The 57,671-nt window shown below is 47.6% G+C and carries 46 protein-coding genes and 3 pseudogenes (1 of these 49 running past the window's edge); 8 read left to right on the top strand and 41 right to left on the bottom strand.

Annotated elements, in window-relative coordinates:
• Positions 1-137: 137 nt before the first annotated feature.
• Entirely contained in the window at positions 138-533 is a 396-nt protein-coding gene (locus tag DW965_RS02610) for a pyridoxamine 5'-phosphate oxidase family protein (protein WP_119197984.1), read from the bottom strand.
• A 190-nt stretch (positions 534-723) separates the two neighbouring features.
• On the opposite strand from DW965_RS02610, the gene DW965_RS02615 reads away from it, so the two are divergent.
• Positions 724-1,101 (top strand): winged helix-turn-helix transcriptional regulator, encoded by a 378-nt coding sequence (locus DW965_RS02615; protein WP_117761860.1) that lies wholly within the window; start codon positions 724-726, stop codon positions 1,099-1,101.
• Positions 1,102-1,163: 62 nt separating this feature from the next.
• Here DW965_RS02615 and DW965_RS02620 read toward each other — a convergent pair whose 3' ends face one another.
• The 21 genes and pseudogenes from DW965_RS02620 to DW965_RS02715 all read right to left on the bottom strand — a co-directional run bounded on the left by DW965_RS02620 (position 1,164) and on the right by DW965_RS02715 (position 23,109).
• Positions 1,164-3,191 carry a beta-galactosidase gene (locus tag DW965_RS02620; protein ID WP_117510080.1) on the bottom strand — a complete coding sequence of 676 codons (2,028 nt, stop codon included), beginning with the start codon at positions 3,189-3,191 and terminating at the stop codon, positions 1,164-1,166.
• 66 nt (positions 3,192-3,257) lie between these two features.
• The gene (locus tag DW965_RS02625; RefSeq protein WP_117761862.1) at positions 3,258-6,296 is read right to left on the bottom strand and encodes a glycoside hydrolase family 2 TIM barrel-domain containing protein; all 3,039 of its coding nucleotides are present in this window, start codon (positions 6,294-6,296) and stop codon (positions 3,258-3,260) included.
• A 98-nt stretch (positions 6,297-6,394) separates the two neighbouring features.
• Positions 6,395-7,201 carry a carbohydrate ABC transporter permease gene (locus DW965_RS02630; RefSeq protein WP_022461292.1) on the bottom strand — a complete coding sequence of 269 codons (807 nt, stop codon included), beginning with the start codon at positions 7,199-7,201 and terminating at the stop codon, positions 6,395-6,397.
• On the bottom strand, positions 7,201-8,088 hold the full coding sequence (locus DW965_RS02635; protein WP_022461293.1) for a carbohydrate ABC transporter permease: 888 nt from the start codon (positions 8,086-8,088) through the stop codon (positions 7,201-7,203). The genes DW965_RS02630 and DW965_RS02635 overlap by 1 nt, the downstream gene beginning before the upstream one ends.
• Before the next feature lie 187 nt (positions 8,089-8,275).
• Positions 8,276-9,652: an ABC transporter substrate-binding protein gene (locus DW965_RS02640; RefSeq protein WP_022461294.1), complete on the bottom strand. Its 1,377-nt coding sequence runs from the start codon at positions 9,650-9,652 to the stop codon at positions 8,276-8,278.
• Between the two features lie 203 nt (positions 9,653-9,855).
• Entirely contained in the window at positions 9,856-10,797 is a 942-nt protein-coding gene (locus DW965_RS02645; RefSeq protein WP_022461295.1) for an AraC family transcriptional regulator, read from the bottom strand.
• A gap of 12 nt (positions 10,798-10,809) precedes the next feature.
• The gene (locus DW965_RS02650) at positions 10,810-11,109 is read right to left on the bottom strand and encodes a cupin domain-containing protein (protein ID WP_022461296.1); all 300 of its coding nucleotides are present in this window, start codon (positions 11,107-11,109) and stop codon (positions 10,810-10,812) included.
• 153 nt (positions 11,110-11,262) lie between these two features.
• A pseudogene (locus DW965_RS02655) lies at positions 11,263-11,897 on the bottom strand (ABC transporter ATP-binding protein).
• Between the two features lie 4 nt (positions 11,898-11,901).
• On the bottom strand, positions 11,902-12,576 hold the full coding sequence (locus DW965_RS02660) for a hypothetical protein (protein ID WP_147398767.1): 675 nt from the start codon (positions 12,574-12,576) through the stop codon (positions 11,902-11,904).
• Between the two features lie 171 nt (positions 12,577-12,747).
• Positions 12,748-13,128: a hypothetical protein gene (locus DW965_RS02665; RefSeq protein WP_119197986.1), complete on the bottom strand. Its 381-nt coding sequence runs from the start codon at positions 13,126-13,128 to the stop codon at positions 12,748-12,750.
• On the bottom strand, positions 13,098-13,517 hold the full coding sequence (locus DW965_RS02670; RefSeq protein ID WP_119197987.1) for a hypothetical protein: 420 nt from the start codon (positions 13,515-13,517) through the stop codon (positions 13,098-13,100). Before DW965_RS02670 ends, DW965_RS02665 begins: the two co-directional genes overlap by 31 nt.
• 136 nt (positions 13,518-13,653) lie before the next feature.
• Positions 13,654-14,238: an accessory gene regulator B family protein gene (locus tag DW965_RS02675; protein WP_119197988.1), complete on the bottom strand. Its 585-nt coding sequence runs from the start codon at positions 14,236-14,238 to the stop codon at positions 13,654-13,656.
• A 115-nt stretch (positions 14,239-14,353) separates the two neighbouring features.
• A complete protein-coding gene (locus DW965_RS02680) occupies positions 14,354-14,788 on the bottom strand; it encodes a hypothetical protein (RefSeq protein ID WP_119197989.1) in 435 nt (144 codons plus the stop codon).
• 42 nt (positions 14,789-14,830) lie between these two features.
• The gene (locus tag DW965_RS02685; protein WP_147398768.1) at positions 14,831-16,033 is read right to left on the bottom strand and encodes a hypothetical protein; all 1,203 of its coding nucleotides are present in this window, start codon (positions 16,031-16,033) and stop codon (positions 14,831-14,833) included.
• A gap of 213 nt (positions 16,034-16,246) precedes the next feature.
• Entirely contained in the window at positions 16,247-17,281 is a 1,035-nt protein-coding gene (locus DW965_RS02690; RefSeq protein WP_158582787.1) for a sensor histidine kinase, read from the bottom strand.
• Positions 17,282-17,304: 23 nt separating this feature from the next.
• Entirely contained in the window at positions 17,305-17,586 is a 282-nt protein-coding gene (locus DW965_RS19035; RefSeq protein WP_119197992.1) for a hypothetical protein, read from the bottom strand.
• Positions 17,583-18,299 carry a LytR/AlgR family response regulator transcription factor gene (locus tag DW965_RS02700; protein WP_119197993.1) on the bottom strand — a complete coding sequence of 239 codons (717 nt, stop codon included), beginning with the start codon at positions 18,297-18,299 and terminating at the stop codon, positions 17,583-17,585. The genes DW965_RS19035 and DW965_RS02700 overlap by 4 nt, the downstream gene beginning before the upstream one ends.
• Before the next feature lie 180 nt (positions 18,300-18,479).
• Entirely contained in the window at positions 18,480-20,333 is a 1,854-nt protein-coding gene (locus DW965_RS02705; protein ID WP_119197994.1) for an ABC transporter ATP-binding protein, read from the bottom strand.
• Positions 20,326-22,416, bottom strand: coding sequence for an ABC transporter ATP-binding protein (locus DW965_RS02710; protein ID WP_243036281.1), 2,091 nt, complete (start codon positions 22,414-22,416; stop codon positions 20,326-20,328). Before DW965_RS02710 ends, DW965_RS02705 begins: the two co-directional genes overlap by 8 nt.
• Entirely contained in the window at positions 22,350-22,643 is a 294-nt protein-coding gene (locus DW965_RS19560) for a hypothetical protein (RefSeq protein ID WP_243036283.1), read from the bottom strand. Before DW965_RS19560 ends, DW965_RS02710 begins: the two co-directional genes overlap by 67 nt.
• Entirely contained in the window at positions 22,636-23,109 is a 474-nt protein-coding gene (locus tag DW965_RS02715) for a MarR family winged helix-turn-helix transcriptional regulator (protein ID WP_118719888.1), read from the bottom strand. Before DW965_RS02715 ends, DW965_RS19560 begins: the two co-directional genes overlap by 8 nt.
• Before the next feature lie 200 nt (positions 23,110-23,309).
• Here DW965_RS02715 and DW965_RS02720 point away from each other — a divergent pair, with 200 nt between their 5' ends.
• Positions 23,310-24,005: a hypothetical protein gene (locus DW965_RS02720; RefSeq protein WP_117801872.1), complete on the top strand. Its 696-nt coding sequence runs from the start codon at positions 23,310-23,312 to the stop codon at positions 24,003-24,005.
• Positions 24,006-24,079: 74 nt separating this feature from the next.
• On the opposite strand, the gene DW965_RS02725 is transcribed toward DW965_RS02720, so the two are convergent.
• Positions 24,080-25,018 (bottom strand): AraC family transcriptional regulator, encoded by a 939-nt coding sequence (locus tag DW965_RS02725; RefSeq protein WP_119197995.1) that lies wholly within the window; start codon positions 25,016-25,018, stop codon positions 24,080-24,082.
• A 207-nt stretch (positions 25,019-25,225) separates the two neighbouring features.
• Between DW965_RS02725 and DW965_RS02730 the strand changes: the two genes are divergently transcribed.
• Positions 25,226-26,410 carry an MFS transporter gene (locus DW965_RS02730; RefSeq protein ID WP_117510084.1) on the top strand — a complete coding sequence of 395 codons (1,185 nt, stop codon included), beginning with the start codon at positions 25,226-25,228 and terminating at the stop codon, positions 26,408-26,410.
• 61 nt (positions 26,411-26,471) lie between these two features.
• Here DW965_RS02730 and DW965_RS02735 read toward each other — a convergent pair whose 3' ends face one another.
• The 10 genes from DW965_RS02735 to DW965_RS02780 all read right to left on the bottom strand — a co-directional run bounded on the left by DW965_RS02735 (position 26,472) and on the right by DW965_RS02780 (position 36,514).
• Entirely contained in the window at positions 26,472-27,833 is a 1,362-nt protein-coding gene (locus DW965_RS02735) for a serpin family protein (protein WP_119197996.1), read from the bottom strand.
• Positions 27,797-27,925, bottom strand: a complete 129-nt coding sequence (locus tag DW965_RS20340) for a hypothetical protein (RefSeq protein ID WP_256372842.1) — start codon at positions 27,923-27,925, stop codon at positions 27,797-27,799. Before DW965_RS20340 ends, DW965_RS02735 begins: the two co-directional genes overlap by 37 nt.
• Positions 27,922-28,482, bottom strand: a complete 561-nt coding sequence (locus DW965_RS02740; RefSeq protein WP_118595764.1) for an RNA polymerase sigma factor — start codon at positions 28,480-28,482, stop codon at positions 27,922-27,924. The genes DW965_RS20340 and DW965_RS02740 overlap by 4 nt, the downstream gene beginning before the upstream one ends.
• 123 nt (positions 28,483-28,605) lie before the next feature.
• On the bottom strand, positions 28,606-30,288 hold the full coding sequence (locus tag DW965_RS02745; RefSeq protein WP_055218946.1) for a phospho-sugar mutase: 1,683 nt from the start codon (positions 30,286-30,288) through the stop codon (positions 28,606-28,608).
• 219 nt (positions 30,289-30,507) lie between these two features.
• A complete protein-coding gene (locus DW965_RS02750; RefSeq protein ID WP_118595766.1) occupies positions 30,508-31,176 on the bottom strand; it encodes an SGNH/GDSL hydrolase family protein in 669 nt (222 codons plus the stop codon).
• Between the two features lie 177 nt (positions 31,177-31,353).
• Positions 31,354-32,385, bottom strand: coding sequence for a TRAP transporter substrate-binding protein (locus DW965_RS02760; RefSeq protein WP_243036285.1), 1,032 nt, complete (start codon positions 32,383-32,385; stop codon positions 31,354-31,356).
• Between the two features lie 16 nt (positions 32,386-32,401).
• Positions 32,402-33,691, bottom strand: a complete 1,290-nt coding sequence (locus DW965_RS02765; protein ID WP_118601316.1) for a TRAP transporter large permease — start codon at positions 33,689-33,691, stop codon at positions 32,402-32,404.
• Positions 33,691-34,323, bottom strand: coding sequence for a TRAP transporter small permease (locus tag DW965_RS02770; protein WP_117761874.1), 633 nt, complete (start codon positions 34,321-34,323; stop codon positions 33,691-33,693). The genes DW965_RS02765 and DW965_RS02770 overlap by 1 nt, the downstream gene beginning before the upstream one ends.
• Positions 34,324-34,427: 104 nt before the next feature.
• Positions 34,428-35,189 carry a type I 3-dehydroquinate dehydratase gene (gene aroD / locus DW965_RS02775; RefSeq protein ID WP_119197997.1) on the bottom strand — a complete coding sequence of 254 codons (762 nt, stop codon included), beginning with the start codon at positions 35,187-35,189 and terminating at the stop codon, positions 34,428-34,430.
• A 110-nt stretch (positions 35,190-35,299) separates the two neighbouring features.
• Positions 35,300-36,514 carry an MFS transporter gene (locus tag DW965_RS02780; RefSeq protein ID WP_118750127.1) on the bottom strand — a complete coding sequence of 405 codons (1,215 nt, stop codon included), beginning with the start codon at positions 36,512-36,514 and terminating at the stop codon, positions 35,300-35,302.
• Positions 36,515-36,793: 279 nt separating this feature from the next.
• Here DW965_RS02780 and DW965_RS02785 point away from each other — a divergent pair, with 279 nt between their 5' ends.
• The 4 genes and pseudogenes from DW965_RS02785 (at position 36,794) to aroE (ending at position 42,016) form a co-directional block, all read left to right on the top strand.
• Complete coding sequence (locus DW965_RS02785; RefSeq protein ID WP_117813074.1) at positions 36,794-37,741, top strand: LysR family transcriptional regulator; 948 nt, start codon at positions 36,794-36,796, stop codon at positions 37,739-37,741.
• Positions 37,742-37,812: 71 nt separating this feature from the next.
• Positions 37,813-39,833, top strand: a pseudogene (locus DW965_RS21960) (oxidoreductase).
• Between the two features lie 220 nt (positions 39,834-40,053).
• Positions 40,054-40,944, top strand: coding sequence for a quinate/shikimate dehydrogenase (locus DW965_RS02795; protein WP_334295213.1), 891 nt, complete (start codon positions 40,054-40,056; stop codon positions 40,942-40,944).
• Positions 40,945-41,145: 201 nt separating this feature from the next.
• Positions 41,146-42,016: pseudogene (aroE, locus tag DW965_RS02800) on the top strand (shikimate dehydrogenase).
• A 159-nt stretch (positions 42,017-42,175) separates the two neighbouring features.
• Here the strand turns inward: aroE and DW965_RS02805 are convergent.
• A complete protein-coding gene (locus DW965_RS02805) occupies positions 42,176-43,963 on the bottom strand; it encodes an ABC transporter ATP-binding protein (RefSeq protein ID WP_055267792.1) in 1,788 nt (595 codons plus the stop codon).
• Positions 43,964-43,974: 11 nt separating this feature from the next.
• The gene (locus DW965_RS02810) at positions 43,975-45,762 is read right to left on the bottom strand and encodes an ABC transporter ATP-binding protein (RefSeq protein ID WP_055267790.1); all 1,788 of its coding nucleotides are present in this window, start codon (positions 45,760-45,762) and stop codon (positions 43,975-43,977) included.
• A 201-nt stretch (positions 45,763-45,963) separates the two neighbouring features.
• Between DW965_RS02810 and DW965_RS02820 the strand changes: the two genes are divergently transcribed.
• Positions 45,964-46,869 carry an AraC family transcriptional regulator gene (locus DW965_RS02820; RefSeq protein WP_055267788.1) on the top strand — a complete coding sequence of 302 codons (906 nt, stop codon included), beginning with the start codon at positions 45,964-45,966 and terminating at the stop codon, positions 46,867-46,869.
• A gap of 116 nt (positions 46,870-46,985) precedes the next feature.
• Here the strand turns inward: DW965_RS02820 and DW965_RS02825 are convergent, their stop codons facing one another.
• The 6 genes from DW965_RS02825 to DW965_RS02850 all read right to left on the bottom strand — a co-directional run.
• The gene (locus tag DW965_RS02825; RefSeq protein ID WP_022462042.1) at positions 46,986-48,566 is read right to left on the bottom strand and encodes a glucose-6-phosphate isomerase; all 1,581 of its coding nucleotides are present in this window, start codon (positions 48,564-48,566) and stop codon (positions 46,986-46,988) included.
• Between the two features lie 123 nt (positions 48,567-48,689).
• Positions 48,690-49,682 (bottom strand): 6-phosphofructokinase, encoded by a 993-nt coding sequence (pfkA, locus tag DW965_RS02830; protein WP_055226266.1) that lies wholly within the window; start codon positions 49,680-49,682, stop codon positions 48,690-48,692.
• Positions 49,683-49,763: 81 nt separating this feature from the next.
• Entirely contained in the window at positions 49,764-53,237 is a 3,474-nt protein-coding gene (locus DW965_RS02835; RefSeq protein WP_117761880.1) for a DNA polymerase III subunit alpha, read from the bottom strand.
• 11 nt (positions 53,238-53,248) lie between these two features.
• Positions 53,249-56,425, bottom strand: a complete 3,177-nt coding sequence (locus tag DW965_RS02840) for an ATP-binding protein (RefSeq protein WP_117761881.1) — start codon at positions 56,423-56,425, stop codon at positions 53,249-53,251.
• 177 nt (positions 56,426-56,602) lie between these two features.
• Complete coding sequence (locus tag DW965_RS02845; protein WP_117761882.1) at positions 56,603-57,454, bottom strand: CvfB family protein; 852 nt, start codon at positions 57,452-57,454, stop codon at positions 56,603-56,605.
• Between the two features lie 13 nt (positions 57,455-57,467).
• A protein-coding gene (locus DW965_RS02850; protein WP_117761883.1) for a nicotinate phosphoribosyltransferase crosses the window boundary here: on the bottom strand, positions 57,468-57,671 show its final stretch. Its footprint extends 1,266 nt past the window's final position; the window shows 204 of its 1,470 coding nt (coding positions 1,267-1,470); its start codon lies off the right edge, out of view; the stop codon is at positions 57,468-57,470.

Consider the following 57,671-nt stretch of genomic DNA (forward strand, 5'->3'; position numbering starts at 1 on the left):
TTGTGGTGGCCTTATTTTAATGCCTAATTTTTAACCTGTAAAGTTTTTTAACTTTCTTCAATTTTAGTATTGACTTTTTATTTGCAGGCTAAAGTAACGAGAATGCGACACGCAGTTTTCAAATTCATAGTGACAGATTAAAACTCGTACGGTGGGTTTCCGGAAAAGTCTGCGATTACACCGTGTGCATTGTCCAGATAGAATACCTCGAAAATCGGGTTGTCAGCGGTCTGGTACTGGCCTTTTACGATCGGGTTCTGCATGCACACTTCTTTTACAGTCATGTTATTTTCAAACACTGCGGTTCCGTGCAGACGGATCCATGCGTAGGACGGGTTGGAAACAGAGATTTCGATTTCCGGATTCTCCTGCATATCTTTGTAAACATCTTTTGTGTTGTTGGTGCAGAACCACAGTTTTCCGTCAACCTCTCCTGCAAACATGAACGGGCGGCATTTTGCCTTTCCGTCACGACCTACCGTTGCCAGATACTGTACCGGATTCTCATTTAAAAATTCTACTGCTTTGCTCATTTTACTTTCCTCCATTTTGTTTTTTTGAATTGTTTTTTTCTTTCGATGGCTTTATAATAAGTCCATAGAGTTCTTTCGTAAAGTAAGCACAATATTGTGGTGTAGTTACCCAAAAGATACTATTGTGTAAAATCAGACGTTTCCGCCATCTTTCAAATCATTATTTTCTTCAAAAAGGAGGTTTTCTCTTATGTCATCCGCAGAAAAAACACCCGTTTCTCTTGCTGATCTTCCGCCCTGCCCGGTGGAAACTACGCTGACTCTGATCAGTGATAAATGGAAAATTCTGATCTTGCGCGATCTGCTGCTCCACGGCACCATGCGGTTCGGCGAGCTGAAAAAGTCCATCGGTCACGTCTCTCAAAAAGTTTTAACTTCCCAGCTCCGCCAGATGGAACAGAGCGGTCTGGTCAACCGTAAAGTTTACGCCGAGGTACCGCCGCGTGTCGAATATTCCCTGACGGAACTCGGCTTCAGCCTCCGCCCGATCATGGATGCGATGTGGGACTGGGGCGAAGCGTATAAGAAAAAGCTGGCGCAGGAAGAAGACGCTGCCGCAAATGCATGAACGAAAAAAGTCTGTTGAGAAACAGCCCATTCCGGTTTTTCTCAACAGACTTTTCTTCTCTTCTATCTTCCTTTCAGCACAATCGTCTTCCAGCTTCCGATCGTTCCGTCATACGTTCCCTGCCATACCGGATAGCGCTCGATCGGCAGTTTGACCGCAACGGCCTCCCGGTTAAAGTTCTGGACAAACACGTACCTGGTTCCGTCCTTCTGCTTACGCATCGTGACTTCCACACCTTCCGGAACTTCTTCCACGATCCGCTCCACACCGGCCTCTTCTGCCAGTTTCCGGCAGACTTCATCGTACAGTCCCTGTTCAAAGTCCGCACAAACGGCATACGCTTTTCCCTTTCCGTACACATTCCGGGTCATCGCAGGCATGCCGTCATAGAAATCCTTTCCGTATGTCATCACTACTTCCGCCGTCGATGGCTGTACCAGCTCGCAGAGATGACTGCAGCGGTATGCCAGTTCCAGATGCAGCGGATTTTCCGGTTCCGGAATGCCCTCGTTCCATTCGCCATCGTACAGTCCGTCAATCTCCATACTCCGGAATCCCATCACATCCATCAGGTCATGCGGTGTTCCGCCTAAGTAACAGAGATCCGTCTCATCCACAATGCCGGACCAGTAAGTCAGCAGAAAAATTCCGCCGTTTTTCACAAAGTTCCGAACCTTCTCTGTCCATCCTTCCCGCAGCAGATAAACCATCGGCGCTGCCACAACACGGTATCCGTCGAGGCTGCACGTCTCATCAATCACATCCACATTGATGCCCAGTTTCCGGAATGCCTGATATGGCTTTTCCACGGTTTCTTTATAAAAAACACCTGCATTCCGCGGACCCGCCGCATCTTCCACCGCCCAGCGGTTTTCGACATCATAAATCACGGCTGCTTCCGCCGGGTTCTGCGAACCGTTCACTTCCTGCAGTTTCTCCAAAGCTGCGCCGACTTTCGTCACTTCACGGAATACCCTAGTATCCGATCCGCCATAATGGTCGATCACGGCCCCATGGAATTTTTCGGATGCACCGCGGCTCTGCCTCATCTGGAAATACAGCACACTATCCGACCCATGCGCAACTGCCTGCAGTGACGCGGCCTGCAGCATGCCCGGTTTTTTCAGCTTGCTGACGGACTGCCAGTTCGTTGCGGAAGGACAGCTCTCCATCAGATAAAACGGCTTTTTCTGAATGCTCCGCATAATGTCATGCTGCATACCTGTATCCATCGCTGTTACCGTCTCCGCCTCTTTATGCCAGGTCGGATAATTGTCCCAGGATACAAAGTCAATCACATCGGCAAACTTGTAGTAGTTCAGTCCGGTAAAGTTATACATCATATTGATAGTAGACGGCTGTTCTGCCCCAGCGTCCCGCAGCGCTTTGATTTCCCATTTTACAAAATCCGCGGTCTGATCCGTCACAAACCGTTTCCAGTCCAGATTCAGTCCATGCAGCGAAAAATCTCCTTTCGGAGACGGGCTCTCCACCTGGTCAAAACTCTGGTAAGTATGACTCCAGAACCCGGTATTCCAGACACGGTTCAGCCGTTCCAGTGTGCCGTATTTTTTCTTCACCCAGCCGCGGAATGCCTCCTGGCACAGCGGGCAGTGGCACTCTCCGCCGTATTCATTCGAAATATGCCATGCAATCACGCCAGGGTGATCTTTGAACATTTCCGCCAGCTTCGTATTGATGATTCTCGTTTTTTCCCGGTAAACCGGTGAGGTATAGCAGTGATTATGGCGCTCCCCGTACAGATTCCGTTCTCTCGCTGCATTGACACGGAGCACCTCCGGGTATTTTTCCGCCATCCAGCGCGGTCTTGCCGCCGTCGGCGTGGAAAGCATAACCACAATTTCGTTTTCGTACAGGCGGTCAATCACCTCTTTTAACCATTCCAGACGGAAAACTCCTTCCTCCGGCTCTAAAAATGCCCAGGAAAACATGCCAAGCGAAACCTCGTTGATTCTGGCTTTCTTGAAATACGCCAGATCCTGTTCCAGAATCTCCGGGTAATCCAGCCACTGTTCCGGGTTATAATCGCCCCCGTGCAGGAGCTTTCCAAAATTTACTTCTTTCCCCATCTGCTTTTGTCTCCTTTTCTTTCGCAGACAGCCCATCCTGTCCACGGACAGAATGGGCTGAACGCATCAGATTCCCTTAAACGTAAAGGTAAACTCCAGTTTTTTATCAATCGGAATCAGGTACTCCGGATGGGTCTGTGCACCCCAGCTGTCGTCTCCGCCAACACCCATCTGCTGTTTTGCCACGCGCACAACGGTGTAATGTACCTGCGGCAGTTCATACGGATGCATCGCATTTTCCAGCTCGTGCGGTGTGTACGGCAGTGCGGAAAATTCCATCTTGTCGCCGCTGAACATCATACCGCGGCCCTTGCGGTTCGTCACGGTTGCCCAGCGTACACCAACCTTGTTGCCGCACTCCTGCGGAACGAGATATTTCGCCATATTATCTTCGACTTTATTCTTATAAACACCGAGCTTTGCTCCGGCACAGCGGTCCACATACGTCTCCTCCGGTCCCATGCCGTACCAGGTAACGTTGTCATAATCGGCATCCAGTTTGAACATCATGCCGAATTCCGGCATATCGCCGAGCTCTTTCACCGGATCATACGTCAGCGTCGTCTGAATGCTTCCATCGCCGAAGACACGGTAGGTCAGACGGCACTCGCTCGCCGGTGTGGTCGGCATTACATAGCGGTAGCTGACTTCTGCGCAGTCCTCGTGTACTTCGATTTCCGGCGCATACAGTCCCGGATAATGGCTGCCGTTCGGATATTTGTGGGACAGATACATTGAAGCAATCTTCCACTGGCTGTAACGCATCGGCATCAGGCTTCCGCAGTCATTGTCGATCGGCGCACGCCAGAAGTTCGGTTTCGGAATCATTTTGATCATCTCAACGCCGCCGTAACGGTACGATACGAGTCCGCCGTTCAGATCGGAGAACATCACATCAAAATTTTCGCCGCGCACACCAAAATCATGGTTGGAACGGATCACTTCAAATTTCGCCGGTTTTTCTGCTTTCGCCGGTGCTTCCACTTCATAAACACCCTGTCCGAATGCAACTTCATGGCCGCGCTTGCCCCATATGGTATCTTCTTTCAGGCGGAAGGAAACGGTCACCGCATACTCGCCCGGAAGGGTCTGTACGGCAATCGGAAGCTCCACTGTTTTTTCGGAAAGCGGCTCCACGGAAATTTCCATCGGCACTTCTTTCAGTTTCTTTCCTTCTTTTTCGAGAATTACCACGCAGTCAAACGCATCGGTATTCACAAACAGGTTCTTATTTTTTACAACTGCTTTGTCTTTCTGTACATCCACAGCAATGTTCTGATAGCAGAATTTTACTTCCTGCATCTTCGGGGAAGCATCGCGCTCGCCGCCGTATACAATACCATTTCCGCTGAAATTGTAATCGCATGGATGATCATCAAAGTCTCCGCCGTACGCCTGGAACTCTTTTCCGTAGCGGTCTTTTTTGTAGATTGACTGGTCGATATAATCCCAGATAAAGCCGCCCTGGAACAGCGGTTCTTCCTCGGCAAGATCCATATATTTCTTCATGGCGCCGCAGGAATTTCCCATCGCATGTGCATACTCACAGCAGACATACGGTTTTCTTCTGTCTTTCGACAAGAATTCACGGATTTCATTGACGGTGGTGTACATCCGGCTTTCCATATCGCTGGTGTCGTTGTATCTGCGGTCGTCATTAACTCCTTCATAATGAACGAGACGGGTCGGGTCCATTTTCCGGTATAACTGGGACATTTCAAAAATAACTTTTCCGCCAAACGATTCATTTCCGCAGGACCAGATCAGAATCGCCGGATGGTTTTTGTCTCTCTGATACATCGAATTGACACGGTCGAGCATACAGTCCATCCACTCCGGGCGGTCGCATGGTACAACACCGGAGAAATCTCCGCTTCGTACCGCATCCGTATCTCTCGTTCCATGGGACTCCATGTTGCACTCCGCGATCATGTAAAGACCGTATTCATCGCACAGATCATAAATGCCGACCGCATCCGGGTAATGGCAGGTACGGATTGCATTGATGTTGTTCTGTTTCATCGTCGTCAGGTCTTTGATCAGCTCTTCTCTCGAAACGACACGGCCGGATACGGAGCTGAACTCGTGGCGGTTGACGCCTTTAAAGACAACCCGCTTTCCATTCAGCATCATGATGTGGTCTTTCATCTCAAAGCGGCGGAATCCGACTCTCTGCGGAATCAGTTCCTGCACCGTTCCATCCTCTGCGGTGACTTCCAGCAGAAGATCATACAGCACCGGTGTCTCTGCGGACCACAGTTCCGGGTGATCGACTTTCAGAACAAACTGTGTTTCCCCATCCAGCACACCTTCGGTGCTCTGCAGTGCCGTTCCGTCTTTTAACAGGGTAATTTTTACCTTTCCTGTTCCGATCATTTTCGTATCAATGACCAGATCTGCCTTCGTAAACGTATCATCCAGCAGCGTCTGTACTTTCAGATCCGAAACGTGAACCTCCGGAATCGTGTACAGATACACATCACGGTAAATACCGGAGAAACGGAAGAAATCCTGATCCTCGCACCAGCTTCCGCTCGTCCATTTGAAAACCTGCGCAGCCAGTTTATTTTCGCCCTCTTTCAGATACGGGGTCAGTTCAAACTCGGACGGAGTAAACGTATCCTCGCTGTAGCCAAGGAACGTTCCGTTCAGCCATACGGCAATACCGCTCTCTGCTCCCTGGAAGGAAACAAAAAGCCGTTTTCCTTTCATCTGCTCCGGCACTTCAAAATATTTCACATAGGAAGCCGTCGGATTGAACCGCTCCGGAATCTCGCCCGGCTGGATCTCTTCTCTTCCTTCCCATGGGTACTGCACATTGGCATACTGCGGTGCGTCATATCCCTCCATCTGGATATGTGCCGGCACGCGGATATCGTCCCATTTTGTGCAGTCATACTCCGGTGTCTCGAATCCCGGAATCGTGCTCTCGTAGTTCTTTGCGTAATGGAATTTCCACAGTCCGTTCAGACTGTGACGGAAGTTTTCCACATGCTGCTCCATTTCTTCCACCGATCCATAATATCTGTGATCGGAATGCGCCGCCACCCGGTTTTCTCCATAGTACGTCGGGTCCTTCACTTTTTCATACTGAAATACACCCATTTTTATTTTCCTCCTTCTGGAATTTTGTTCTTTTTGATCTTTTGAAAAAAAGGTGGATATTCATCCAAATATCCACCTTTTCTGTTCGATTCTTTTTCTTATTTTACGGCACCTGTGATACCTTCTGTGAAGCTCTTCTGGAAGCAGAAGAAAATAATTGCTGTCGGGATCGTACAGATAAATACGCCGAGCATCAGCACACCATAATCTACAGTGTAGCCGCCGAGCAGGTTCGCTACCAGCATCGGCATGGTGATGGATTCATTGTTCTGTAAGATAACCTTCGGCCACAGGTAGTTGTTCCATGCGTTCATAAAGGTGATGATTGTTGCTGCCGCATACGTCGATTTCATGGTCGGCATATACATACGAAAGAAAATTCCTGTCTCGCTTAAGCCATCGAGTCTTGCCGCTTCGATGATATCGTGCGGGAAGGAACGGGAAGCCTGGCGGAACATCATGATCATGAACGGTGTTGAAATCGAAGGAAGCATGAAAGCTGCCATCGTGTTGACCATCTTTAGCTGGGAAAACATACGGAACATTGGGATCATGATGGCTGCGAACGGAATCATCATCGCAGTCAGAAGTACGGTAAATACCGCATCTTTTGCTTTATCATGATAGATCTCAAATCCATAACCGGCGATCGAGCAGACCAGAAGACAGAGAATGGTCAGCACCGTCGCATTCCGGAAGGAGTTGCACAGTGCAAGGCGCAGGTTCTGCTGCGCAATCAGCGCTTTAAAGTTGTCAATCAGATACGTACCCGGAATCAGTTTTCCGGCAATGACATCAATACTTCTGTTTGTAGACGCGCAGAACATATAGTACAGCGGAAAAACAGAAAGGATCGACGCTACCGTTAAAATCAGATACATGAAAAATTTCTTTGCTTTTCCCATTATCGCTCGTCACCTACTTTCATCTGAAGCAGTGCCAGAATGGCTACCATGATCAGGATCAGGATGGACATTGCTGCCGCATAGCCAAAGTTCGGGCTCTGTACAAAGGACATATTGTAAATATAATGAGACATGGTCATGGTTGATTTTCCAGGACCTCCGTTTGTCAGGTTCAGGGACTCATCGAACAGCTGCAGAGTACCGTTGGTAGAAGTAATTGTGGTCAGCAGAATCATCGGTTTTAACAGTGGAACGGTGATCTTGAAGAAAGTCTGCAGCGGGCTTGCGCCGTCGATTTTGGCTGCTTCGTAGATCGAATATTCAATGTTCTGCATACCGGAGAGATAGAAGACCATGTTGTATCCGGTCCATCTCCAGATCAGGGCGATGATGATAACCGCACGGGCTGTCCACGCATTGGAGAACCACATGATCGGGTTCATGCCGAGGCCGCGGAGAACGGTGTTGATAAAACCGTCATTTGCAAACAGGGAACGGAAGATCATCGCGTAAGATACGAGAGATGTTGCGCACGGCAGGAAAATGCAGGTACGGAACAGTCCCTTAAAACGCAGATCTTTGTTGTTCAGCATGGAAGCAAACATCAGGCCGAGGATCAGCATGATCGGCACCTGAATAATCAGATAAAAGAAGGTGTTGCTTAAGGTCTGTTTAAAGGTCGGGTCTTTTAAAATACGGGCATAGTTTGCAAATCCGTTGAATTTTAGGTTGATGCCCATACCTGTCTGTAAAGACAGGATGAATGCCTGAATCATCGGATAAAAGCTCATCCATGCGATCAGGATCGTTGCCGGCATCAGGAAAGCCCAGCCGGTAAGATTCTGTTTTCTTTCCAAGTTCATTCCTTTTTTCTTCTGACTGCTCATGGAATCTTCCTTTCTTTTTTTACCTGGCGTGTGTTTGAAAAAATCTTTTTGCAGACAACATTTCATGTTCTCCTGCAGAAATCATTTTTCAAACACACACCGCATAGATACAGAACGGGCCTGCTTCTGTCTGTCCAGGAAGCAGACCCGTTTCTTATCGTCCTACTTTTTTATGTATTGCAGGATATCAGCCACCCATGTTGAACTCTACAGTTTCCTGTGCGGTCTGAAGTTCGCTGTCCATATCTGCTCCTGTCTGGATGATATTGGAAAGTGCGGTTCCGACAGCATCACGTGCATCGTAGTAGAATGCTCCAGTGATGTTGGATGGAGTCTTGGTTGCGAAATCAACGATCTTTGCGTAAACCGGGTCATCGCTGAAGAATGCAACTGGCTGTGCATATGCTTCGGAATCTCCTGCCGGTGCCCAGGTTGCCAGAGCGCCTTTTGCGATGATATCATCGTAAAGAGCTGTGCTGCCTGCGAAGGTAGATTTCATAAAGTCAATGGCAAGATCCTGTTTTTTGCAGTTGGAAGAAATTGCCCAGGAAGAACCACCGTTGTTGGAGTAGTTGGTTGCTCCGTCAACGCCGTCCAGTTTCGGCATATTGGTGATTGCCCATTTGCCGGACTGATCTTCATTTGCTGTGATGGAAGCCATGATCCAGCATCCGTTGATAACGCCTGCTGTAGTTCCGTTGTTGATGGATGCGATGTACTGATCCCAGTCAGTAACCTCTACAAGAGTGCCATCTTTTACCATCTGGCTGTAAATCTCAAGGATTGGTTTCAGTGCTTTGTTGTCTACGATGTTGACAGATCCATCTTCGTTGAAAAGGGACTCACCGCAGGACTGCAGCATTTCCATAACAAGGTCCGGAGATCCGGCCTGAGATGTCAGGATCGGCTGGCCTGTTTTCTCTTTGACAACTTTTGCTTTCTCCATAAAGTCATTCCAGGTGATATCTGTGAAATCATCTACGGTGAAGCCTGCCTGCTCCAGCATATCAGTACGCAGGCACTCGATAACGGCACCATTGTCGAACGGAATTCCGTAGTTCTTCCCATCCAGAGTAGAGTAAGCAACTTTTGCGGATGAGAATTCGCTGAAATCAATTCCGGAATCGGTCAGATCGGTGAAGATGTCCGGATAGTTGGTTGCATATTTCTGGAAGGAGTTATCCTGCATCAGGAAGATATCCGGCAGAGTGCTTAAGTCTCCTGCGGAAACTGCTGTGGTCAGACGGGTTTCAATGTCGTCGGACTGTACTTCGCTGACTTCTACTTTGAATCCTTCGTGATCCTGTGCATAAATTTCAGCTGCTTTCTTGATCGCGTAAACGTTGAAGTTCGGGTCCCAGGTCCATACGGTTAAGGTGTTGTCATCATCAGAGCTGCCCTCTACTACGTCGCTGCTCTCTGATTTTGCAGTGGTTTCACTTGCTGCTGATGCATCGTTTCCGCCGTTGCTGGAACTTGTTGTAGTTCCTCCGCTGGAACCACATGCAGCCAGTCCAAATACCATTGCTGATGCCATTACGATTGATACAATTTTTCTTTTCATATTGCACATCCTCCTTAAGATGTTATTTTACAACCGGAACCTCCGCACTTTTTACAGCGCAGAAATTTTTTGGTTGTTTTGTACATTTTTTATGTTTTTATTCCCTCAACATGTACAAAGTATAACATATTTTCCCGTCGTTTGTGCGCATTTTTAACTCTATACTATGCATTTTCAACCATTTATATGCATTTTGACGGACATCACCATCCTTCCTGTGTTTTTATATCAAAATTCAACAATTTTCGTTCATAATGTTCCGGTGCACTTCGCCACTGCTGTGGAGATACACCAAGAATCCGGCGGAAATTACGGTTAAATGTAGAAATTGTTGTGAATCCGCTTCGCATTGCAATCTCATTTACAGAAATATTTGTTTTCCGCAGTTCCTTACATGCCGCCCGGATCCGGACCCAGTTAATGTACTCAACCGGCGTCATCCGCATGGATTCCTGAAAAATACGGCGCAGATGTGTTTCGCTGATATGACATACCTCTGCCAGCTCCTCAATTCGAAGAATCTCTTTATAATTTTCTCCAATATAATCCAGCGCAGGCAGAATCAGAGCGATACTGGCATCATCTACAATAGAATTCTTTTCCTGCTCCTCGTCCCTTTCATTCCATCTGGCAATCTGCATCAGAAGCGCTCTGGTCAGTCCTTTCACTTCCTCGAGATAAAATTCCCGTTTTTCACCCATGCATTTAATGATCAGTTTGATCATCTCCGCGACCTCCGGCCTTTCCTCATTTTTCACAAAATGGGCCTTCTGGTTAATACGCGCAATCAGCTTTTGTGCCATGCGCATATTGCCCTTATACAGCTCTGTAATAAATCCTTCCACATCCACAAACACCCATGCCCAGGAACATACACTGTTTTCTTTTGAGTTTGTTGTATGCGGAAAGTTTTTCGGCACCACCGTAAACATACCGCCATGATACGGCAGTTCCTCATCTTCCAAAACAATCGTTCCCTCACCGTAATAGCAGAAACCGATCTCCATCAGGTTATGAAAATGCAGATAATCAATCTGGTACCCATAATTCTGCAACCATTTTTCTCCCTGCAGCACCAGCACCGGGCATTTTTCCGGCACTTCGTAATAGCGGTATTCCATTCTGGGCTTTTTCTTTCTGCTCATATCCGTACCTGCTTATTCTACTTTTTTCTGAATCATCGCCAGAAACACGAGCGGTTCTTCCCCTGCGCAGGAAACCGCATGGCCGCTGCCGTCCTCGCAGAACGTCGTCATGCCCGCCTGCACCGGGTAGGTTTTGTCGTTATCCTGATACATACCCGCACCGGACAGGATGTGATACGCTTCTGTCTCCCCATGATGCTCATGATACGGAAGCTCATCACCCGGTAAAATCGTTACTTTTGCAAAGAGTGTCACCTTTCCGGAAAGGCGTTCGCCCTCCAGCAATTTTTCTGTTGTGTGTCTGTCTGCCATTGTTCATGTCCTCGTTTTCGTAATCTTTTTTTGTTTTCCCTGTCTCCATCCTACACCAAATAGCGTAAGATTCGATCTTCTCTGTGTTTTTATTATATTCTCTGCTTCACCGGAAGACAATGAGATTCACCAAAAACGAGCAACTTTTTTCCGTCAGCCTACAATCTTTCCTCTGTCAATCTCCACCGTCGTATCGCACAGTGCTGCAATGTCTTCCCGGTTGTGGCTGGCAAGAAGAATGGTTTTTCCTTCGTCTTTCAGTTTCAAAAACAGCTGCCGCATCTCCTGCACGCCCTGGTTGTCGAGACCGTTCATCGGTTCATCCAGAATCAGAAGGGAAGGTTCCTCCATAATCGCCTGTGCAATACCGAGACGCTGGCGCATGCCGAGCGAATACTTGCCGACATGCTTTTTCGCTTCCGGATCCAGTCCGACTTTTCGGATGGCCGCATCGATCTCCTTTTTCCGATCTTCCTGCGGATGCCGGCGAGAAACTGCAGATTCTGTCTGGCACTGTAGCCCGGAAGAAAGCCCGGTGTCTCGATGATGGCGCCAATACTCTCCGGCGCTTCGATCTCTTTCCCGATCTGCTTTCCATCCACAAAAACCGCGCCATCATCCACCCGGAGAAATCCGCAGATGCACTTAAACAGTACCGTCTTCCCACTTCCGTTTCTTCCGATCATTCCGTGAATTTTTCCTTTTTCAAAGCTCAGGCTGATCCCGTCCAACGCCGCGTAGCTGCCAAACTTTTTTGTCACGTTTTCTATTCTTATCTTTTCTTCCATTCTTTCAGATTTCCTCCACAAAGTTCAGATCCTTTTTCCGAATCCCGAGATACGAGAGGATCGTACATGCGCCGATGACAGCCGCAAAGACACTGTAAACATATGCTATCGACGGCCCGTTTCCATACCCCTGCCACTTGTAGCTTGCAATGTTCATCCAAAGCGGCGGCGCGCAGTAATAGCCGATTGTGATGCTGGAAAATTTGCTGAGCAGAAGCGCGGTGAGTGCGATGCCGCAGTTGATGACGATTCCAAATCCCCTGTGTACCAGAAAATTTCCGGCATAACTCACAACGCCTGTCATAACCGACAGGCACCAGATTGCAAGCATTGTGAGCCCCATTGCCTCCTGCGGCGAAAATCGCGAAAGGATCAGATAATCCAAAGGTTCCTGGTCAAAGGTATATGCCGCATTCGTCTGAGCCAGCGTACTGATCACCTTCCCCCATCCGGTTTCCCACCCTACATTCGGAAACACAAGCAGTACCGGAATCATACTTAAGCATATGGTGTAAAAAAAGGAAACAACCACAATGTATAGCATGTTTCCCCAAAACCAGCTTTTCCGCCCGACCCGCAGAATCTGCCACCCGCTGTTCGGTTCCAGAAACGGAGCATCACAGAAAAGCAGCAGAGCCCCAAGAACGATGATAATCTGGTCTCCATTATATCTGGTCATAAACGGCAGCATCCAAAAAGTCACATCAACTCCGGTCTGCTCGCAGAAGCCTCGAATACCCGCCGTCATTACATGAAAAAGGATCGCAATCCACAACAGCGCAACATAAAATCGTGGTGTTGTGAATGTTTTCCGCAAACGTATCTGACATACCCGAGGCTCATCCGTATTCTATCCATTCTGCGCCCTCCTCTTTACCACTCGCACGAAAATTACACCTTCCATTCCTGTCAGAATAAGGAAATAACCAGCTATCACAAAAAAATCCTTAAAATTCCGGATACTTCCCCCATGGAGCTGGTACCATCTCATCTGGCCCGGCAGCTGCAGCGCTTCTGCTACAAGCTGGCTTGCATAATAAAAAAGAGCCGGTGTGCTGACCAGCACGAACAGATTTTTTATTTTTCCCGATATCATAAGCGCAAAAACTGCCATAAATGCATACTTGACAGCCTCAACTCCAAATCTTGCGGCAAGGTAAAACGGCAGGACGAGTCCATTTCCATAGCTTAAACCGCCTGTTAATGTTTCAGCTCTTCTTTTTTTATCCACGGTATTTTTAATGCCAAAACGCCATAAACAACTGCCATTCCCAGAAAAATGCTGATCACAGAGCCGAAAAAGGCCACTACCAGATGCGACCAGCAATACGCTGTTCTCCCTATGCGTGTCTCAATGCATCTAAGATAGCCATTTCTGCTGTCTTCCCAATAGCTCAGCGCAAACGGCAGCACAGCCAGCACAGAAAACACTTCAAAAAATGCCCCCACACCATGGCTGCTGACAACCAGGTAATATACCGATGCATTCCACCGGCTCTGCATTGCTTCCTGACTGATGTTCAACACGGTAACCAGCATCGCACCTGCAATGGCAAAATAAAATTTTCCTGATAAAAACATTCTTTTAAAATCCATTTTTATCATTCGAAAAAAATTCATGAAAGATCACCTTCTTTCTGTTTTGATTTTCGAGATGGTTTTACTGGTTGGTACATTCCCTCCCTCGAAACTTCTCTGTGTCCTTTTGTACTCATTTTAAATGCGAGTTCTGCTATTTTTTTCAGAAATATATGTTTTATTTTCTTATCCATTTTCCAATATACATATATATCAAAACCCAAAATAAACAAATGCTATTCCAATGATAAACTTCAATTCTTTTGATCATACATACAATGTTAATTATTATCACAGTCACTGTTCTAACCAACGCATAATAATAATATTTTTCTTTATTCTCTTTTTCAATTGGATTATTTACATTTTCAATTGGAGCAAAAAAAACTACCGTAATCATCAAACTTATCATGACTACAATTTCAAAACTTTGCATTTGTTTCAGGTTTAAAATATATAGCAAGTTCCTTTCCATAAAGACACTAAAGCAAAATGTTAACAGGTATAAGCTTGTACATCCAATGTATGTTTTCGCATGATATCCACCCGCATATTTTCTTATCCATGCAAACAGAATATAATATAAAACAGCTTTATCTATCGCCTTCAAAAAATAAGCTACACCAAACAGCATTCCAGCTAAACAGATCGATGAAATTAGCATTTCCAATCCATATGCGCATTCTTCTTTCTGCTCTTTTTCAATAACAGCTTCTCTTTCTAAATACTCTGCCATCTTGCAGGCTATTTTTTGATATAGCATCTTACCCTCTTCGCCTTCTATAAAAGATGTGACCCTGCTTAGCCCAGAGACACATCTTCCGCAAAAACAATTTATTCTTTGAACAAATCATGGATTTCAAACAACTCTTATTTAATTACGGGCACCATCTGACACTCTGTCTTACGCTTCCCGAGATTTTTGTACCATCAATTTCTGCTCGTAATTTGTAATATTGTCCATATCTTGCATTTCCACTCGGATATGCTTGTATCTGTTTCTGATTCGATTTGAAGGTAAACAAATTTGAAACTACACTGTCATTTGCTGCCAGTCGTGTTCTGCAGTAAAATGTTCCTCCATTTGAAAATACCGTACTTGGCAGTCCTCCATTTGGAGCCGCCGCTAATGTTGTAACATATGCGTTATTGTCTCCATCATCAGGTTTTAACGCTGCAGCTGATGTTGTCACTTTTTGCCCATTCGCAGTAAAATAGAATGTACTATTTACATTTACGTCTGCTTTTGTTTTTCCTGCGGTAAAAAGAAGAAGTGCAGCTGTTAACGCCACTGTTTTAAACATTTTTCTCATAGTTCCTCCTGTTCCTGTTTTTATCCATGATTTGTATCAAACTCACCCTACAATCTCCCGTCCATCCAGTGCATTGATGTAAACATACTGTTCGATCTCATCTTCTATAAATCGAAACTGCCACGCAGGAATCATATCGCACATCCAATGCCCCGTTTCATTTCTTCCCGTTGTCATCGGGTAATAAATCAGTTTCATCTGATCCAGCGTAATCGGCTCAGCAATTGCCAAATCATACTTATTTCTCAGCGTTTCCAAGATAATATCTTTTTCCGCAAGAGATACCGGTTCCTTTTCCCGGATAGCATAGTGATTAACTGCTTGAAGATATTGAATCCCGCCCTCCGTTATAACAGCCTGTATTTTAGATGACGGAATATAAAGATCATCCTGCCGGTTAATTTCATTGCATAATACAGGAACCCCATTTAGATAGCTCTGAAAAAACAGCAGTAAACAGTCATCTGCTTTTGACCACTCATATTTCTGAATCTTCTGAGGCTTTAGCAATTCTCCATTCTCGATTGCCTGTTCCATTAATTCCTGCTGTTTTTCCATCTGTTTATACGAAAAACTGTATTTACTGGTCAATTCAACTTTTTCCCAGTCTCCAATCCATCTAACAAACTCTTTTCCTTCCTCTATCAGCTTTTCTTCGTCTTCCAATGAAATTTCCTGCTCATTGTCTCTGACCAAAATCCCTTCACCATAGGCTGATGTAATATATTCAACAGGTAAATTATAATAAACTTTTTTTCCTTCTTCCGTTTCCACTCCTAATATATTGCTGACAGACACCGTTCCATTTTGATTTTTTAATTGTTCGCCAAGTATTCCCTCATACGAATAACAAACATCTGGCTCTCCCATGTCTCCTTTTCTTGTTTCCAATCCACTTTCCGGAAGTTTCCCAAGTATTTTATTGAACACACTTTCTCCTTGAAATCCATCCACTTCTATCATACATTTTTCAAACTCGTTCCATTTTTTGTCCGGCATGTCAACAACCGCATCAATTTTTGCCTGGCTGCCAAGCTGAAAACGGATGTGTTCACCATTGCTTAATTCCTGATCATTTTCATGTGTCACATTTGTTTCCGTTTCATCATTGCTGATAGAAATATTCCGTTCTTCTCCATTTTCCTGTTTTTCTACTTGCTGCAAATTTTTTGACTCATTCCCCATATTCTGACAACCCGAAAGAAGCAGCAATATCGTCAGAACTCCCAACACTTTCTTTCCCATATATCCCCTCTTTTCAAAATTTCGTTCTTTCTCTTCTGTTACTCGAAGCATAACGAAAATTTTCTCCATCGTCAACGGATCTGGGATATCATGCTCTATCTGGGATAATCGGTACAGATAGCAAGAAATAAGACTTTGTTCTTTGAAATCCGCATTCTTTTTGCTTCCTTCATACAAACAAAGTCTTTTTTATTGCGTTCTATGAGGTAGTTATCAAAAGGTCTTTTGACACTGATATCCTTTTATCGGAAATACTGCCTCTGCGCAAAACAAATCTCCTGTCTCATAATACTTTAACGCACCACCTACCTTTTCCATCGTCCGTTTTACACTTTTATGCCCAATCCCGTGGCTGCTTGTATCTTTCTTCGTCGTATTTAAACTTGAATTTTCATTTAAAACAGATTTCTCTATTTTGTTTTGAATCTCCAACCGAAGATATCCCATTTTTTCCTCTACAAAAATTATAATTTCTTTCTTCTCTGTAACTTTCCGCTCTGCTTCAATCGCATTATCCATGAGATTTCCAAACACAGTGCAAAACTCCAAATCATCAATTCCTTCTATTTTGCTCAGAATCGTACATTTCACATCTACTTTTTCACTTCTCGCAAAAGTAATTTTTGTATTAATCATAGAATCCACATAACTGTTTCCTGTCTGAATTAGTGTCTGCACATCTTCAATTTTCTGATTAATTTTTTTCCATACCTTTACCATTTCCGACTGCGGCATGGTCTCCATTGCCTCTTGCAGAGGTAAAAGATAATTTTTCAAATCATGTTTAAATTCTCGTAATTCCTCATTACTTCTCTTAATAATTTCCATACTTTCCTTTGAATATTTCTCTTTTTCTTTCATCAGTTCATATTCTAGCTTTGTCTGATTATCTTTGCTCATTTGCTGTACTACAAAGTACATAATCAAGCACATCAGCCAGATACAGGACACGCACAGCAGCATTAATTTTTGTTCCTGCATCTGGATTCCCGGAAAATCTCTGGACAAGGTAATCAATGTTTTTCCCGCAACGGTTGAAAATACAAGACTGCATCCTATAACAATCCACTGCCAGTTCACCAGATTTTTCCTTTCAAAAAGAAGGCCGTTTAAAATTTTGCCTACAAAAAAATATAAGATTTTCGTCAAAAGAACAGTAGCAATTCTCGCGATATCCTGTTGTTGAATAAAAGATGCTACACTCTCTTGTAGAAGTAAACTGCATCCAAAAAGAACTGCTGTATTCACAAACGTCGTTAATTCCCTCGCAACTACTGCAGCAATGATTTTTCGAAGATACTGCCCCGCGTACTCACTGCCAGATATCCAAACAGCCAGAGCAATGTAAGCCATAATTCCCATCGATCATAAATCGCCGGATACTTTTCCAGCGCCGGAAAAATCATTCCGACCAGCACCGCGAACAACCATAAAAATTTCCCCCGTTTTCCTTTCGGCCGCTGCTGCATGAAATCCATACAAAATCCCAGCAGAAGCATATTTTCCAAAACGGAAATCGTAAGTTCAAAAACCTTCCAAAATGTTGCACTCATTCCATCACCACTCCCATAATTTTCATTCGAACCTGATTCAGATAATTTCTGCTGACAGGAATGCTTTTCCCGTTCAATAGCAGAAGTTCTTTTTCGCGCAACCGATATACATAGTTCATGTTAACCAAATATCCTTTATGTGTCCTTACAAATTTATGCGCTTCTAGTTTTTTCTCCACTTCTGACATTTTCATTCTTACACGAATCGCCTCATCCCTCGTATCTTTTTCCCGATAAAAAAGCAGATAGTTCTTCTCGCTCTCCACAAACCAGATATCACGCAATGCAAGTTTTACACTCTGACGCCCTGTCTGCAGTTCTATTTGGGGAACTTTCTTTCCTGCCTTTTTCTGCAGTTCCAGCAACTGCGGCTCCAGTTCCTCATCCAGATGTGCCTTGCGGATAAAAAAGAATGGATGATACACCAATGACTGAAACACCAGATCATCCTTATTCGATACAAACACAATACAACATTCCCTGTTCCACTTTTTCAGATACGATGCAACCTCAAATCCATTCACTTCCGGCATATCAATATCAATAAAAAAAACAGAAATCTCATCAAGATTTTTGATTCCTTCCAGCATCTCCTTCGCGGACGTATAGCTCTCCATTTCCACCGCGATCCCATGCTCCTGGCACAGACCGCAGATTCTGATTTCCAGTTTATCTAAAAATGCTTTATCATCATCACATAAAATTAAATTCATTATTTTCCCCCATACTCTTCTTATCGAAGATTCTACTTCTCATCAGCATACCAAATTTTTTCTTTTCTCTCAAGCAATCTGGGACAACCCGCAGTATCTGGGATAAACCACAAACTGAAAACAGCACCTGCATCGTTTGGCTGATGCAGGTGCTGAAATGTATGGATTCTTTTTTCTGTGTTACGCAACGACATCCTCAAACTGCGAATTGTAAAGATTTGCATAGAACCCGTTTGCCGCGAGCAGTTCTTCGTGATTTCCCTGCTCGATGATATCTCCGTCCTTCATGACAAGAATCAGATCCGCATCGCGAATCGTAGACAGCCGATGGGCAATGACAAAGCTTGTTCTGCCCTTCATGAGGTTATCCATTGCTTTCTGGATCTCGATCTCTGTTCTGGTATCAACGGATGAGGTCGCCTCGTCGAGAATCAGGATCTTATTGTCTGCAAGAATTGCTCTTGCAATCGTCAGAAGCTGTTTCTGTCCCTGGGATACATTGCTTGCATCCTCATTCAGCTCCATCTGGTAGCCGCCCGGCAGGGTCTGAATGAAATGGTGTGCTCTTGCAGCCTTCGCCGCTGCAATAACTTCCTCATCCGTGGCATCGAGCCGGCCGTAGCGGATATTTTCCATGATACTGCCTTTGAACAGCCACGTATCCTGCAGCACCATACCAAAGGCATCGCGAAGCTCTCTGCGGTTGAAATCCCTGATATTGTGGTCATCCAGAAGAATGGCTCCGCTGTTTACATCATAATAGCGCATCAGCAGCTTAACCATTGTCGTTTTTCCTGCTCCGGTCGGGCCGACAATGGCAATTTTCTGACCCGGTTTTACCTTCGCACAGAAATCATGAATGATGATCTGATCCGGATTGTATCCGAACTGTACATGATCAAAGGTTACCGCTCCTGTTACCATCCCAATATCAGCCGGATTTTCCGTAGTCTGATCCTCTTCCTCTTCGTTCAGGAATTCAAAGACACGCTCGGATGCCGCCGACATCGACTGTACCATGTTGATCACCTGCGCAATCTGCTGAATTGGCTGGGTAAAGTTTTTTACATACTGGATGAATGCCTGGATGTCACCGATTGTAACCACATTTCGGATCGCCAGCAGACCTCCGGTCAGTGCCACACAGGCGTAGCCCAAATTCCCGACAAACATCATAATCGGCTGCATCATACCGGATAAAAACTGCGATTTCCATGCGGAATCATAGAGAATGCTGTTGGTTTTCTCGAACTCCTCAATGGTATCCTTTTCACGGTTAAATGCCTTAATTACAAGATGACCGCCGTAAACCTCCTCCACCTGTCCATTGATGTGACCCAGATATTCCTGCTGGTCACGGAAGAATTTCTGGGATTTCTTCGTCACCAGTCCGATCAGCCCCATAGAAATTGGCAGGATCACAAGTGCGATCAGCGTCATCAGCGGGGAGATACTCAGCATCATGATCAGAACACCGACCAGCGTTGCCACGGATGTGATGATTGTGGTAATGCTCTGGTTCAGTCCCTGACCCAGTGTGTCGACATCGTTGGTAATGCGTGAGAGCACTTCGCCATAGGTGCGGCTTTCAAAATATTTCATCGGCATGCGGTTGATTTTCTCCGAAATTTCCTTCCGGAGCCGATAGCATACCTTCTGGGTAACGCCGGTCATGATCCAGCCCTGGATGAAGCTGAACAGGGCGCTCATCAGATACAGACCAAGGGTAAACAGCAGAATTTTTCCGATTTTTGTAAAGTCAATGCTGCCTGTCCCTCTGATTTTCTCCATCAGCCCCTCGGACAATGCCGTTGTTGCTTTTCCGAGAATCTTCGGTCCCGCAACGTTGAAAACGGTCGAGCATGCGGCACAGAGCATAACGACAAAAATCGCAATTTTATACTTTCCAATGTACTGTGCAAGCTGTTTGATCGATTTTTTCAGGTTCTTCGGCTTCTCGCCCGGCTGCATGCCGCGGCCCATGCCTCCCATCGGTCCTCTTTTGCGCGGCTGCTGATTTCTCTTGTCACTCATGGTCAGCCACCTCACTTTCTATTCCAAGCTCCTTTGCCGAAAGCTGGGATTTTGCAATCTCCTGATAAACCTTACAGTTCTTCAGCAGTTCTTCATGTGTACCTTTTCCGACTACCTTTCCATCATCAAGCACCAGAATCTGCTCCGCATGGAGAATTGTACTGATTCGCTGTGCCACGATGATCACGGTGCTGTCTTTAACATTCTCCGCCAGTGCTTTTCGAAGCGCCGCATCCGTTTTCAGATCAAGTGCAGAAAAGCTGTCATCGAAAATAAAGATTTTCGGATCCTTGGCAATCGCACGTGCAATCGCCAGACGCTGTTTCTGTCCGCCGGACACATTCGTTCCGCCCTGGGAAATCGCGGTCTCATATTTATCGTCTTTTGCTTCAATAAACTCTGTTGCCTGCGCAATCGCAGCTGCTTTTTCGATCTCGGCATCGGTTGCATTTTCTTTTCCGAAGCGCAGGTTCGATGCGATCGTTCCCGAGAACAGCACACCTTTCTGCGGTACAAAGCCAATCTCGTCTCGCAGCTCCTTCATGGTAATGTTTCGGATATCTTTCCCATCCAGGGTAATCTCTCCGCCCGTCACATCGTAAAGACGCGGAATCAGGTTTACCAGCGTTGATTTTCCACAGCCGGTACTTCCGATAATTGCCGTTGTCTTTCCCGGCTCTGCCACGAAATCAATATCATGCAATACATCCTCTTCCGCTCCCGGATACCGGAAATTGACATGGCAAAAGCGGACAACACCATTGTGTACGTCTAATTTTTCCGGCGTTTTAGCATCCTGAATCGAAAGCTCTGTCCGGATAACCTCATCGATACGACCTGCAGCAACCGCAGCACGCGGCAGCATGATAGACATCATCGTCAGCATCAGGAAGGACATAACAATCATCATGGCATACGTAATGAACGCTGTCATTGCGCCGACCTGCATCGTACCCTCATCGATTCTGTGTGCACCAAACCAGACAATTCCTACGGTCAGTACATTCATAATCATCATCATGCCGGGCATCATAAAGGTCATGACACGGTTGGTAAACAGTGTCGTACCGGTCAGCTCCCGGTTTGCCGTATCAAAACGCTCCTCTTCTTTATCCTCTCTTCCGAATGCACGGATAACGGAAAGTCCGGTCAGGATCTCACGGGAAACCAGGTTGATGTTATCGACCAGCTTCTGCATCTTTTTGAATTTCGGCATTGTAATAGATACAAGCAGCATGACATAGCTGATAATCACAATAATTGCCAGTACAATAATCCAGCCCATGCCGGCCCCTGTTTTTACCACCTTGACCACACCGCCAATACCAAGAATCGGCGCATACGCAATCATGCGCAGCAGCAGCACCGATACCATCTGGATCTGCTGGATATCATTTGTACTTCTCGTAATCAGGGATGCTGTGGAAAATTGATCCATTTCCGCATTGGAAAATCCGACAACCTTTTTGAATACCTGATCTCTCAGATCGCGACCGATTCCGGCAGCAACACGGGAGGCAAACAGTCCGACAAAAACCGTTACCACACCCATCAGAAGTGCCATGCCGACCATCTTAAGACCCGCCGTCAGAAGATACGACTTCTGAATCCGGTCGATATCAAGTCCCGCCGCTTTATCTGCGGAAACCGCATAGGCAATTCCCATCGATTTTACCAGCGAGCTTCCCATCGTGTCGAGCGTTTTTTCCATGCCATCGCGCATCGAAAGCACGTCATCTTTCTCCATTTGTCCACTCTCGAGCATGGATGCAAAAATCGGACGGACATCTACACAGGTCACTTCTGCCTTGTTTCCATCCTCATCTTCCTTTTCCTGCCGGAAGCTCTTCAGCTCCACATGCATCATCTCGCCGATCTGCTCTATCGTCATGTTTTCAAACACGGAAGCATCCTGACTGGTCTGCTGCGCCATGAGCTGTTTGAAGGCAGTTTCCTCCATCGCACCCATCTGGTAATTCATAAGGAGTGCAACGGTCAGCGTTTCATCCGCTGTATCTAGTTCTTTTTCGGAAGCTTTGTTCCGTTCGTAATAGCCGTCCTTTTTCGTATAAAGGCTTTCCACAAGTCTGCCTCATCATCCGTCATGATGAACTTTGCTGTCTGAAATTCTTCCTCTGTGATCCTTTTTGGCGTAACGTGCTCAACACCGCTGTTCTGAATGCCCACATCGATGATATCAGATGTGTACGACGGGAGCGACAGGTCGCACCACGCCTGGACAAACAAAAGCATAAGAATCACAAGAATCGATTTCCAGTACGGGAGCATATTCTTGAAAATCTTACTCATTTTTTCCCCTTTCTGTCTTTCTCGTACATCGTTTTCGGGTTTCAATTTCTTTTTCTGCAATCTCATAGATACGATCCAGATAAGCAACCAGCTGATCTACATCCTCTTCCTTTAACTGTGACATCACAGAGCAGCCAAAATCCTGCATTCTGTCCCGTACCTCTTCCCCCTTTTTCCAGCCCTTCTCTGTCAGACTGATATACGTATTTCTGCGGTCTTTTTTGTCAACGCTCCGCTCTACATATCCTTTTTCTTCCAGTCCGCGCAGTGTGCGCGACACAGCCGGCGGAAGCGTTTTGGTCTTTGCTGCCAGCTCTGAGCTTGTAATTTTTCCGTTTTCTCCCATTTGCAAAATCGCACCCATAACGGAAAATTCGGAACTGCTGAGTCCCGGAATCAGGTCTGATACGTTCAGTTTTTTAAACTGGTGCACCGCACGAAACAGTTTTTCAAATGCATCTTTCATATTATCCCCCTCCTTTTTGCGCAAATACTTAACAGTGTTATTTATTTACGCATGTTAAATAATAACACCGGCAAATTTCCATGTCAAGAAATTTGCGGTGTTTATGTTTTTTTTAGAATTTACGCTACTCAAATAGAATTTGACAAACGCTGCCATTTTGTTTAGATTAGAAGCAAATACGAAAGGACATCTTCATTCCCATGCCAGGTTTTATTTTACATCTCACCGCAGCCCAAATGCTGTTAAAGCACCTCCCGTCCCACCCGGATTTTCCATATCCGATTTCATCGGTAAATGATTTTCTAATCGGAAATCTTCTGCCGGATGCGACGCAGCAGAAAGAATCCTCCCATTTCCGCGATCCGCTTTACCGCGAAAAAATGATGGTATTCCCGGATCTTACACGGTTTACAGCGAAATACCGTTCACTTCTGCCAGATTCGAGCGCACTGGGATATTATTTTCATCTTTATATTGACCGGAAATTTTTTAAAGATTTCATTCCTCAGATTGTGGAATTTTATAATGCGGATGGGGAAATTACAGATATGAGAGATGAGATTGCAACGGTTTATATCAAAAAATCGCGGACATCCATTCCTTTTTCCAGATATCTCACGGAGGAGTATTATTACGGGGACTATACACGAATGAATACATATCTTGTCAACCGCTATTGCATCCCGCTCGATCTCAATCCTAACGTCACGAACCCTGGAATCACAGAAATTCCGTATGAGAACGTCCAACAGGTACTTGACCTCCTCCATCACTTCCTCTCCGTCCCGCCGGAAGCCGCGCAGGATCTGAAGGTCTTTCCGCTTGAAGAGCTGCTTGCGGCACTGGAGCAATATGTAGAAGAGTTTTTGGCTGTGCCGAATAAGTATATTCCATAATTTTCCATTTAAAAAGGAGCAGAACCCACACCGGATTCCGCTCCTTTTTCAGAATGTAATTTTTCCGTTTTCTCTTACACTACCTCTTGAACGATCCCTTCTCTGTCATCCGTATCCATTTGTTTTTTTCTTCGATATTCCGTCGGTGTCCTCCCATAATATTTCTTAAATGTTTTGCAAAAATAATCCATATTTTCAAATCCCGTCTCGCCGGAAATTACAGTTATCTTTTTCTCCGTCGTGGCCAGAAGCTTTGCAGCCTCCTGCAGACGATACTTCACCAGATAATGCACCGGCGTATCGTGAAGATATCTTCGGAACAGATTCAATGCCGTACTTTTGCTCACCATAGCCTGCCCGGCGATATCCTCCAATGTAAGATTATGTCGGAAATTTTGATGAATATATTGCATCATCAGCTGTGTTCTTCCCTGTGAGGATGCCGTATTTTCTCTTTTTTTCTGCAGCACTTCCGAATCCATGTGCAAATAAAGCAAGTGCCACAATTCCTGCGTCAGAAATAAAGTAACCAGTTCCCGGTCTTTGTCTGATTCCTGCGCTTTGAGAATTTTCTGCATGAGCTCCAGTGCTTCTGCCTGCCATTTTATTTCCCTGCAAAAGACAATGCAGTCCACCTTACACGCCTGTATCGGTGCAATGTATTTTTTGTAAATCAGGCTGTCTGCCGGAGCGAGAAATGTCGGTTTCAAAACGAAATTTGGCACAATCGCATGGCCTTCAGAAAAATAGCGATGCAAAATCTTTGAGTTAATAAAAATGCCCGTTCCCTGTCCCAGTGAAAACTGCTTTTCGCCAACCCAGAAGGTTGCTGTTCCCTCCTGTACAAAAACAAACTCAAACTCCACATGCCAGTGCCATTCTACACAATGAAAATCAAACAACGCAAGATCGTCGTAATACAATTGAAACGGATACTCACTGTTTCCATGCTGTATCGTTTCCATCATGCTTTCATCCGTTTGGATCTTGTTATAAAATGTATTAAATTCCATCTTTCCCCGCCTCCGTTTTTCAGGCATGCCCCTCTCTATTTTACGATATTATACAATAAACAGACGATATATTCCAGTGAAAGCGACGCCATTTTACGTTATTATACAAAAAGAATCGTTGTCGCTCCATGGAACACGGTGAACGGCAACGAAACGAACACTACGGCCGCAGCAGTTCTGCCATTTTTAAAAACGGAGTATATCACTATGAAAAAGAACTACCACAAAACCTTAATTGCCTGTTATCTTGGATTTATCACGCAGGCAATTTCTGCAAATTTTGCACCTTTACTATTTCTTACCTTTCACAGAACTTACCATATTTCTCTTGGAAAAATTGCGTTTATCTCGACAGTATTCTTTTTCACACAACTTCTTGTCGATTTGTTCTGTGCCAGATATGTCGATAAAATCGGTTATCGCAGGTGTGTCGTTGCTTCTGAAATTCTTTCCGCCTGCGGCCTGATTGGACTTGCCTTTCTGCCCAATATTCTGCCAAATGCCTATGCAGGAATTTTGCTCAGTGCCATGATCTATGCCGCCGGAAGCGGACTGATTGAGGTTCTTGTCAGCCCAATCGTAGAAGCTTGTCCGTTTGACAATAAGGACAGCGTTATGAGTCTGCTTCACTCCTTTTACTGCTGGGGGTCTGTAGGCGTCATCTTACTCTCCACTGCTTTTCTGGCAGTTTTTGGTATGGAACGCTGGCCGATCCTCGCATGTATCTGGGCTGTACTTCCACTGTACAATACGTTTAATTTCCTTTCCTGCCCGATTGAATCACTCACCGGAAGCGAAGAAGGACTTACCATTCGTCAGCTGTGCCGTCTTCCCATTTTCTGGATTTCCCTTGTTCTTATGGTCTGCGCCGGAGCAAGCGAGATTTCGATGGCGCAATGGGCTTCCGCTTATGCCGAGTCTGCATTAGGTCTCTCAAAAAGCATTGGAGACATTGCAGGACCGTGCCTGTTTGCTGTGATGATGGGCATCAGCAGGACCTTCTATGGTAAATACGGGGAAAAAATTGACTTAACAAAATTTATGATCGCATCCGGTACACTTTGCCTGATCTGTTATCTGGCTGCAGCTCTCGCACCATATCCTCTTTTAAATCTTATAGGCTGCGTTGTGTGTGGTTTCTCCGTAGGAATTATGTGGCCGGGAACCATCAGTATTTCATCCTCTAAAATTCCACTCGGCGGAACTGCACTGTTTGCACTTCTCGCCATGGCCGGAGATATGGGCGGTTCCATTGGCCCATTTGTTATTGGATTTGTCACACAAAACACCGGCGACGATCTGAAGGCAGGTATGCTGGCCGGCTGCATTTTCCCTGCTGTACTGATTTTGTCTGTTTTTCTGCTCCGACAAAGGAACGCAGAGCAAAAATAAGCACCGAAGAGATACTGTAACGTGTCTCAGACACAGGAGCCGGACAGTCCGACTCCTTTTTTCATGTCTCTGCAATATTTCTCACAACTCCCGAAAACAGAATCGATCCGTCCTGCCCCGTGACAAGAAACAGGAATGGACGATCCAGTACGAAGTCGATTTCGTCGTCCGGTATTTCTGCTGCGGTTTCTGAAACGCCGAGTTCTGTATACGCTGCTCCGGTTACTCCGTTTTCGTCGATTTCAAGCATGGCGGCGTGGTCTGCTTTGCTCAGGTATAAATTCTCTTTGTCCCCTGTTAATGGGCTGAAATCTGCCAGATCCGCATCCAGTGCATCCGTTACACCCAGTGCGCGCACCGTTTCGATCAGGTCTGTTTTCTCCGATACTTTAAATTTAGGAACAGACAGGTTCACCATAGGGGAATACCAGTTATCACTGCTTTCATCCCGCCGTATAACCTTCATCAGATCCGGATCCGATACCAGTTCATTGACATCGGTATTTTCATCCGGAAGCAGGAAATACATGGAGCCGCTGTCCTGAAGGCTAAGGCTGACTGCACGGAAATGTTCGCCCTGGTAGACATCCATCCATTCCGTTTTCTTCATCATGTCCACAGTGGTATCTCCCGCAGCTCCGTGGAAGGTTTCCTTCTCTGTATTTACTTCCCAGAAATTCTCCCGCCACATCGCCTTATAATAGATGGTTGATACCAGTTCAAATACCGTTTCCGGGGCGATCGCCATATTTTCGGTGTATTCTTTTAAAAGCCCTCCGGTATTATCATCCGTCCAGGTCCGCAGGGCCTGATTCATCTCTTCCGATCCGGGAGTCCCACGGAAGGTTGATGCATAATACTGTTCCGCCAGCCGCTGCAGCGTTGTGTCATTGTATGTTTCCTCACCATCCAGCCACAGCGAATTTGCCAGCACACTTTTCAGCGCGGGCGTGTCTGCATAATTGCTTTCCCAGAGTGAAGAAACATTTTCCCGTAAGGTCTCCATGTCCTGCGCACCAAGCATGTCTAGAATCTGCTGCCGCGTATTCCCGTCTGAAGTTTCTGCCAGCATCGCAAACGCAATATACAGATTGATCGGCGAGCAGACGGTATTTTCATCCTCTGAAACCAGCATTTGTTTCATCAGATTCTGATAATATGCATCCATTTCCGACTGCAGTTCTGCTGATTTTGCTGTCAACTCCCGGTACGAATCCCACCAGTCCCAGTGTGCATCGCTTTCCATGAATTTCTGTGCATCCATTGTCCGCTCCACAGATGCCGGATAAGCCGCCAGAACCGTCGTTACCCCCGACGGATAACGGACTGCAGAACCCTCCCGACCGTTTCTCCATGTCGCAACCCCCAGCACAGCTCCGCCGATGATCACCGCGCAGGCTGCGACGGCCGTCCATTTTTCCATACGCCTCTCCGCGGGTGGCGATCACTCCGTGCTTTTTCCACCATACCAGGCTCCAGATTTCCCAGCACTTCAAATAATTCTTCTTTCTTCATACTTCGAACCCCCTTTCCGTCAAGTGTGTATGCAGTTTCCCGCGGATCCGGTTCAGCGTAACTGAAACATAGTTTTCGCTTCTGCCCAGACGCCCCGCGATTTCGCCGATACTGTCCACATACCAGTACCGCAGGACAAACATGCATCGTTTCTCCTCCGGCAGCTTCTGCAGAAACTGATTGATCTCCGCGATCAGTTCTTTCATCTCCCACTGCCGCTCAATATCATCTTTCCCCGAAACACATTCTTCCAGCTCGTCCAATACTGCATCCATCTGACTTCCTCCGCGTTTTTTGCGATGCATTTTTCGATACAGATCAAACGAAAGATTTCTCGTTATTTTTCCAAGAAATGTGGATAACAGAGACGGCCGGTGCGGCGGCATAGCGTTCCACGCGTGAAGCCAGGTGTCGTTGACACATTCTTCTGCATCCGCCGGATTCTGCAGAATATTCTGTGCAATGGACGTACAGTATGTACCATATTTCATCGCAGACTCGCTGATCGCTGTTTCGTTCCTGTCCCAGTACATTTGGACAATATGAGTATCCTCCATATGGAAATCCCCCCTTTCATCTATCATCACGCCATTTTGCAGAAAATCTTACACTTTTCAAAAGAAATTTCGGTTCAAAAAAGGGCGTGACCAAAGCCACGCCCTTCCATTCTTTTATTTTCTTTATGCCAGAATCGGTTTCAAAGCCTCTGCGAGTTTTTCTTTCTCTGCTTCTGCCTCTGCCAGATCCTTACCAAGTGTTGTGTAGTATACTTTGATTTTCGGCTCTGTTCCGGACGGGCGGACGATGACGGTTTCACCGTTTGCCAGTTTGTAGATCAGAACGTTTGCGGATGGGAGTCCTGTTTCTTCCGGTTTCTCGTAATCGGTTACTTTGACAACAGCGGAACCTGCGATCTCGGTCAGCGGCTCTTTTCGAAGGCCATCCATAATACCGGCCATCTTGTCCATTCCGCTAAGTCCCGGGAACTCGAAGCTGTCTACTTTGTTCAGGTAACGGCCATACTCGGCATAGATCTCTTCCAGTCTCTGTTTCAGGGAGCTTCCGATGCTTCTGTAATAAGCTGCCATCTCGCAGATCAGCATAGAACCAATGACTGCGTCTTTATCTCTTACGTACGGACCAGCCAGGTATCCATAGCTCTCCTCGAATCCGAAGATGAAGCGGTCTACTTCGCCGTCTGCTTCCAGGTTTGCAATCTGATCGCCGATCCATTTGAATCCGGTCAGAACGCTGCGAAGCTCAACACCATAATGCTCAGCAACAGCATCTGCCAGCGGTGTGGATACGATGGATTTTACAGCAACCGGTTTCTCCGGCATGGTGCCTTTCTCGATGCGGCCTGCGCAGATGTAGTCGAGAAGCAGAACGCCGACTTCGTTTCCGGTTACCAGCTCATAGCTTCCATCCGGGCATTTCATCGCGATACCAACACGGTCTGCATCCGGGTCGGTAGCCAGCATCAGGTCTGCGCCGGTCTCTTTTGCAAGATCCAGGCCTTTTTCCAGTGCTGCAAAGATTTCCGGATTCGGATAGCTGCAGGTGGTGAAGTATCCGTTCGGATACTCCTGCTCCGGAACGATGGTGATATCGGTAATTCCGATGTCTTTTAATACACGGGTAACCGGTACAAGACCAGATCCATTCAGCGGGCTGTAAACGAGTTTCAGTCCAGCGGTCTTGCAAAGACCTGGACGAACCTGACGGGATTCGATGGCTTCGTACAGTGCATTCTTGCAGTCATCGCCGACGAAACGGATCAGTCCCTCTTCTACTCCCTGTGCAAACGGCATATATTTTACGCCGGTCAGGATATCGGTTTTCTGAATCTCTGCGTATACGATTGCAGCAGCATCGTCAGTCATCTGGCATCCGTCCGGGCCGTAGGCTTTGTAGCCGTTATATTTTGCCGGGTTGTGGGATGCAGTTACCATGATACCTGCATTGCAGTTATAGTAACGGGTTGCAAAGGAAAGTGCCGGTACCGGCATCAGTGCATCGTAAATTCTGACTTTGATTCCGTTTGCAGCCAGAACGCCTGCTGCTGTTTTTGCGAAAACATCGCTCTTGATACGGCTGTCATAGCTGATGGCTACGGTCTGGTTTCCGCCCTGTGTTTTTACCCAGTTTGCAAGGCCCTGTGTTGCCTGACGCACTACATAGATATTCATACGGTTTGTTCCTGCGCCAAGTACACCACGAAGTCCTGCGGTTCCGAATTTCAGAGATACAGCAAAACGGTCCTTGATCTCCTCATCGTTTCCTTCAATCCGTGCCAGCTCCGGGTTCAGATCTGCGTCTTCCAGATCAGCTGCCAGCCATCTCTTATACTCTTCCAGATACATGTGTTTATCTCTCCTGTTCTCTTTTATTTTATGTCCTGCTATGTAATGTCCATCCTAATGCAAGCATAAGTACACTATAGTCATAATATACCATAGCCAGCCCAAAACAGCAATTAAATTTGGTCATTTAAGCAGAATTTTACCGTTCTTTTTCTCTTTTTTTCGACTGTGTCGGCTGTTTTCAGACAGAACAGGAGCAAAACGGATTCTCCGGCCTTCTTATTCCTCTCCCGGTCTGTGATGATAATCAAATCCACATTTTTCCAGAAATGCCCGAGCGATTACCGTCGCACCGATCTGGTTCGGATGAATTCTGTCCCAGGCGATGTAGGAAGAATGGCGGTACTGGAAATAATCATTGAATACAGCCTGCAGGTCGATGAAGCGGCAGCCGTATTTTTCAGCCAGCTCACTGCAGATGGCCCCGTAGGTGTCCATGCGTTTTCTCATCCAGTCCTCTCCATTTGGCTCCATGTAGTATGGGGTCATAAGGAAAATACCTTTTACGTTGTCTTTTACGGAAAGAATCATCTTCTCGACGTTGGAACGGTACTCCTCCGGGGATACCTGCTCGTCCGGGATAGCCGGGCTGTCGAACTGTCTCCAGACGTCGTTGATGCCGATGCAGATAGATACCCAGTCCGGTTTTAAGGATACAACATCGCGGTCGAAGCGCTGCAGCAGGTCGCGGCTTGTGTTTCCGCTGATACCGGAGTTTGTCACGCGGATATATATCTCCGGGTAGAATGCTGCGAGCATGTTCTCGACAATTCGAACGTAGCTCTTTCCGACATTTTCAAATAAACCTTCCCCCACCGGCTGTGCGCTCTCCATATCCGTTACGGAATCTCCTGCAAATACAATCCGGTCCATGTGTTCAAAAATCATTTCTGTACCTCCTCTGGTCCTAATTTTTTAAATCTTCTGAGCCCCATTATAGTCTTGCCGTTTCGACTGTGCAAGGCAATCTTTGCGAATCCCCCCCCACTTGGCGGACGCAAAAATTCCCGGCGGCAAAGCGTCGTTTTTTGTGCCTTGCTGTCGGGAATTTCATCTTTCTTTTTCTTACTCAATGCCATCCATATAAGCATTGTAAATCGCCGGATCAATATTCTCCTCAATCGACTTATACACACTCTTCGATGCCTCTCGGATCTCCGCTCTTGTCTGGTCATCGAGTGTCAGAATCTTCGTTCCGCTCTCCTCGATCGTCGCGATCTTGTCGGCGATACGGGCATCGGACTGCTCTCTTGCGTACTCGGTCGCAATCTTTGCGGCCTCTGTCATGATCTCCTGCTCGTCCTCCGGCAGAGCTTTGAAGAAATCGTCGTTGACAATCAGGGAAATCAGATGCGGCAGATGGTTCGTTTCCACTACGTAATCCTGCTGCTCATACAGGTTATTCGAAACGATGACCTCATACGGGTTCTCCTGCGCATCAATCGTGTGCTGCTGCAGGCCGATGTAAACCTCACTGAAGCTCATCGGCGTCGGGTTGGCACCGATGGCTTTCCAGAATGCCAGATGGTAGCTGTTCTCCATGGTACGGATCTTCTGGCCCTTGAAATCCGAAAAGCTGTAAACCGGCTTATTCGTACTCATGACACGAAATCCCTGATCCGCCATACCGAGCAGGTGATAGCCGCCCTCTGTATAAACATTGCTGATCAGCTCGTAAAACTCCGGATTATCAATCTTCTCACGGCATTCATCGAGAGAATCAAACACACACGGCAGATCAAACACGGCAAGATCCCCCATAAAGGAAACCTGCGGTGCCGTATTCTGTACGACAAACGGAATATCACCATCGGCACACGTTTCAAGCAGATCGCGGTCGCCGCCGAGCGTTGAGTTTGCGTAAACCTGAATTTTCATCCTTCCATCGCTCAGCTCTGAAATCTCTTCCGCAAACTTCTCGGCGAAAATCTGTGTTACCGTATCCTCCGGGCTCGCCGTTGCCAGCGGCCAGGAATAGCGCTGTGTCGTCTCTTCCCCGGAAGAGCCGCAGCCGGCAAGCGATGCGCCAAGTGCAACGACAGTAGCAAGTACCGTCGCTGTTCGGAAAAGTTTTTTCTTTTTTGTCATCTTTTTCATTGTCCTTCGCTCCTCCCTATAAAATTCCAATCGAAATTGCCGGAATAAACGTAATCAGCAGCAGTGCCACGAGAAAGAAACCGATCATCGGCATAGCCTTCTTTGCGATCTGCATGACCGGAACCTCGGTCAGGGAGCTTGCCACGAACAGGTTGACGCCGATCGGCGGTGTTACGAAACCAATCGCAAGGTTGACAACCATGATGACACCAAACTGAATCGGATTCATGCCGATTGCCTGTACGATCGGCAGAAGGATCGGAGTCAGAATCAGGATTGCCGGTGTGGTATCCATCACCATTCCGACAATCAGCAGGAATACATTGATGATCAGAAGGATCGCAACCGGGCTGTGGAAGTTGTTCAGGATAAACTCGCTGACCGTCTGCGGTACCTGCATCAGCGTCAGCACACGGGAAAATGCCGTCGATGCCGCCAGAATAAACAGGATCGGGGTGAAGGTACGAATCGCCTCAACCAGAATGGACCAGATGTCGCGGATGCGGATACTCCTGTACACAAAAAGGCTGATGATCAGTGCATAGAATACGGAGATAACAGCCGCCTCAGTCGGGGAAGCGACACCGCTGTAGATACAGCCAAGGATGATCACCGGACTGAGCAGTGCAAAAAAGCTCTCTTTTAAAACGCGAAGCAGGCCTTTGTCATGCAGCACTTTGACTTCTGCATGGATCTTCTCTTTGTCCTCCCCATACCGTTTGCAGTGATAAACGGCATAAACCATCAGCAGCAGACCGATCATCAGACCCGGTACAATTCCGGCAAGGAACAGGTCACTGACCGAAGCGCCGGAAGCCATACCGTACATGATGAACGGAATACTCGGGGGAATGATAACGCCAAGGCCGCCGGCAACTGCCACAATCGCTGTGGAGAATGTCAGATCATAACCAAGGGTAGTCAGAATCGGGATTGTCATGCTTCCGACAGCGGCAACGGTCGCCGGAGCGGAACCGGAAATCGCACCGTAAAAAAGGCAGGTGACGATAACCGCGCACGGCATACCTGCGGTGAATTTTCCGAGAAAATAGGCAAAGACATCAAACAGTTTTTTGGAGATGCCTCCCTTAGCCATGATGATACCGGAGAGGACGAACATCGGAACTGCCAGTAGAGGGAAGGAATCGAGTCCTCCGAACATGGCACGGATCAGATATTTGGCTCCTACCGTAAAAGACGGGTCAAACACCGACGGAAGCACAGATGTGATTCCAAGGGTAATCGATACCGGAACAGCGATGACCAGCAATGCAACAAAAATCAGAAATAATACTACGACTGGCATTAGCGTTCCTCCTCATTCGAATTTTTAATCGTATGGATGCGGTTGTCGATACCCGCGTTCAGGGCATTTTCTGTGGTGTTATCTGCTCCGGCATTTGCCTCGATGAAGGATTCCGGCGTATTTCGCTCCGGATGGGCCGGGTCGAAAACGTTCTCACCGCGTGCCACACGGAACTCGATCATCCACCGTTGCAGAACGCGGAATGCAACCAGCACAAAGGAGACAAGCGGTGCTGCCTGGATAAAATACATCGGGATTTTGCAGGCCGGGGAAAGCTGGCCGCTTTTAACTGACGACATCATATAAGAAAAAGCAAACGGAATCATATAGATGAAAAAAATCAGTTCAAATGTATGATTCACAATTTTGAAAACAGCTTTTCCTCTCCGCGGGAAAATCGCAACAAACTGCTCGATCTTGATGGAAAGGCATTTCTTGCTGCAGTAGCTGACGCTTAAAAAACCGCACCAGATAAAAATATATCTGGTCAGCTCTTCCGACCACGACAGCGACATGCCAAGGACGTAGCGGCAGAAAACCTGAATTCCCATGATCAGCGTCATGGCGATCAAACCGATCACAAGAAGAAATTCTTCCAAGTTTTCATCCAGCCAGTGAAATACTCTCTTCATAAAAGGCATACCTCCGTTAAATTTATAACAGAACAATAATACAAAAGGGACATCGGCATCAACAGCAAAGCTAAAAATACCGGTGTCCCCCAAAGAAAAAACGGTTACATGGCTTTGTGAAGCAGATCCAGAACGGTGCTCAGATCATTCACACCCATCTGACCCGGTGCGGATGCTTTCTTCGCCGCGCCGAAGGTCATGGAAGAACCAAACACCTCACCGCAGAGACGGCTGATTACACCGGTGCCTGCCATAGACATGGTGATGATCGGTCTGTCCGCATAATTGGTGGTCATTTCCTCTGTTGCTGCAAGCAGGGTCAGAACGTCTTTCTTATTCTGCGGCATAACAGCGATCTTCGGAATATCTGCGTTCATATCCTGCATCTTGCGCAGTCTGTAGATGATATCTGCTTTTGCAGGAGTCTTGAAGAAATCATGATTGGAAGCGATAACCTTTACGCCTGCTGCGTGTGCACCGTCGATGATCTTCTTTACAATGTCATCTCCGGTAAAGATCTCAACATCCACCAGATCCACATATCCGGTCTGTGCTGCTTTGATGTTCAGCTCCGCATAGGCTGTCGGCTCAATCGCTTTTTCACCGCCCTCTTTGGAGGTACGGAATGTCATCAGAAGCGGAATATTGCCGAGTGCTTCGCGGAGGTCTTTTAACACGTCCTCTACCTGTGCAAAGTCGAATACACCCTCGAACCAGTCTACACGCCATTCTACAACGTCAACCGGAATCGAATGGAAAGTTTTTGCTTCTTCGATGATATCGTTTTTGGTAACGCCTACGATCGGAACGATGATCTTCGGTGCACCGGCACCGATTTCAATATCACGAACTTTTACTGTATTCATGTGTTTTTCCTTCTTTCTTCAATATTAACCCTGACTTTTCTTTTGCAGGCTTTTCTTTTTCACGCCCGGATTCCCTGGTACTTCGTACTCCCGCAATCCTTAACCTCATTTTAGTTGTCCTGCTGTGCAAGTTCAACCATTTTTTTATAGCGAATGTTTACAAACAGTCCAAGCGCAACACCAACTGCGGTCAGAACGATGTTCATGGTCATAACGCCGGACGGCTGCATTTTAGATGCTGCGGTCAGGATGGTGTAGTTGCAAAGAGAAGATGCAATCATAACCAATGCGGTTACGGTTCCTTTGATTTTCGGGAACAGCATATTGCAAACGGAAGTTGCGATCTGAAGCAGTCCGCCTGCGCCTGCCCATCCGATAATGAAAGCACCGGCAATCATCAGCGGTTTGCTCTGTCCCATCAGGACAGCAATCATAGTTCCAAGGCAAATGGCCGGGTAAACAACGATGAAACGAACATCTTTGATTTTTCTGGTCAGGAACGCTGTTACGATCAGTGCCAGCATGGTTCCTGCAGAATAATAGGTCTGCATGATGGACGGATCAGCCCAGCCTACATTCTCTTTTGCAAAGTTCTGTGCACAGTTCAGCCACAGCTGGAAGGTACCGGTGCAGGTGAATCCGATCAGGATCATGGCGATGGATTCGAAGGAGAAATGTGTATGTTTCAGACTGTCGATCAGGCCCTCTTTTTTGCCGGATGCTTTCTGGTCAGCGTCTGGCAGCGGGAACAGGAATACCAGTACAAAAAGTACGATATAAGCGATTCCGCATCCGTAGAATAACGGATTGTAGGAGGTAAGGCCTGCTGCTGTAGAAGTAACAGCTACACCAAGAACAAATGGAAGCAGCATCTGAGCAATTGCGATGAAGAATTTGATTCCCATGGTAGCAACGCCAGGAGCTTTGTAAATAATCTCGGATACTGCCGGGTAAATACCGGTATCCAGGAAGGAGTTTGCGATACCGCCGATGATGGCGCATACGTAAGCGATGGTGTAACCGCCGTGTGTTCCTGCATTAAATGCAAGAGCAAGGCCGATCAGGTAAATTGCATAGGAAGCACTTCCGATTGCAGTGGAAATGCGGCGTCCGAGTTTGTCGGACAGAGGACCTGCAAATGGCAGTGCGATCAGACGGCCAAGACCGAGTGCTGCAGAAATCGCAGTAATTGCCATTGCTTCCACTCCCCATGCTGCTGCCAGAGCCTCTTTGATGACTGCCTGGCCAAGAATGGAGCATCCAACACCGTGGATAAAGTAGTTCAAGTACAAAATTAATGCACTTGGCAGGTATTTCTTGTTCATGGTTTCTCTCCTTTTTAAATAGATCGTGTTGAGGTCAAATTGTCTTTTTCCTCTGTTCGGTTCATCCTTTTGTTTTGTCACAAACAACAGATTACCAGTTTCGTGAATGTTAAAAAAATAACATTTGCCTTTATTTTAACAGTGAAAACGTGTACGGTCTAATGCTTTTAAAGGAAAAAACCAATGCATTGAATGCATTGATATGGTATACTTGAGTTATCATAATAAGAGGAAGCAAAGACTTTCTTACGGAACCATTTTTTCAGGAGGAAAAACCACATGACACTGAATCAGATTCTCTATTTCCGAAAGGTCGCCCGGCTGGAAAATTATCACCAGGCGGCAGAGGAGCTTTATATTTCCCAGCCATCCCTGAGCCGTTCGATGGCCGCCCTTGAAAGTGAGCTTGGAATCACGCTGTTTGAAAAGAAAGGGCGCGGTGTTGTCCTTACCAATGCCGGCCGTCTTTTCCTGGAGCATGCAGACCGGATCGCAGGCGACTGTGACATTGCGGCAGGCAAGATGAAAGAACTCGCCTCCGGTGGCGGCAAAATCAACATCGGTTATATTTTTCCACTTGCCGGACATTATATTCCGCACAACGTCCGCACCTTTCTGGACAAAGAAGAAAACAAAAACGTTGCCTTTAGCTTCTGGCAGAACCATACCCCGGCCATTGCACAGAAGGTGAAATCCGGCGAACTCGATCTTGGGTTTGGCGGCTTTTTAAAACGCGACGACATGGAGTTTTTTCCGTTGATCCAGCAGCCGCTTGTCATCGTGTCCCCGGAACAGCATCCGATTGCCGACGAACCGGAGGTTCCGCTTGTAAAGCTTACCCGTTATCCGGTGATCGGCTACGACCGCGCATCCTGGATGGGGGCCTACACCGGTCATCTCTACCGCAAATATCAGCTTCATCCCAATATTATCATGGAATGCCCGGATGAATATTCGATTGTGGCACTGGTACGCGAAAACTTCGGCATCGCGCTCATGCCGCGAACCGATATTCTGGAACAGGCAGACGGTATCCGCATCCATACACTGAAAGGTCTCGAGATTTATCATCAGACTTTTATGTTCTGGATGAAGAACCGCTACCGGCTTCCGGCTGTCGAACGGTTTACCGAATACATGAAACAGCACGCTGACATTATCGAAGAGTCCAGAAACGATAGCGAAAACGTATCAAAAGTTTATCTGAAAGATATTGTTAATTTTTAGTCGAAAGAGTTATGATGGATTTGTCACAAACAGAGGATTACCGCTCATGTAATGAATAAGGAGAAATTTTCATGAAGAGTGCTTACCCAAAAATTTTTGAACCAATTACCATCAAACGAACAACGATTAAAAACCGTATTGCAATGACCCCGATGGGAACCAACTACGGTGAGACAAGCGGTGAGATGAGTAACCGTCATATGAATTATTACTCTCTCCGCGCAAAAGGCGGCGTTGGTCTTATTATTCTGGAGAACGCCAACATCGAGTACCCGGTCGGTTCCAACGGAACCAGCCAGATCCGTATCGACCACGACAGCTTTATGCCGCGCTACTATCAGTTAGTCGAAAATCTTCATAAAAACGGTGCTACCGTAGCAATTCAGATCAACCACGCCGGAGCTTCCGCATCTTCCGCAAGAACCGGTATGGAAACCGTTTCTTCTTCCAACATCCCGACAAAAGCCGGCGGAGAAACCCCTCGCCCGATGACAAAAGAAGAAATCATGACAACCGTGAAAAAATACGGCGAGGCTGCAAAACGTGTGCAGGCCATCGGCTTTGATGCCATTGAAATCCACTGCGGCCACTCCTACCTGATGAGCCAGTTCATCTCCCCGTATTACAATAAAAGAACCGATGAATTCGGTGGTTCTGTAGAAAACCGCCTGCGCTTCCCACGTATGGTTCTCGAAGAAGTACGTAAAAACGTCGGACCGTGGTTCCCGATCATCGTTCGTATCTCTGCTGAGGAGCGTGTTCCGGGAGGAAATACTCTGGAAGATACCCTCGAGTACCTCGAGTACCTGGATGAGTTCGTAGATATGTATGACGTATCCTGCGGCCTCAACCCATCCCTGCAGTATCAGATCGACTCCAACTTCCTGCCGGATGGATGGCGTTCCTACATGGCAAGAGCCGTAAAAAATAAATTCAAAAAACCGGTTATCAATGCTGGTAACTACCGTGACCCGAGGTCGTTGAAAAAGTTCTCGAGAGCGGCGATGTAGATATCGTCGGAATGGGACGCGGCCTGATCGCTGAGCCGAACTGGGTGAAAAAAGTTGAGAACGGCGAGGAAGATATCCTTCGGAAATGCATCTCCTGTAACGTCGGATGTGCCGGAAACCGTATCGGCGTCAACCGCCCGATCCGCTGTACCGTAAACCCGGCTGTTCCGGAAGGCGATGTTTACAAAGCACTGAAAGTAAATAAAAACTGTAACGTTGTTGTTGTCGGCGCCGGTACTGCCGGTATGGAAGCAGCCTGCACCGCAGCAGAAGTCGGATGCAACGTTTTCGTACTTGAGAAAAACGATCACATCGGCGGTCTTTCCACTTTCATCTCCGATCTTCCAAGCAAGACCCGTATGAAAGACTTCCCGAAATACCTTGAGGCAAGAGCCGCCAGACTGAAAAACCTGTATATTTTCCTCAACACCGAAGCTACGGTGGATAAGATCAAACAGTTCAAACCGGACATCATTGTAAACTCCACCGGTTCCGTTCCGCTTGTTCCGCCGATCAAAGGCCTGAAAGAGAACATCGATGCCGGAAACGTAAATACCATCTTTGGTATGATCAACAATGTAAACGCCGGAAAATATCCGGAAGAAGCCTGTCAGGGCAAGAAAGTCGTTGTAGTCGGCGGCGGTTCCGTAGGACTTGACGTTATTGAATACTTTGCACCGAGAGGCGCCGAGTGTACCATCATCGATATGCTGCCGCAGATCGGTATGCTTGCAGACCCGATCACCAAATGCTCCATGCGTGAGACACACGACAAATACGGTGTAAAAGAATATGTCAACACCGCTCTTCAGGAAGTAAAAGAAAACGCATTCACTGTAAAGCTTCCGGACGGAACCATCCAGGATCTCACCTTCGATTATGGATTCAACTGCCTTGGAATGCGCTCCAACAACCCGATTCTTCCGGAGCTTCAGGAAGCATTCGCCGATACCCATACTTATATTTATACCATCGGCGATTCCGTACGCGCACGCCGCATCATGGAAGGTACCATGGAAGGCCGTGCGATCCTGAATGTACTGGAGTCCCAGGGATACCTGCATCTGGAGCCGCTTGAGTAATCCCCAGCATCGCTTCTTACCCAGCGAAATAACAAGTGCTTCACTGCATAAGGGAACGATAACGATTCCACTACTTTAAGCAGCCCGACAAAAACTGTATATCATCTGCTACGCTGTTTCTTTTTCAAAATGACAAGATACCAGGGTCAAAAGGTCAAAAAACCTTTTGACTCCAACATCAATGACAACAGCGCAGCATAAAAAAAGAAAAGAGGAAAATATCATGCCAAATATTACAGGACATACCGAATTAGTTGGATTAATGGCTTACCCGATCCGTCACACCCAGTCTCCGACAACCCACAACCTTGCATACGACAAAAACGGAGATGACGTCATTCAGCTTGCTTTCGAAGTTGATAACGATTCTTTAAAAGATGCTGTGCAGAGTATCCGCGCGCTGAAAATGCTCGGTTCCAATATTTCCATGCCAAACAAAACTGTTGTCCACAAATATCTGGACGAGGTAGATGAAGCAGCTAAGTTATGCGGCGCTATCAACACCGTAGTCAACCTCCGCGACGAAAACGGTCAGGTAACCGGCAAACTGAAAGGCTACAACACCGATGGTATGGGATACTGGCAGGCACTGACCGAAGAAGGCATCGATTTCAAGGGAATGAAGATGATCCTGATCGGAACCGGCGGTGCCGCTACTGCAATTGCAGTACGCGGTGCTCTGGATGGCGTTGCAGAAATCGAAATCTTCAACATCAAAGACAAATTCTACAGCCGTGGAGAGGAAATTGTTGATCTGATCAACAAGAACACCAACTGCAAGGCTACCATGAACGACCTGGCAGACAAAGATCTCCTGAAAGAAAAAATGCACGCAGCTGACCTGTTCTGCGATGCTACCGGCGTAGGAATGCATCCACTGGAAGACCTTTCCAACATTCCTGATCCTTCCTTCTTTAAAAAAGATCTCATTGTAACGGATACCGTTTACGCTCCGCGTGAAACTGTTATGATGAAACAGGCAAAAGAAGCAGGATGTGAGAAAGTATTCAACGGCATGGGCATGATGCTGTTCCAGGCACTCATCGCAATCAAGCTGTACACCGGAAAAGATACTCCGGTTGACTACATGAAAGAGAAACTTGGAATCTGATTTCCGGGCGAATCTTTTCCATCTTAAACCTTAATCAAAAACCAACACGAAAAGAGGAAATGAACTTTGCGTCATTTCCTCTTTTTTTCTTGCTTTCTTTCGGCATCTGGAGTATAATTCACTTCATATAGTAGCAGTTTAAAGTGCTACAGCACGATTTATCATCATGCGGAAATACGAGGAGAGAGAGGATTTCATATTATGTCAAAACACATCACAGGACACACCGGATTATTATGTTTACTCGGAAGCCCGGTTGCACACAGTGTTTCTCCGGAAATGCACAACGAAGCATGCGACCAGCTCGGCCTTGATTATAGCTACCTTGCCTTTGATGTACCGGAAGACAAAATGCCGCAGGCAGTCGAAGGACTCCGCACCATGGGTGCAAGAGGCTGGAACATCACCATGCCTGGCAAAAATATCATGTGCAAATTGGCAGACAAGGTTTCTCCTGCTTCGGAGATCTCCGGCGCATGTAATACCATCGTCAACGACAACGGCGTTCTCACTGCTTACACCACCGACGGTGTCGGCTTCATGAGAGCAGTTGCAGAAAACGGCGTAGACATCATCAGCAAAAAGATGACTCTGCTCGGTGCCGGCGGCGCTGCTACCGCAATCCTGGTACAGGCAGCCCTCGACGGCGTAGCGAGATCAACGTATTCAACGTCAGAGACAACTTCTTCGGAAGAGCAGAAGAAATCGTTGCAAAACTCAATGAGCGTACTTCCTGCAAGGTTACCCTGCACGACTTCTCCGATCCGGAAGTCCTTCGCGCATCCATCGCAGACAGCGCCATTCTTGTCAATGGAACTTCCGTCGGAATGGCTCCAAAAACCGAGAACACCATCATCACCGACACAACGATGTTCCACAAAGACCTCTTCGTTTTCGATGTGATCTACAATCCGCAGGAACCCGCCTGCTGCGTGAGGCAAAAGAGGCTGGATGCAAGACCGGAAACGGCATGTACATGCTGTTATACCAGGGAGCTGCTTCCTTTAAGCTGTGGACCGGTGAAGATATGCCGGTTGAAATCATCAAAGAGAAATATTTCTCCGGAAAATAAGAAGAACTCCTGCTTTGCCGAATTTTCCGCCTGCGGCGGGTCGCTTCGGCGACACGCGCAAAAAGCGACACGAACAAGAAACGGCAAAAGGCTTCTGCCACGGATTTTTATCCGCTGGCAGAAGCCTTTTTTATAATCTTTTTTATGATCTTTTTTTGATCAGCCCGCTTTCTGTACTTCATCAAGCTGTGCTGTATACAGTTTATAATAATGGCCTTTCTTTGCCATCAGCTCATCATGTGTTCCGCTCTCCATAATACCGCCGTTATCGATATACATAATCTTATCGCAGTTGCGGATCGTAGACAGACGATGCGCAATGATAAATGAGGTTCTGCCCTTCAGCATGGCATTGAGTCCCGTCTGCAGTGCTTTTTCGGTCTGTACGTCAATGCTTGAGGTCGCCTCATCGAGAATCAGAATGGCCGGATCGGAAAGCAGGGTACGCGCAAACGAAATGAGCTGCTTTTGTCCCTGGCTCAGCATGGAACCACGCTCCCTTACCTCCGTCTGATAGCGATCCGGCATTTTGCTGATAAACTCGTCCGCACAGACAGTTCTGCTCGCCTTCACAATCTCCTCATGTGTTGCGTCAAGCTTTCCGTAACGGATATTATCCTCAATATCTCCCGAGAAAATAAAGCTGTCCTGCATCATAATACCCATCTGCTCACGCAGGGAATGAATGGTCACCTGCGAGATATCCTGTCCATCGATCAGGACGCGACCGCCATTGACATTGTAAAACCGTGAAATCAGATTGACAATCGTACTCTTTCCGGCTCCGGTCGGTCCGACAAGCGCCACACTCTCACCCGGTTTTACCGTAAACGAAACATCGTTTAAGATCTGTTTTGACGCATCGTACGAGAAATTTACGTGATCGAAGGTCACCTCACCGCGGATTTTTGGCATTTCAACGGCATCTTTTGCATCCTTTACCGTCACCGGCTCATCCATCGTCTCAAAGATACGTTCCAGATACGCAATGTTGTTGATAAAGTTATTGAAGATGTTTCCAAGGTTCATGATCGGCTGCCAGAAATACGATGCATAGCTCGAAATCGCTACAATCGTACCAACCGACTTATTTCCCTGCCCGAAAAGGATCAGACCGGACAGAAAAATGGCAGCACGCACGCAGACGGAAATTGAATCGATACCCGGCCATACCAGGTTGGAATAGCGAACTGCTGTATTCCATGTTCTGCGGCAATCCTTGGAAAGATCTTTGAAAATCTCCGCATTCTCATCCTCTCGTGCAAAGATCTGCGTAATGCGGGCTCCGACAATATTCTCCTGCAGATAGGCATTCAGGTTCGAGTTCTTGTTCGAAACTGCCTGCCATGCACGTCTCTGTTTATTCTTGATCCAGACCATGAAAACGCACAGCACCGGCACGCCGCAGAGCACGACAAATGCCATCTGCACATCAACCAGAAACATGAAAATCACGATAAACAGAAGGTTGAAGCTCTCCAGAACGATGTTGATCAGACCATTTGACAGCATATCCGATACCGAGTTGACGTAGTTGACAACCCGAATCAGGATCTTGCCGTGCGGGCGGTCATCGTAATACTGGAACGGCAGCTCCTGCAGATGTGCAAACAAATCTTTTCGGATATCATAGATGATACTCTGACTGACATCCACCATAATGCGGCTTCGGATTGTTGTGAAGATCACGCTCACCAGATAGATGCCGACCAGCATTCCCACAAGAGAAAATAAAAGCCTCTCGTTTTTCTCCGGAATTGCAAGGTCCAGCGCCCGCTGGATAATCATCGGCGCCACATAGCCGGACGCACCGCCGATGCCACTCAAAAGGATCGCAAAAACCATCCGTTTTGCATATTTTTTGATATAGGATGAAGCTCTGAGCAGATGCTTGATGTCAAACGGCTCTTCGAGCACTTCATCCTGCTTGTATGTATTTTTTGCCATTGCTTCCCCTCCTACAGTTCATCCACACCGGTCTGCAGCTTCACCAGTTCATAATAGTAACCCTTCTTCTCCATCAGTTCCTCATGTGTTCCCATTTCTTCAATATAGCCATTTTGCAGAACAATAATCTTGTCCGCTGTTTTCGTTGTCGAAATTCGCTGTGCAATCACAATCTTGGTACATGGAAAATCAAGCTCCCGTAAGGACTGCTGAATCTGTTTCTCTGTTTCCATATCAACCGCCGATGTTGTATCGTCAAGAATCAGAACCGATGGACGGATAGCCAGTGCTCTTGCCAGAGAAATTCTCTGCTTCTGGCCTCCGGAAAGACCAACACCGCGCTCTCCGACCAGGGTATCGTAGCCCTCCGGCATCTTTGAAATGAAATCTGCCGCAGCGGAATACCTTGCAAACTTGACAACCTCGTTCATCTTGATCGAATCATCGCCGTAGGCAATGTTTCCCTCGATCGTGTCAGAATACAGCAGAACATCCTGCGTGGCAAGTCCGATCTGTTTTCGGAGATCATACAGCTTCAGCTGTTCTACAGGAATTCCGTCAATCCGGATCTGTCCTTCTGTCGGCTCATAAAACCGCGGGATCAGATTGATCAGCGATGTCTTGCCGCAGCCGGTCTCGCCCATGATCGCAACCGTCTCGTTCGGATGGGCCGTGAAGGAAATATTGTGCAGAACCGGCAAATCACCATCCTCGTATTGGAAGGAAACGTTATCAAACTCGATTTTGCCTTCAAACCGCTCCGGATGGGAAACGGCATTTTCTTCGTCCCTGATTTTCGGTTCGGAGTAATACAGCTCCATGACCTTTTTCGACGCTGCTGAGAACCGCTGAAATTCGTTCATGATATTTCCCATCTGACGCATCGGATTGGCGATTGCCCAGATGAGGCCTGAAAATGCCACATAGTCTCCCATAGTAAGCTGTCCTCTGATCATAAAAACACCGCCGACTGCGAGCAGGACAACCGGCATCAGGTTCGCAATACTCTCGACAATCGGGAAAAATTTCAGCCATACCATTCCGGTTGCCTTATTCGTCTCCGCATAGTCGGTATTGGCACGGTCGAATTTCTCGATTTCGTAATCTTCTCTTGCAAACGCTTTGACAACGCGGTTTCCGGAAATATTCTCCTGTGCGCATGTATTCATCTGTGCCAGTTTTTCACGCAGCGCCGCATGCATCGGGGCAACGCGGTTCCGGAACAGATAGATAATCCAGAATACAAACGGTGAAATCACAAGAACGCACAGTGCCAGCTTCCAGTTCGTATACAGGAAGAAAACGGCCGCTGCAGCAAACAGAGAAAATGACTCAACCACCATTCGTACAACCCATGCAACCATGTGACGCACCGCATCCAGGTCTCCTGTCTGCCGTGTCATCAGATCTCCTGTCCGATAGGTACTGTAAAACGTCATATCCTGACGCTGAAGCTTGTCGTACAGATAATTCCGCACCCGGTACAGAACACTCTGCGACACCGTCTCATAGATCATACAGCTGCCATAAACAACGATAACACGCAGGAACGTAAAGCCGACCATCGCAAACAGCAAGCGGTAAAGCAGGTCACGGTGTACCTGAAGATTTGTCGCCGCGTTCTCCCCCGTTAAAAACAGATCCACAATTTTTCCCGAAAAATAGGGAATCGTAAGCTGCAGAATATTGTACAAAACGGTTCCGAGAATACCGACAAAGTACAGCGCCCGTTTTCCCTCCATGTTTTCCCACAGCCACGCAATTTTGTTTTTCGGGAATTGTTTCGTGTTGCTTTTCATGTTTTCATATCCCCCCTTATCTTAGGAAATTGAGTTACCAAATTCAGCATTAATTTTCTTTCAAATGCTTTCGCCATTGTATCAATTTTCATTTGGATATGATATAATGCGACTGTACAAAAATAGAATGTTTCTATTTTTCCGAAACTGATATTCCCAGAAAAATACTGAATATTTTTTACCTGAAGGGGGACTTTTCCGTTGAAGAATCTTTTTGAATACAGTGACATCCTGCACTCGCCGATTGAAGCCTTTTCCTGCTGCTCCGACAGTTTTTCCATGCCGGTCAAATCCCACTGGCACTATTTTACGGAGGTTCTTTATCTGCAGGAAGGTTCTCTTCTCGTGAGCTGCAACGATTCCGTCTACCACATAAAACCGGGCTCTTTCATCCTGTTTCCTCCACAGACGGTCCACGCACTTGCCGCAGACCAGGATCGGCCATTCCGCTATTTCTGTATCAAATTCAACCTGAACCGCATCCAGCTCACCGGAAGCTACCTTCCGAACCTGAGCTTTGCTTTCCATAAAATCGCCACGATGACCTATCCTTCGCTTTTGTTTACGCAGGAAGATCTCTCAGAGCTGAATCTCCATGATTTTTTTGTAACCCTTGAGAGGGAGGCTCTTGAAAAGAAATACGGTTATGATGCCTATATCTATTCTCTCTTTTCCACACTGTTTCTCCGGCTTCTGCGTATCTGGCACTGCCAGGGAATCTGTTTCAATCCCGAATCGATTTCCGAGAGTGAGGAACAGAGTATGCAGGATATCCTCGTCTATCTCGACCGCCATTCCCAGGAAAACATCAATATCGAGGCACTGGCACATAAATACAACATGAGCTACTCCTATTTTGCCAAACTTTTTCTGAAGCATTACGGGCAGAGCTGTAAGCAGTATATCGAGTTTATCCGCCTGAACAAGGTTGAAAACCTGCTTCTTTTTACCGACTATGACCTGAACTATATTGCAGCCGAGACCGGCTTTGCGGACTGCAGTCATCTGATCCGCACCTTTAAAAAGCGGTACCAGATCACCCCGCGGCAATTCCGTCAAAAGCACCAGACCACGGTTTCCTCGTCTCTCCCGGCGAAGCTGGGATAATCTGAAAATGAAAAAACCCTGCAAAAGCAGGGCTTTGTCTATAGTCTGAAATCTCCCGGAGTTTTTCCGGGAGATTTTTTTCACAGGACGCCTTTTCTGATCAGAAAATAACGCTTTTAGATATTGAGCAGATCACTGAATACCTTCAGTGCTCCGTCTGTCTCATGAGCCAGAACGCGTTTTGCAAGGACTTTACCAAGCTGGACGCCTTCCTGGTCGAAGCTGTTTACGTTCCACAGGAATCCCTGGAACATGATCTTATTCTCGAAGTGTGCAAGCAGTGCTCCCAGCGTCTTCGGATTTACCTGATCTCCGATGATGATGCTGGACGGACGGCCGCCTTCGAAGTTTTTGTTTTTATTCTCATCTGCTTTACCGCAGGCAAATGCAACGATCTGAGCTGCTACGTTTGCGCAGAGTTTCTGCTGGCTGGTGCTGCCCTGGATGTCGACATCGGTCTCCATCTGGTTATTGCGGAAGCCTACAAACTGCAGCGGAACGATATCAGTTCCCTGATGCAGCAGCTGATAGAAGGAATGCTGTCCGTTGGTACCTGGCTCGCCGAAGAGAACCGGACCGGTCGGGTAATTGACCGGCTCGCCGAAGCGGTTGACCGATTTACCGTTGGACTCCATATCTACCTGCTGTAAGTGAGCCGGGAAACGGTTCAGTGCCTGGGAGTACGGAAGAACTGCAGTGCTCGGATAGCCAAGAACGTTTCTCTCGTAAACACCGATCAGCGCATCGAGCATCTCCGGGTTCTGTAATACGTCTTTGTTTGCAGAAAGTTTATCTTCTGCTGCAGCGCCCTCGAGGAATGCTGCGAATACTTCCGGTCCGAAAGCCAGGGACAGAACAGCGCCGCCGACTGCGGATGTGGAAGAATAACGGCCTCCGATGTAGTCATCCATGAAGAATGCTGCCAGATAGTCGTCGCTCTTTGCCAGCGGAGAAGTCTCACTGGTAACGGCGATCATATGCTTGGATGCATCCAGGCCTGCATTTTTCAGAGCGTCTTTTACGAAGGACTCATTGGTCAGAGTCTCCAGTGTGGTTCCGGATTTGGATACCAGAACGAAGATGGAATGTGCTACGTCGATCGAATTCAGAACAGCTGCTGCGTCATCCGGGTCAACGTTGCTGATGAATTTTGCTTCCATTTTGAAGCAGCCGTTTTTCTTTGCCCAGTTTTCCAGAGCCAGATACATCGCACGCGGGCCAAGGTCGCTTCCGCCGATACCGATCTGCACAACGGTGGTGAATTTTTCACCTGCTGCGTTGGTGATCTCACCTGCATGTACTTTGTTCGCAAACTCTGCGATGCGGTTCTGCTGCTCTACGTAGAAAGCACGTTTGTCTACGCCGTCTGCCGTAACGGTGTTTCCGAGCTGGCCGCGGGTCAGCTGATGAAGCACGAGACGGTTCTCTCCGGTGTTGATGACAGCACCGTTGTAAAGCTCCTCAAATTTTTCAGAAAGCTGTGCCTCTTCTGCCAGTTTTACGAGTGCGGCAAGGACATCCTCATTCACCTGTTTTGCTGCGTAGTTATACGCAAGTCCTTCTGCCATCGGAACGCTGTAAGATTTTACGCGCTCTGCTCCGTTTTCGCCGGACATCACCTCGGCAAGATTGACACGCTCCACTTTTTTCAACTCCTCAAAAGAAGCCAGTTTATCAAGATTGTTCCAGGTAACCATTGTTAAGTTCCTCCTGTTTTTTTATTTTGTCTCTCTATTCCGTCCGCGGAAACATTTTTATTCCCGCTATTATACCAATGAAACAGACTGCTTGCTAAAAACAGTCTGTTTCGTGATATTTTTTTATTTCGTATAGTTATAAGAAAGAGCTCTTGCGATCTCCCACTGATATTCCGGCAGAGTCTTTGTCATGGACAGTGCCTCATCGATATCGTAATCTACATACTCACCGTTCTTGTATGCAACAACGCGGTCTGTTTTGCCTTCCAGAAGAAGGTCAACTGCGTAAGCACCCATGATGGACGCATATACACGGTCTTTACATGTCGGGCTTCCTCCACGCTGCATATGTCCAAGGATCGTTGCACGGGTCTCGATGCCGGTTGCAGCTTCGATTCTGCGCGCCATGCTGGTGGAATGGCCGATGCCCTCAGCATTTACGATGATATGATGTTTTTTGCCTTTTCTACGGTTCTCGATGATGTTGTTGATGATCTTCTGCTCATCGTAATCGTATTTCTCCGGAAGAAGAATATCCTCTGCGCCGTTTGCGATACCGCACCACAGAGCGATATATCCGGCATTACGTCCCATAACCTCGATGATCGAGCATCTCTCATGGGAAGTGGAAGTATCTCTTACTTTATCAATGGCTTCCATTGCAGTGTTTACCGCGGTATCAAAACCGATGGTATATTCTGTGCAGGCGATATCCAGGTCGATGGTTCCCGGTACACCTACGGTGTTAATTCCAAGAGCTGCCAGTTTCTGCGCTCCTGCAAAAGATCCGTCTCCGCCGATAACTACCAGTCCGTCGATGCCGTGTTTTCTGCAGACATCTGCAGCACGTTTCTGGCCTTCCAGTGTACGCATCTCTGCGCAGCGGGCGGTATAAAGGATGGTACCTCCGCGCTCGATGGTGTCGGATACATCGCGGGCTGTCATGTCGATGATTTCTTCGTTCATCAGTCCGTCGTAGCCTTTCAGGATACCTTTCATCTGAACGCCCTTCTGCAGACCTCTTCTTACGGCTGCACGGATCGCTGCGTTCATACCTGGTGCATCACCACCGCTGGTAAGCACTCCGATTGTCTTTACCTTGTTAGTCGTTGCCATATGAATTCCTCCATCTCATCACACACATTAATAAACGAGTAGTTTTATTTATTAATCACACACAGTTTTATTTTAAAGCATTCAGGCCCTTTTTTCAATACTCTTTTCTACAACTTTCACGTTTCCGGTACCGAATTTTGCCTGAAGTGACGCCACCAGACGGGCATCTGCCTGCACATTGCGGCTCGGCGGCAGTTTTTTCATCGCTTTGATCGATTTGATGTAGAGAATCACGCTGTCCTTGCCGTCGGATTCATGCAGCATCTGGTACAGATCCGCCACTTCTCTCTCGTACGTTTCCTTGTCCGGGAACTGGATCCAGAGCTCTTTCGGGATGCCTGCAAACGGGAAAATTTTCTCGCAGATCAGCTTGCTCGGCTTATCATCCTCCGCGGAAACACGGCCCTGGATGAAGACACGCGCATCGGTCTGCATCATCGCTGCGTTTTTCTCGTAATCGCGCGGGAATACGACGATTTCCATACTGCCGACGAGGTCCTCGAGTGTGAGAAATGCCATTGTCTTGTTATTCTTTGTATATTTGATTTTTTTATCCGTGATAATGCCGCCGACAATCTCTTTCGCGCCGTCGGTGACGGATGGGAAACCCGTCTCCTCATCCGGCTGGAAGTCTGTCGTTACCGCGGAAATGTTCTTCCGCCAGCACTCCTCCTGCTCCTCTAGCGGATGACCGCTGACGTAGATGCCGAGCACCTCTTTTTCGAGCGCCAAAAGATCACTCTTTTCGTATTCTCCGACATCCGGGTACACCGTTTCATACGACCGTTTGGTCGTCTCATCTACGAAGTCAAACAGACTCATCTGGCCGCTTAACGAATCTTTTTTCTCGCGCGCCACATCATCGAGCACATTGGCGTAGACGAACATGAGCTGCTTTCTCGTCACGCCGAAGCAGTCGAATGCGCCCGCCTTGATAAAGTTCTCGACGGTCCGCTTGTTGACTTCTTTTCCGCTCAGACGCTCCGCGAAATCCTTTAACGAGCGGAACGGTCCGTTTGCACTCCGCTCCTCCACGATCGCCTCCATGACCGGCTTTCCGATGCCTTTGACCGCCGCCATGCCATAGCGGATCGCCTGGCCGTCCACCGTGAATTTTCCTTCGCTTCGGTTGATGTCCGGCGGCAGAATGGAAATGCCCATCTGGCGGGAACTCAAGATATACTCTGCGACTTTTCCCGGGTTATCGATGCAGGAGGTCATCAGAGCCGCCATGAACTCAACCGGGTAATAGTATTTCAGCCATGCCGTCTGGTACGATACGAACGCGTACGCCGCCGCATGGGATTTGTTGAAGGCGTATTTCGCGAAGTCGATCATCTCGTCGTAGATCTTGTTCGCTGTCTTCTCATCAATGCCGTTTTTGATACAGCCCGGCACGCCCTCGGCCTCGTTTCCATAAACGAAATTCTGGCGCTCTTTTTCCATGACAGATGCCTTTTTCTTCGACATCGCACGGCGCACCAGATCGGCCCGTCCAAGCGAATAGCCCGCCAGTGCCTGTACGATCTGCATAACCTGTTCCTGGTAGACGATACAGCCGTACGTCGGCTCCAGAATCGGTTTTAAGAGCGGTGTATCGTACGTAACGGATTCCGGGTTGTTTTTTCCTTTGATGTACTGCGGAATAAAATCCATCGGGCCCGGACGGTACAGGGAAATTCCGGCGATGATATCCTCGAGGCTCTGCGGTTTTAACTCCTTCATGAAGTTTTTCATTCCCGCACTCTCGAGCTGGAACACACCGACCGTTTTCGATGCGCCGATCATACCGAGCACTTTCGGATCGTTGTAATTGATGTGAAGCAGATCAATTTTCTTATTGCTGTAACGCTCTGCGAGCTTTGTCGCATTCTGAATGACGGTCAGGGTCCGAAGTCCTAAGAAGTCCATTTTCAGAAGTCCCAGTTCCTCGAGCGTCGTCATCGTGAACTGCGTGACGATCGTTCCGTCGCTTCCTCGCGAGAGCGGCACAAATTCCACCAGCGGACGCGAGCCGATGACAACACCGGCGGCGTGCATCGACGTGTGGCGCGGCAGACCTTCAAGTCTCCGTGACATGTCGATCAGATGTGCAACCTCTTCATTGCCCTGATACAGCTCCCGCAGCTCATGGTTCATCTGCAGTGCCTTGTCGATCGTGATATTCAGTTCATTCGGAATCATCTTCGCAATCGAATCGACCTGTGCATACGGCATATCCAGCACACGGCCGACATCGCGGATGACACCGCGCGCCGCCAGTGTACCGAATGTGACGATCTGTACAACGCGGTCCTTGCCGTATTTTCTCGTTACATAGTCGATGACCTCCGGGCGGCGTTCGAAGCAGAAATCCACATCGATATCAGGCATGGTAACTCGTTCCGGGTTCAGGAAACGCTCGAACAGGAGCTGGTACCGCATCGGGTCCAGCTGTGTGATGCCAAGGGTGTAGGAAACAATACTTCCGGCCGCCGATCCTCGTCCCGGTCCGACCATGATGTCGTGGTCGCGCGCAAATTTGATGAAATCCCACACGATCAGGAAGTAATCGACGTAACCCATCGTTTTGATCGTATCAAGCTCATATTTCAGCCGCGCCTTCAGTTCATCTGTCGCCGGGTGATACCGTTCCTCGAGGCCGTCGTAGCAGAGCTTATTTAAGTATTCCCAGGAAGTGTATCCCTCCGGCACATCGAATTTCGGAAGTTTTGTGACACCAAATTCGATCTCCACATTACACCGGTCTGCAATTTTCTGTGTATTTTCGATTGCCTGCGGTGCATACGGGAAGAGCGATGCCATCTCCGCCTCGGATTTCACGAAATACTGTCCGCCCTCGTAGCGCATGCGGTCCTCATCCGTGATCTTCTTTCCGGTCTGCAGGCACAGAAGAATATCGTGGGAATCCGCATCTTCTGCGTACGTGTAGTGAATATCATTCGTCGCCACCAGCTCGATGCCGGTTTCTGCCGAGAGGCGCATCAGCTGCTGATTGACCATCCGCTGCTCCGAGATGCCGTGATCCTGCAGTTCCAGGAAGAAATTGCCTTTTCCGAAAATCTTCTCATACCGCAGTGCGGCCTCTTTTCCCATCTCGTACTGGTTCCGCACCATCGCACGCGCCACCTCACCTGCAAGGCAGGCGGAAAGCGCGATAATGCCCTCGTGATACTTTTCCAGAATCTCCATGTCGACACGCGGCTTATAGTAAAATCCATCGATAAAGCCCGCCGAAACAATCTTCATCAGATTGGAATAGCCCGTATTATTTTCCGCCAGCAGAACCAGATGGTAGTACCGGTCCTCTCCGCGGCTGGTTTCGCGGTCGAAACGGGAACCCGGCGCCACGTAAACCTCACAGCCGAGGATCGGCTTGATGCCCTGCGCGCGGGCTTCTTTATAAAAATCGATACAGCCGAACATGACGCCGTGATCGGTGATCGCGGCGCTGTTCATGCCAAGCTCCTTGACTCTGGCAACGTACTCTTTGATCTTGTTCGATCCGTCCAGAAGGCTGTATTCGGTATGTACATGTAAATGCGTAAAACTCATCGTTTTCTCCTCTATTTTCCAAAGGCATGTTCCGTTGTCTCCAAGATCGTCTGCACCAGGCTGTCCGGCTCGATCGGCTTGGTCAGATGGCTGTTCATGCCCGCCGCGCGGCATCCCTCTTTGCTCTCTTCGGAAGACTGCGCCGTCATCGGGATGATCGGGACTTGTTTTGCTTCCGGAAGCTCCATGGTGCGGATCTGCCGCGCTGCCTCAAGACCGCCCATCACAGGCATCATCAGATCCATTAAAATCACATCAAATTTCTGCGGATTCGCCGCATACTTTTCGACCGCCTCGCGGCCGTTCCATGCCTCTTCCACCGTCGCACCGTGATCGGTCAGGTAAAACTCGGCGATTTCCATGTTGATCTCATTATCCTCGACAAGCAGAACGTGGAAACGGACAAGCTCTTTTCCTGCGATCCGTGTCTTTACTTCCTGAATCCGCTGTCCCTCGCAGTCAATGTAAAACGGAAGCCGGAATACATACGTCGTTCCGACGCCCTGCTGGCTCGTTACCTCGATCGTGCCCTGCATTTTTTCGATCAGTTCTTTGACGATCGACATGCCAAGGCCCGTTCCCTTGTACTGCGTTCTCGCACCGGACTTCTCCTGTGTGAACGGATGGAACAGCTCTTTTTCGATAAATTTGCTGCTCATTCCGATGCCGCTGTCCATGATGCGGAACTCGTAGACGACCCGGGTTCCGTCGCAGGAGACTTCGCCCGCATACGTATCGATCGTTCCGCCCGGCTTGTTGTACTTGATTGCATTGCTGAAGAGATTCAGCATAATCTGCCGCAGGCGCAGCGGACTGCCGATCAGTCTCGTGTGCGTCAGCTCACCGCGGTGCATACGGTGGGTAATGCCCATCTCCGTAATCTGCGCATTGACAAGGGATGCCACATCATCCATCAGATGCGTCAGATCAAAAGAAGCGCTCTCGATCGTCTCTTTTCCGGACTCCAGCTTATTCATATCGAGCACATCGTTGACGAGTGCCAGCAGATGGCTTGCGGAAAGATTGATTTTATCGAGGCAGTCGTCCACTTTTGCCTCATCCTGCCGGTTTTTGCGGATGATATCCAGCATGCCCATAATGCCATTGATCGGCGTGCGCACATCGTGGCTCATGCGGTTCATAAATTCTGTTTTTGCACGACTTGCACTGTCTGCAGCTCTAAAGGCATCCTGAAGCTGTATCTTCTCCCTCTCTTCCCGGCTGTGGAACTCTGACGTATCACGGAAAAGGATCATGCCGTGTACCACAACGCTCTCCCGCTTTGTCTTTCGGTCGTAGACGGTATCCTGTGACATAAGAACCGTCTTCTGCAGCCATATTCTTCTGCCGGACTCATCTGTTTCCTGATACTCCACGACTACCTGCTTATCTCCGTTTTCAAAGCGCTGCAGCAGTTTCTTCGAGGAATCCACAATGCGGTATGATTCCAATGTCTCCTCCGCGACAAACGCACTGCATTCCCCGCAGTATTTCTCGTAGGAACACGGCAGATCTATATTGAGGTCAAATTTCTTCTGCCCGCTGTGGTAAAAAATCTGCTCCAGCGAATCATTCGTCAGATCAACGGCGAACACGGCCTCGGCCGTCTCGAGAAGTGCCTCGGCGTAGTGGCTGTTTTCAATGATCGACTGTTTCATCTGTTCATAGTATTGGTCGAGCTGTTCTTTTTCATTCCGAGCAGCTTCCCCATTGGAGCGGAACCGCTCAAAGCCCATCAGAAAATGGTGCAGTCCGCCATCCTCGGCCGCGTCGTAGAACAGAATGGTGACTTTTCCCCGGCAGAGCGCTTCCCCTTCGCTGCCCTCCCGATACTCGCACAGAATTTCTACGCTCTCTTCTCCCTTCTGATAGCACTCCTTCAGATGGGTAAGATCCAGCATTCTACGCGTTTCCTTTCTCTTTTCCTCATCCGTGATGCCCTGCACAATATGCTCGGCCGCACCGGTATAGCTGCCGTCCTCGGCAAGGAAAAAGCCCGAAACGGCACGCAGAATCCGGTACTGGTCCTGTCTTGCATTGCAGTAAATACAGTTGGAAAAATGGTATCCCTTTTTCTTTACGACGTCCAGCGCTTCCAGGCTGATCTTCCGCTCTGCGGCGGCTTCTTCCATCTTCGCGCGGTTTTTGTCGATATACATGTTCTGGTCCGCATGGCGGAACAGTTCCCGGATATCACAGTCTTCAAATTCCGTGGACAGTGCATAGCCTCCGGCGTAGCTGATCGGCATCTCCGGGTGCTGGCGGGAATATTCTGCCGTCTGCGTGCGGATGTGATTCATGCACGCTTCCACTTCTTCGCGGTTCAGTCCGCGCAGAATGGCAAGAAACTCATCTCCGCCGTTTCTTCCGACGAAATACTCCTCCGGGACTGCTTTTCGAAGCTGAACGGCAAAGGAACGGATATATTCGTCTCCCTTGTCGTGACCCAGACTGTTGTTGATCGTGCGCAGATTGTTGAGGTCAAACACGCAGACCGCATACACGCCGGAATTTTCTTCTCCTCCGTCGCTTCCCTCCAGAATCTCTTCGCATTTATTTTTATTTGGCAGGCCCGTCGCCTCATCGAGATAGACTTTCTTCTGCAGAATACGGTTCACCGCCGCATAGCGGACGGCCTTGATCAGCTCCATGCCGATGACAAACACCAGACCGATGATATCTCCTACTACCACCTGCTCCAGCTTCTTCAGCGAAGACGCCATTCTCTGCGAATACGCTTCCGCAAGGCCCGTCGCCTCGTCACAGATTTTGAAAAAGGTCTCACTCTTTTCGATAATCGCGGTATTCTCATATCCTTTTTCACGCACCAGCAGAATCTCTGCCTTCAGCTCTTCAAAATACGATGCCAGCTCAGTCATCTTATCCTGAAAATCCCGGTCATCCAGGCGCACCAGATCCAGCTCGCTGCTTCCGTTCCGCAGACCGTCGATATAAGCGTTGATGTCTGCAATCATCGTATCCTGCGGTTCTCCCGCATCCTCCAGCTTGATAATCCGCTGCGTTTTTCCGCGCACCAGACCGGCATAGTTGACAACGCGGGCCGTTCCCTGTATTTTCTCGACCATCGACATAATGCAGAAAAACAGAATAATCAGAATGATCGTCAAAACCGTCATTGCGGTTTTGGAAATAAAAGATGTTTTTTTCTTACTTTTCTTTTTCTTCATCGCTCTCCATCAGATCCTGTGTCATTTTTTGTCATATAGATCATATTATAAGCGCAATCCTCTCTTCGCGCAACCGCAAACCGGGCGCAGAAAAAACTTCAAAATTTTATCTGCTGTCTGACACAAAAAAACGGACACCGGAGAGGATGCGTTTCCTGTCCAGTGCCCGATTTTTTCTTATTTTGCTTTTTCTGCCGTCCAGATTTTACCGTCGCGGATGACAACCTGTTTTTCTTTCATCAGATGGCCGACCGCGCGCTTAAATGCTGCTTTGCTGAGGCCGAATTCTCTCTGAATCACTTCCGGTGATGCTTTGTCATCAAATGGAAGGACACCTGCAAATTCCTCGATCACAGAAAGAACGCTCTCTGCATCGATTGCGATCTGCTCGTACGCTTTTCCGCGTGCGGACAGGGAGAGTTTTCCGTCCTCTTTGACTTCTGTAACGCGGCACTCAAGTTCCTGGCCGACATGATAGTCTGCCTGTGCTTCTCTCTTTGGAATCAGGCCGGAGTAGCGGTCATCAACAGCAACGAAAACGCCGAAGTTTCCGCTGATCTCGTAGATTCTTCCCTTTACGATATCGCCTATGACGTACGGAGAATTGGTTTTCAGGAAATGGTAAACCTTCATCGTTGCGCAGAGACGGTCGCTCTTGTCGATGTAGAGGGAAACCAGAACCTCATCACCTGGATGGAGGCGGCGGGTCTGCTGTTTAAACGGAAGAAACAGATCTTTTTCCAGACCCCAGTCCAGAAATGCTCCGATCTTTCCGGTAGCAGCTACGTTTAAGACAGCCAGCTCTCCAAGCACCAGCTTCGGCTCTCTGGTTGTCGCAATCAGACGGTCGCTGGAATCGCGGTACAGAAATACTTCCAGCTCATCTCCCTCTTTTGTTCCTTCCGGCACCTGTTTGATCGGCAGAAGAACACGTTCCTTCTCGCCTGCTTCCCGGGTCTCCCCAAGATAAATACCGAATTCTACTTTCTTTACTACTACCAGCTTTTGCTTTCTTCCTATATTTAACATTTGACTTCCTTTCTTACTGCTCGCCGAGAGCCTTCATGCTCATCTCCTCGAGCAGGTCGCTCTTGATGTGGTACAGCTTGTCGGACAGATCCACGTAAACCTCATGCGGATTGACCAGACGTTTGGACTCCTCCCAGAGGGTATCTTTCTCTCTGGTGCAGATGTCGCGGATCTCCATGACGGATGGAGAAGTGTAGACGCATGCGCCCTTCTGGAA

This window comes from Blautia sp. AM47-4 (genome assembly GCF_003479865.1).
In the GTDB taxonomy this organism is placed as follows: domain Bacteria; phylum Bacillota; class Clostridia; order Lachnospirales; family Lachnospiraceae; genus Fusicatenibacter; species Fusicatenibacter saccharivorans.

What these genes read in the sequence shown, in the direction of transcription:
- DW965_RS02610 (WP_119197984.1), bottom strand. Translation starts at nt 533, where the DNA reads ATGAGCAAAGCAGTAGAATTTTTAAATGAGAATCCGGTACAGTATCTG.
- DW965_RS02615 (WP_117761860.1), top strand. Translation starts at nt 724, where the DNA reads ATGTCATCCGCAGAAAAAACACCCGTTTCTCTTGCTGATCTTCCGCCC.
- DW965_RS02620 (WP_117510080.1), bottom strand. Translation starts at nt 3,191, where the DNA reads ATGGGGAAAGAAGTAAATTTTGGAAAGCTCCTGCACGGGGGCGATTAT.
- DW965_RS02625 (WP_117761862.1), bottom strand. Translation starts at nt 6,296, where the DNA reads ATGGGTGTATTTCAGTATGAAAAAGTGAAGGACCCGACGTACTATGGA.
- DW965_RS02630 (WP_022461292.1), bottom strand. Translation starts at nt 7,201, where the DNA reads ATGGGAAAAGCAAAGAAATTTTTCATGTATCTGATTTTAACGGTAGCG.
- DW965_RS02635 (WP_022461293.1), bottom strand. Translation starts at nt 8,088, where the DNA reads ATGAGCAGTCAGAAGAAAAAAGGAATGAACTTGGAAAGAAAACAGAAT.
- DW965_RS02640 (WP_022461294.1), bottom strand. Translation starts at nt 9,652, where the DNA reads ATGAAAAGAAAAATTGTATCAATCGTAATGGCATCAGCAATGGTATTT.
- DW965_RS02645 (WP_022461295.1), bottom strand. Translation starts at nt 10,797, where the DNA reads ATGAGCAGAAAGAAAAAGCCCAGAATGGAATACCGCTATTACGAAGTG.
- DW965_RS02650 (WP_022461296.1), bottom strand. Translation starts at nt 11,109, where the DNA reads ATGGCAGACAGACACACAACAGAAAAATTGCTGGAGGGCGAACGCCTT.
- DW965_RS02660 (WP_147398767.1), bottom strand. Translation starts at nt 12,576, where the DNA reads ATGACCAGATATAATGGAGACCAGATTATCATCGTTCTTGGGGCTCTG.
- DW965_RS02670 (WP_119197987.1), bottom strand. Translation starts at nt 13,517, where the DNA reads ATGAATTTTTTTCGAATGATAAAAATGGATTTTAAAAGAATGTTTTTA.
- DW965_RS02675 (WP_119197988.1), bottom strand. Translation starts at nt 14,238, where the DNA reads ATGCTATATCAAAAAATAGCCTGCAAGATGGCAGAGTATTTAGAAAGA.
- DW965_RS02680 (WP_119197989.1), bottom strand. Translation starts at nt 14,788, where the DNA reads ATGAGAAAAATGTTTAAAACAGTGGCGTTAACAGCTGCACTTCTTCTT.
- DW965_RS02685 (WP_147398768.1), bottom strand. Translation starts at nt 16,033, where the DNA reads ATGGGAAAGAAAGTGTTGGGAGTTCTGACGATATTGCTGCTTCTTTCG.
- DW965_RS19035 (WP_119197992.1), bottom strand. Translation starts at nt 17,586, where the DNA reads ATGAGTGCAACATTTTGGAAGGTTTTTGAACTTACGATTTCCGTTTTG.
- DW965_RS02700 (WP_119197993.1), bottom strand. Translation starts at nt 18,299, where the DNA reads ATGAATTTAATTTTATGTGATGATGATAAAGCATTTTTAGATAAACTG.
- DW965_RS02705 (WP_119197994.1), bottom strand. Translation starts at nt 20,333, where the DNA reads ATGAGTGACAAGAGAAATCAGCAGCCGCGCAAAAGAGGACCGATGGGA.
- DW965_RS19560 (WP_243036283.1), bottom strand. Translation starts at nt 22,643, where the DNA reads ATGAGTAAGATTTTCAAGAATATGCTCCCGTACTGGAAATCGATTCTT.
- DW965_RS02715 (WP_118719888.1), bottom strand. Translation starts at nt 23,109, where the DNA reads ATGAAAGATGCATTTGAAAAACTGTTTCGTGCGGTGCACCAGTTTAAA.
- DW965_RS02720 (WP_117801872.1), top strand. Translation starts at nt 23,310, where the DNA reads ATGCCAGGTTTTATTTTACATCTCACCGCAGCCCAAATGCTGTTAAAG.
- DW965_RS02725 (WP_119197995.1), bottom strand. Translation starts at nt 25,018, where the DNA reads ATGGAATTTAATACATTTTATAACAAGATCCAAACGGATGAAAGCATG.
- DW965_RS02730 (WP_117510084.1), top strand. Translation starts at nt 25,226, where the DNA reads ATGAAAAAGAACTACCACAAAACCTTAATTGCCTGTTATCTTGGATTT.
- DW965_RS02735 (WP_119197996.1), bottom strand. Translation starts at nt 27,833, where the DNA reads ATGGAAAAATGGACGGCCGTCGCAGCCTGCGCGGTGATCATCGGCGGA.
- DW965_RS20340 (WP_256372842.1), bottom strand. Translation starts at nt 27,925, where the DNA reads ATGAAGAAAGAAGAATTATTTGAAGTGCTGGGAAATCTGGAGCCTGGT.
- DW965_RS02740 (WP_118595764.1), bottom strand. Translation starts at nt 28,482, where the DNA reads ATGGAGGATACTCATATTGTCCAAATGTACTGGGACAGGAACGAAACA.
- DW965_RS02745 (WP_055218946.1), bottom strand. Translation starts at nt 30,288, where the DNA reads ATGTATCTGGAAGAGTATAAGAGATGGCTGGCAGCTGATCTGGAAGAC.
- DW965_RS02750 (WP_118595766.1), bottom strand. Translation starts at nt 31,176, where the DNA reads ATGATTTTTGAACACATGGACCGGATTGTATTTGCAGGAGATTCCGTA.
- DW965_RS02760 (WP_243036285.1), bottom strand. Translation starts at nt 32,385, where the DNA reads ATGAAAAAGATGACAAAAAAGAAAAAACTTTTCCGAACAGCGACGGTA.
- DW965_RS02765 (WP_118601316.1), bottom strand. Translation starts at nt 33,691, where the DNA reads ATGCCAGTCGTAGTATTATTTCTGATTTTTGTTGCATTGCTGGTCATC.
- DW965_RS02770 (WP_117761874.1), bottom strand. Translation starts at nt 34,323, where the DNA reads ATGAAGAGAGTATTTCACTGGCTGGATGAAAACTTGGAAGAATTTCTT.
- aroD (WP_119197997.1), bottom strand. Translation starts at nt 35,189, where the DNA reads ATGAATACAGTAAAAGTTCGTGATATTGAAATCGGTGCCGGTGCACCG.
- DW965_RS02780 (WP_118750127.1), bottom strand. Translation starts at nt 36,514, where the DNA reads ATGAACAAGAAATACCTGCCAAGTGCATTAATTTTGTACTTGAACTAC.
- DW965_RS02785 (WP_117813074.1), top strand. Translation starts at nt 36,794, where the DNA reads ATGACACTGAATCAGATTCTCTATTTCCGAAAGGTCGCCCGGCTGGAA.
- DW965_RS02805 (WP_055267792.1), bottom strand. Translation starts at nt 43,963, where the DNA reads ATGGCAAAAAATACATACAAGCAGGATGAAGTGCTCGAAGAGCCGTTT.
- DW965_RS02810 (WP_055267790.1), bottom strand. Translation starts at nt 45,762, where the DNA reads ATGAAAAGCAACACGAAACAATTCCCGAAAAACAAAATTGCGTGGCTG.
- DW965_RS02825 (WP_022462042.1), bottom strand. Translation starts at nt 48,566, where the DNA reads ATGGTTACCTGGAACAATCTTGATAAACTGGCTTCTTTTGAGGAGTTG.
- pfkA (WP_055226266.1), bottom strand. Translation starts at nt 49,682, where the DNA reads ATGGCAACGACTAACAAGGTAAAGACAATCGGAGTGCTTACCAGCGGT.
- DW965_RS02835 (WP_117761880.1), bottom strand. Translation starts at nt 53,237, where the DNA reads ATGAGTTTTACGCATTTACATGTACATACCGAATACAGCCTTCTGGAC.
- DW965_RS02840 (WP_117761881.1), bottom strand. Translation starts at nt 56,425, where the DNA reads ATGAAGAAAAAGAAAAGTAAGAAAAAAACATCTTTTATTTCCAAAACC.
- DW965_RS02845 (WP_117761882.1), bottom strand. Translation starts at nt 57,454, where the DNA reads ATGTTAAATATAGGAAGAAAGCAAAAGCTGGTAGTAGTAAAGAAAGTA.